This is a genomic window from Streptomyces sp. NPDC085937, assembly GCF_044540535.1.
In the GTDB taxonomy this organism is placed as follows: domain Bacteria; phylum Actinomycetota; class Actinomycetes; order Streptomycetales; family Streptomycetaceae; genus Streptomyces.
This window is the reverse complement of the sequence record NZ_JBITSH010000011.1, coordinates 208,873-264,386: the sequence shown is the minus strand read 5'-3', so window position 1 is coordinate 264,386 and position 55,514 is coordinate 208,873. Positions and strand designations below refer to the sequence as shown.

General features: G+C 71.9%; 51 protein-coding genes and 1 pseudogene (2 of these 52 only partly in view). 31 read left to right on the top strand and 21 right to left on the bottom strand.

The window, feature by feature from the left end:
• The 3 genes in view from ACIF8S_RS23750 to ACIF8S_RS23740 are tightly spaced (at most 48 nt apart) and all read left to right on the top strand, a layout consistent with a single transcriptional unit that may run on beyond the window.
• Nucleotides 1–845 carry the 3' portion of an aldehyde dehydrogenase family protein gene (locus ACIF8S_RS23750; protein WP_400001534.1) on the top strand. 532 nt of this gene lie to the left of the window's left edge, so only the last 845 of its 1,377 coding nucleotides appear in the window; its start codon lies off the left edge, out of view; its stop codon occupies nt 843–845.
• Between the two features lie 6 nt (nt 846–851).
• Nucleotides 852–1,634: a 3-oxoacyl-ACP reductase gene (locus ACIF8S_RS23745; RefSeq protein ID WP_400001532.1), complete on the top strand. Its 783-nt coding sequence runs from the start codon at nt 852–854 to the stop codon at nt 1,632–1,634.
• Nucleotides 1,635–1,682: 48 nt separating this feature from the next.
• The gene (locus tag ACIF8S_RS23740) at nt 1,683–2,726 is read left to right on the top strand and encodes a DUF2510 domain-containing protein (RefSeq protein WP_400001588.1); all 1,044 of its coding nucleotides are present in this window, start codon (nt 1,683–1,685) and stop codon (nt 2,724–2,726) included.
• 10 nt (nt 2,727–2,736) lie between these two features.
• Here the strand turns inward: ACIF8S_RS23740 and ACIF8S_RS23735 are convergent, their stop codons facing one another.
• Nucleotides 2,737–3,939, bottom strand: coding sequence for an amino acid deaminase/aldolase (locus ACIF8S_RS23735; protein ID WP_400001530.1), 1,203 nt, complete (start codon nt 3,937–3,939; stop codon nt 2,737–2,739).
• Between the two features lie 742 nt (nt 3,940–4,681).
• Here ACIF8S_RS23735 and ACIF8S_RS23730 point away from each other — a divergent pair.
• The gene (locus ACIF8S_RS23730; RefSeq protein ID WP_400001528.1) at nt 4,682–5,821 is read left to right on the top strand and encodes a hypothetical protein; all 1,140 of its coding nucleotides are present in this window, start codon (nt 4,682–4,684) and stop codon (nt 5,819–5,821) included.
• Entirely contained in the window at nt 5,818–6,984 is a 1,167-nt protein-coding gene (gene mycP / locus ACIF8S_RS23725) for a type VII secretion-associated serine protease mycosin (RefSeq protein ID WP_400001527.1), read from the top strand. Before ACIF8S_RS23730 ends, mycP begins: the two co-directional genes overlap by 4 nt.
• Here mycP and ACIF8S_RS23720 read toward each other — a convergent pair.
• Nucleotides 6,981–7,667 carry a serine hydrolase gene (locus ACIF8S_RS23720; RefSeq protein ID WP_400001524.1) on the bottom strand — a complete coding sequence of 229 codons (687 nt, stop codon included), beginning with the start codon at nt 7,665–7,667 and terminating at the stop codon, nt 6,981–6,983. The two genes, mycP and ACIF8S_RS23720, sit on opposite strands and share 4 nt — an antisense overlap.
• 60 nt (nt 7,668–7,727) lie before the next feature.
• On the opposite strand from ACIF8S_RS23720, the gene ACIF8S_RS23715 reads away from it, so the two are divergent.
• Nucleotides 7,728–8,459 carry an SseB family protein gene (locus ACIF8S_RS23715; RefSeq protein ID WP_400001523.1) on the top strand — a complete coding sequence of 244 codons (732 nt, stop codon included), beginning with the start codon at nt 7,728–7,730 and terminating at the stop codon, nt 8,457–8,459.
• A 40-nt stretch (nt 8,460–8,499) separates the two neighbouring features.
• Here ACIF8S_RS23715 and ACIF8S_RS23710 read toward each other — a convergent pair whose 3' ends face one another.
• Complete coding sequence (locus ACIF8S_RS23710) at nt 8,500–8,877, bottom strand: DUF1844 domain-containing protein (RefSeq protein ID WP_024885136.1); 378 nt, start codon at nt 8,875–8,877, stop codon at nt 8,500–8,502.
• A 375-nt stretch (nt 8,878–9,252) separates the two neighbouring features.
• Here ACIF8S_RS23710 and infC point away from each other — a divergent pair, with 375 nt between their 5' ends.
• From infC to ACIF8S_RS23660, 10 genes are all read left to right on the top strand, one after another.
• Nucleotides 9,253–9,897, top strand: coding sequence for a translation initiation factor IF-3 (infC, locus tag ACIF8S_RS23705; RefSeq protein WP_078540917.1), 645 nt, complete (start codon nt 9,253–9,255; stop codon nt 9,895–9,897).
• A gap of 109 nt (nt 9,898–10,006) precedes the next feature.
• A complete protein-coding gene (gene rpmI / locus ACIF8S_RS23700) occupies nt 10,007–10,201 on the top strand; it encodes a 50S ribosomal protein L35 (protein WP_003977225.1) in 195 nt (64 codons plus the stop codon).
• 98 nt (nt 10,202–10,299) lie between these two features.
• Nucleotides 10,300–10,683, top strand: a complete 384-nt coding sequence (gene rplT, locus ACIF8S_RS23695) for a 50S ribosomal protein L20 (protein WP_004933571.1) — start codon at nt 10,300–10,302, stop codon at nt 10,681–10,683.
• Between the two features lie 182 nt (nt 10,684–10,865).
• Nucleotides 10,866–11,726, top strand: coding sequence for a TrmH family RNA methyltransferase (locus ACIF8S_RS23690; protein WP_400001520.1), 861 nt, complete (start codon nt 10,866–10,868; stop codon nt 11,724–11,726).
• A 92-nt stretch (nt 11,727–11,818) separates the two neighbouring features.
• Nucleotides 11,819–12,964, top strand: coding sequence for an ATP-binding protein (locus ACIF8S_RS23685; protein WP_400001519.1), 1,146 nt, complete (start codon nt 11,819–11,821; stop codon nt 12,962–12,964).
• Nucleotides 12,965–13,140: 176 nt separating this feature from the next.
• Nucleotides 13,141–14,262, top strand: coding sequence for a phenylalanine--tRNA ligase subunit alpha (gene pheS, locus ACIF8S_RS23680; protein WP_400001517.1), 1,122 nt, complete (start codon nt 13,141–13,143; stop codon nt 14,260–14,262).
• On the top strand, nt 14,262–16,775 hold the full coding sequence (gene pheT, locus ACIF8S_RS23675) for a phenylalanine--tRNA ligase subunit beta (RefSeq protein ID WP_349790764.1): 2,514 nt from the start codon (nt 14,262–14,264) through the stop codon (nt 16,773–16,775). The genes pheS and pheT overlap by 1 nt, the downstream gene beginning before the upstream one ends.
• A gap of 343 nt (nt 16,776–17,118) precedes the next feature.
• A complete protein-coding gene (locus ACIF8S_RS23670; RefSeq protein WP_400001515.1) occupies nt 17,119–18,186 on the top strand; it encodes a PP2C family protein-serine/threonine phosphatase in 1,068 nt (355 codons plus the stop codon).
• Between the two features lie 384 nt (nt 18,187–18,570).
• Entirely contained in the window at nt 18,571–19,911 is a 1,341-nt protein-coding gene (locus ACIF8S_RS23665) for a transcriptional regulator (RefSeq protein WP_400001513.1), read from the top strand.
• A gap of 165 nt (nt 19,912–20,076) precedes the next feature.
• Nucleotides 20,077–20,604 (top strand): NUDIX hydrolase, encoded by a 528-nt coding sequence (locus ACIF8S_RS23660; protein ID WP_400001512.1) that lies wholly within the window; start codon nt 20,077–20,079, stop codon nt 20,602–20,604.
• Nucleotides 20,605–20,726: 122 nt separating this feature from the next.
• On the opposite strand, the gene ACIF8S_RS23655 is transcribed toward ACIF8S_RS23660, so the two are convergent.
• A complete protein-coding gene (locus tag ACIF8S_RS23655; protein WP_349790767.1) occupies nt 20,727–21,587 on the bottom strand; it encodes a 3-hydroxybutyryl-CoA dehydrogenase in 861 nt (286 codons plus the stop codon).
• Between the two features lie 188 nt (nt 21,588–21,775).
• Between ACIF8S_RS23655 and ACIF8S_RS23650 the strand changes: the two genes are divergently transcribed.
• Nucleotides 21,776–23,017, top strand: coding sequence for a glycoside hydrolase family 10 protein (locus ACIF8S_RS23650; RefSeq protein WP_400001511.1), 1,242 nt, complete (start codon nt 21,776–21,778; stop codon nt 23,015–23,017).
• Here ACIF8S_RS23650 and ACIF8S_RS23645 read toward each other — a convergent pair whose 3' ends face one another.
• A complete protein-coding gene (locus ACIF8S_RS23645; protein ID WP_349790769.1) occupies nt 23,018–23,218 on the bottom strand; it encodes a DUF1918 domain-containing protein in 201 nt (66 codons plus the stop codon).
• 170 nt (nt 23,219–23,388) lie between these two features.
• Nucleotides 23,389–24,306 (bottom strand): DMT family transporter, encoded by a 918-nt coding sequence (locus tag ACIF8S_RS23640; RefSeq protein ID WP_400001509.1) that lies wholly within the window; start codon nt 24,304–24,306, stop codon nt 23,389–23,391.
• On the opposite strand from ACIF8S_RS23640, the gene ACIF8S_RS23635 reads away from it, so the two are divergent.
• The 3 genes from ACIF8S_RS23635 to ACIF8S_RS23625 all read left to right on the top strand — a co-directional run bounded on the left by ACIF8S_RS23635 (nt 24,305) and on the right by ACIF8S_RS23625 (nt 26,892).
• Entirely contained in the window at nt 24,305–25,741 is a 1,437-nt protein-coding gene (locus ACIF8S_RS23635) for a PLP-dependent aminotransferase family protein (protein ID WP_400001508.1), read from the top strand. The genes ACIF8S_RS23640 and ACIF8S_RS23635 overlap by 2 nt on opposite strands.
• A 40-nt stretch (nt 25,742–25,781) precedes the next feature.
• On the top strand, nt 25,782–26,225 hold the full coding sequence (locus ACIF8S_RS23630) for a GNAT family N-acetyltransferase (RefSeq protein WP_400001506.1): 444 nt from the start codon (nt 25,782–25,784) through the stop codon (nt 26,223–26,225).
• Between the two features lie 73 nt (nt 26,226–26,298).
• Nucleotides 26,299–26,892, top strand: coding sequence for a histidine phosphatase family protein (locus ACIF8S_RS23625; RefSeq protein ID WP_400001504.1), 594 nt, complete (start codon nt 26,299–26,301; stop codon nt 26,890–26,892).
• Between the two features lie 292 nt (nt 26,893–27,184).
• On the opposite strand, the gene ACIF8S_RS23620 is transcribed toward ACIF8S_RS23625, so the two are convergent.
• The 4 genes from ACIF8S_RS23620 to ACIF8S_RS23605 form a co-directional block, all read right to left on the bottom strand.
• Nucleotides 27,185–29,017, bottom strand: coding sequence for a beta-galactosidase (locus tag ACIF8S_RS23620; protein WP_400001502.1), 1,833 nt, complete (start codon nt 29,015–29,017; stop codon nt 27,185–27,187).
• A complete protein-coding gene (locus ACIF8S_RS23615; protein WP_400001500.1) occupies nt 29,014–29,889 on the bottom strand; it encodes a carbohydrate ABC transporter permease in 876 nt (291 codons plus the stop codon). The genes ACIF8S_RS23620 and ACIF8S_RS23615 overlap by 4 nt, the downstream gene beginning before the upstream one ends.
• The gene (locus ACIF8S_RS23610) at nt 29,886–30,872 is read right to left on the bottom strand and encodes a carbohydrate ABC transporter permease (RefSeq protein ID WP_400001499.1); all 987 of its coding nucleotides are present in this window, start codon (nt 30,870–30,872) and stop codon (nt 29,886–29,888) included. The genes ACIF8S_RS23615 and ACIF8S_RS23610 overlap by 4 nt, the downstream gene beginning before the upstream one ends.
• A 67-nt stretch (nt 30,873–30,939) precedes the next feature.
• Nucleotides 30,940–32,238, bottom strand: coding sequence for an ABC transporter substrate-binding protein (locus ACIF8S_RS23605; protein WP_400001498.1), 1,299 nt, complete (start codon nt 32,236–32,238; stop codon nt 30,940–30,942).
• Nucleotides 32,239–32,458: 220 nt separating this feature from the next.
• Here ACIF8S_RS23605 and ACIF8S_RS23600 point away from each other — a divergent pair, with 220 nt between their 5' ends.
• Entirely contained in the window at nt 32,459–33,499 is a 1,041-nt protein-coding gene (locus tag ACIF8S_RS23600) for a LacI family DNA-binding transcriptional regulator (protein ID WP_400001496.1), read from the top strand.
• A 353-nt stretch (nt 33,500–33,852) separates the two neighbouring features.
• Nucleotides 33,853–35,832 (top strand): RICIN domain-containing protein, encoded by a 1,980-nt coding sequence (locus ACIF8S_RS23595; protein ID WP_400001494.1) that lies wholly within the window; start codon nt 33,853–33,855, stop codon nt 35,830–35,832.
• A gap of 197 nt (nt 35,833–36,029) precedes the next feature.
• Here ACIF8S_RS23595 and ACIF8S_RS23590 read toward each other — a convergent pair whose 3' ends face one another.
• Entirely contained in the window at nt 36,030–36,479 is a 450-nt protein-coding gene (locus ACIF8S_RS23590) for a DUF6314 family protein (protein WP_400001586.1), read from the bottom strand.
• Between the two features lie 141 nt (nt 36,480–36,620).
• On the opposite strand from ACIF8S_RS23590, the gene ACIF8S_RS23585 reads away from it, so the two are divergent.
• Together ACIF8S_RS23585 and ACIF8S_RS23580 are read left to right on the top strand one after the other, a co-directional pair.
• On the top strand, nt 36,621–36,932 hold the full coding sequence (locus ACIF8S_RS23585; protein ID WP_400001492.1) for a hypothetical protein: 312 nt from the start codon (nt 36,621–36,623) through the stop codon (nt 36,930–36,932).
• Entirely contained in the window at nt 36,925–37,236 is a 312-nt protein-coding gene (locus ACIF8S_RS23580; protein WP_400001490.1) for a hypothetical protein, read from the top strand. The genes ACIF8S_RS23585 and ACIF8S_RS23580 overlap by 8 nt, the downstream gene beginning before the upstream one ends.
• A 659-nt stretch (nt 37,237–37,895) precedes the next feature.
• Here ACIF8S_RS23580 and ACIF8S_RS23575 read toward each other — a convergent pair.
• Nucleotides 37,896–38,579: a TetR/AcrR family transcriptional regulator gene (locus ACIF8S_RS23575; RefSeq protein ID WP_359605554.1), complete on the bottom strand. Its 684-nt coding sequence runs from the start codon at nt 38,577–38,579 to the stop codon at nt 37,896–37,898.
• Nucleotides 38,580–38,804: 225 nt separating this feature from the next.
• Here ACIF8S_RS23575 and ACIF8S_RS23570 point away from each other — a divergent pair, with 225 nt between their 5' ends.
• The 4 genes from ACIF8S_RS23570 to ACIF8S_RS23555 all read left to right on the top strand — a co-directional run bounded on the left by ACIF8S_RS23570 (nt 38,805) and on the right by ACIF8S_RS23555 (nt 42,692).
• Nucleotides 38,805–39,350 carry a cupin domain-containing protein gene (locus ACIF8S_RS23570; RefSeq protein ID WP_400001488.1) on the top strand — a complete coding sequence of 182 codons (546 nt, stop codon included), beginning with the start codon at nt 38,805–38,807 and terminating at the stop codon, nt 39,348–39,350.
• A 239-nt stretch (nt 39,351–39,589) separates the two neighbouring features.
• A complete protein-coding gene (locus ACIF8S_RS23565) occupies nt 39,590–40,501 on the top strand; it encodes a fumarylacetoacetate hydrolase family protein (RefSeq protein ID WP_387796746.1) in 912 nt (303 codons plus the stop codon).
• A 267-nt stretch (nt 40,502–40,768) separates the two neighbouring features.
• Complete coding sequence (locus ACIF8S_RS23560; RefSeq protein ID WP_400001486.1) at nt 40,769–42,052, top strand: YhgE/Pip domain-containing protein; 1,284 nt, start codon at nt 40,769–40,771, stop codon at nt 42,050–42,052.
• Nucleotides 42,053–42,098: 46 nt separating this feature from the next.
• The gene (locus ACIF8S_RS23555) at nt 42,099–42,692 is read left to right on the top strand and encodes a TetR/AcrR family transcriptional regulator (RefSeq protein ID WP_400001584.1); all 594 of its coding nucleotides are present in this window, start codon (nt 42,099–42,101) and stop codon (nt 42,690–42,692) included.
• Nucleotides 42,693–42,922: 230 nt separating this feature from the next.
• Here the strand turns inward: ACIF8S_RS23555 and ACIF8S_RS23550 are convergent, their stop codons facing one another.
• The 7 genes from ACIF8S_RS23550 to ACIF8S_RS23520 all read right to left on the bottom strand — a co-directional run bounded on the left by ACIF8S_RS23550 (nt 42,923) and on the right by ACIF8S_RS23520 (nt 50,617).
• The gene (locus ACIF8S_RS23550) at nt 42,923–44,386 is read right to left on the bottom strand and encodes an MFS transporter (RefSeq protein WP_400001484.1); all 1,464 of its coding nucleotides are present in this window, start codon (nt 44,384–44,386) and stop codon (nt 42,923–42,925) included.
• Between the two features lie 102 nt (nt 44,387–44,488).
• On the bottom strand, nt 44,489–46,522 hold the full coding sequence (locus ACIF8S_RS23545) for an FAD-dependent oxidoreductase (RefSeq protein WP_400001482.1): 2,034 nt from the start codon (nt 46,520–46,522) through the stop codon (nt 44,489–44,491).
• Nucleotides 46,522–47,280, bottom strand: coding sequence for a hypothetical protein (locus ACIF8S_RS23540; protein WP_400001480.1), 759 nt, complete (start codon nt 47,278–47,280; stop codon nt 46,522–46,524). The genes ACIF8S_RS23545 and ACIF8S_RS23540 overlap by 1 nt, the downstream gene beginning before the upstream one ends.
• On the bottom strand, nt 47,273–47,836 hold the full coding sequence (locus tag ACIF8S_RS23535) for a cupin domain-containing protein (protein WP_387796736.1): 564 nt from the start codon (nt 47,834–47,836) through the stop codon (nt 47,273–47,275). Before ACIF8S_RS23535 ends, ACIF8S_RS23540 begins: the two co-directional genes overlap by 8 nt.
• Nucleotides 47,837–48,031: 195 nt before the next feature.
• Nucleotides 48,032–48,535: a 3-isopropylmalate dehydratase gene (locus ACIF8S_RS23530; RefSeq protein WP_387796734.1), complete on the bottom strand. Its 504-nt coding sequence runs from the start codon at nt 48,533–48,535 to the stop codon at nt 48,032–48,034.
• The gene (locus ACIF8S_RS23525; RefSeq protein ID WP_400001478.1) at nt 48,532–49,773 is read right to left on the bottom strand and encodes an aconitase/3-isopropylmalate dehydratase large subunit family protein; all 1,242 of its coding nucleotides are present in this window, start codon (nt 49,771–49,773) and stop codon (nt 48,532–48,534) included. The genes ACIF8S_RS23530 and ACIF8S_RS23525 overlap by 4 nt, the downstream gene beginning before the upstream one ends.
• A 13-nt stretch (nt 49,774–49,786) precedes the next feature.
• Nucleotides 49,787–50,617, bottom strand: a complete 831-nt coding sequence (locus tag ACIF8S_RS23520; protein WP_391810608.1) for an oxaloacetate decarboxylase — start codon at nt 50,615–50,617, stop codon at nt 49,787–49,789.
• A 236-nt stretch (nt 50,618–50,853) separates the two neighbouring features.
• Here ACIF8S_RS23520 and ACIF8S_RS23515 point away from each other — a divergent pair, with 236 nt between their 5' ends.
• The 3 genes from ACIF8S_RS23515 to ACIF8S_RS23505 all read left to right on the top strand — a co-directional run bounded on the left by ACIF8S_RS23515 (nt 50,854) and on the right by ACIF8S_RS23505 (nt 54,054).
• Nucleotides 50,854–51,735, top strand: coding sequence for a TIGR03620 family F420-dependent LLM class oxidoreductase (locus ACIF8S_RS23515; RefSeq protein ID WP_387796729.1), 882 nt, complete (start codon nt 50,854–50,856; stop codon nt 51,733–51,735).
• Nucleotides 51,732–53,351 (top strand): long-chain fatty acid--CoA ligase, encoded by a 1,620-nt coding sequence (locus tag ACIF8S_RS23510; RefSeq protein WP_400001476.1) that lies wholly within the window; start codon nt 51,732–51,734, stop codon nt 53,349–53,351. The genes ACIF8S_RS23515 and ACIF8S_RS23510 overlap by 4 nt, the downstream gene beginning before the upstream one ends.
• Nucleotides 53,352–53,493: 142 nt before the next feature.
• Entirely contained in the window at nt 53,494–54,054 is a 561-nt protein-coding gene (locus ACIF8S_RS23505; protein WP_387796725.1) for a nitroreductase family protein, read from the top strand.
• Between the two features lie 119 nt (nt 54,055–54,173).
• Here ACIF8S_RS23505 and ACIF8S_RS23500 read toward each other — a convergent pair whose 3' ends face one another.
• Both ACIF8S_RS23500 and ACIF8S_RS23495 read right to left on the bottom strand, forming a co-directional pair.
• Nucleotides 54,174–54,917, bottom strand: coding sequence for an IclR family transcriptional regulator (locus ACIF8S_RS23500; RefSeq protein ID WP_397723254.1), 744 nt, complete (start codon nt 54,915–54,917; stop codon nt 54,174–54,176).
• A gap of 521 nt (nt 54,918–55,438) precedes the next feature.
• Nucleotides 55,439–55,514: pseudogene (locus ACIF8S_RS23495) on the bottom strand (FAD-dependent oxidoreductase) (it continues 1,068 nt past the right edge of the window).

The window sequence follows — 55,514 nt, the reverse complement described above, 5'->3', positions numbered from 1 at the left end:
GGCTCCCCGAGGGCCTGTTCCAGGTGCTCCCCGGACACGGCCCGGTCACCGGCAACGCCCTGGTCGAACACCCCTGCGTCGCCAAGATCGTGTTCACCGGGTCCACGGCCGTCGGCAAGCGGGTGTGGGCCAAGGGGGCGGACCACCTCAAGCGGGTCACCCTCGAACTCGGCGGCAAGAGCCCCAACATCGTCTTCGCCGACGCCGACCTGGAGGCCGCCGCGGCCGCCGCCCCCCTGTCCTTCCTCGACAACGCCGGACAGGACTGCTGCGCCCGCACCCGCATCCTCGTCGAACGGACCGCGTACGACCGGTTCCTGGAACTGCTCGCCCCCGCGATCGAGGCCGTCCGCGTCGGCGACCCGGGCCGTGACGAGGACGTCGACATGGGCCCGCTGATCTCCCGCAGCCAGCTCGACCGCGTCCGCTCCTACGTCCCCGACACCCTCGACGGCATCCGCGGCAAGGCGCCCGAGGGCCCCGGCTACTGGTTCCCGCCCACCGTCCTGACCGGTGTGGGCCCCCAGGACCCGGTCGCCGTGGAGGAGGTCTTCGGCCCCGTCGCCGTCGTCCTCCCCTTCGACGACGAGGCCGACGCCGTCCGCCTCGCCAACGCCACCGACTACGGCCTCGCCGGCTCCCTGTGGACCCGTGACGTCGGCCGCGCCCTGCGCGTCTCGCGTGCCGTGCGCGCGGGCAACCTGTCGGTCAACTCGCATTCGAGTGTGCGTTATTGGACCCCCTTCGGCGGCTTCAAGCAGTCCGGCGTGGGCCGCGAACTGGGCCCGGACGCCCTGACCGCCTTCACCGAAACCAAGAACGTCTTCATCAGCACGGAGGCCTGACCGCACATGAGCGAGGACATCATCTGCCGCCGCCTGACCGGCCGCACCGCCGTCGTCACCGGAGCCGGCAGCGGCATCGGGCTCGCCTCCGCGCGCCGCCTCGCCTCCGAGGGGGCGAACGTGGTCTGCGCGGACGTCGACGAGGTACGAGGCAAGGCCGCCGCCGAGGAGACCGGCGGGATCTTCGTCAACACCGACGTCACCGACCCCGAGCAGGTCGAGGTGCTGTTCCGTACCGCGTACGAGACGTACGGCAGCGTCGACGTCGCCTTCAACAACGCGGGGATCTCACCGCCCGACGACGACTCCATCCTGGAGACGGGCCTGGAGGCGTGGAAACGCGTCCAGGAGGTCAACCTCACCTCCGTCTACCTGTGCTGCAAGGCCGCCATCCCCTACATGCGGGAGCAGCGCAGGGGCTCCATCATCAACACCGCGTCCTTCGTCGCCCGGATGGGCGCGGCCACCTCGCAGATCTCGTACACGGCCTCCAAGGGCGGCGTCCTCGCCATGTCCCGCGAGCTCGGCGTGCAGTTCGCCCGGGAGGGCATCCGGGTCAACGCGCTGTGCCCCGGACCGGTCAACACCCCGTTGCTGCAGGAGCTGTTCGCCAAGGACCCGGAGCGGGCCGCGCGCCGGCTGGTGCACATCCCGCTCGGCCGGTTCGCCGAGGCCGAGGAGATCGCCGCCGCCGTCGCCTTCCTGGCCAGCGACGACTCGTCGTTCGTCAACGCGACCGACTTCCTCGTCGACGGCGGCATCTCGGGGGCGTACGTCACACCGCTGTAGCGGGCGGCACGAGGTGACGGCGCCCGTCGTTACAGTGCCTGGATGAGCCTGACGCCGCCGCCCGGCTGGTACCGCGACCCGCACGCCCCCCACCTGGAGTGCTGGTGGGACGGCACGGCGTGGACCGAACACCGGCGGACACCGGCGGTCGGGCCCGCGCCGGCGTCCGGGGAGGGCGGCTTCGGTGCGCCGAGCGCCCCTCACACGGCGGGCGCCCCTCACACGGCGGGCGCGCCGGGTATGCCGGGCCCGTACGGGGCTGCGGGAGGCTTCGGTCCTCCGGCCCCGCCCGGTGGTGGCGGGACCGGCGGCTCGGGCGGGTCAGGCGGGGCCAAGGCTGTCGCGCTGACCGCCGCCGGGGCCGTGCTGGTGGCCGCCGTCGTCGCCGGGGCGGTCCTGCTCACCGGCGGCGAGGACGACCCCCGCGCCGTGACCCTTCCGACCTCCACGGTCTCCGCCCCGGAGACCGAGCCGACGTCCCCGACCCCCTCACCCTCCACGTCCGAGCCCGGACCCGAGGACGAAGGGGTCGTCGAGGACGAGCTCAACGGTGTCACCTTCCCGCTCCTCGACGGCTGGGTGCGGCCGCAGCACGTGGTCGAGAAGGACGCCGTCATGACCACCGACGGCACCCACGACTGCCCCGGCGAGGGCTCGCTCTGCCGCGGCGGCCTCGTCCTCTCCCGCACGGTGACCGCGACCGACGAGTCCTCGCCCCGGGCGCTCGCCGAGGCGGACATCTCCGACGCGGCCGAGGCGGCCTTCGACGAGGACACCCTCGGCAACCGCCCCTACGGCGGCATGAAGTCCCACCAGGTCCTCGAGGCGGGCCCGGTCGCGGTGGCGGGCCGCGCCGGATACCTCGTGCGCTGGCGGGTGACCACCGGCAAGGGCCCCGGCGGCTACGTGCAGTCGCTGGTGTTCCCGTCCAGCGTCGGCACCGAGTCCCCGGTCCTCGTCCGGTTCGTCTTCGAGGCCGGCCCCGACGGCCCGCCCCTCGCCGACATGGACCGCATCACCAAGGGCATCCGCTCGGTCGCCGACCAGGCCTCCGGCGGCGGGGTCGGCAGCAGTATCGGCCCGGAGGACTGAGGCCGGGCCACTACAGGAACGTCCGCCCCTCGCCCCGGTAGGTCGGCACGGTCGCCGTCACGGCGTCCCCCTCGACCAGGTGCAGCGCGTCGAACCGTTCGCACAGCTCGCCCGCCTTGGCGTGCCGGAACCACACCTTGTCGCCGATCAGCAGATCGTCCGCGACCGGCCCCAGCAGCGGCGTCTGCACCTCGCCGGCTCCCTCCTGCGGGTCGTGGCGCAGGCCCTCGGGCAGGTACGGCACGGGCAGCCGGTCCGCGCCGGGAGCGCCGGAGGCCGGATAGCCGCCGCCCAGCACCGTGACCACGCCGACCCCGGGCCGCCGTACCACCGGCAGGGCGAACAGCGCGGCCGGACGGCCCGTGAACGACGTGTAGTTGTCGAAAAGGCGCGGCACGTACAGCCCCGACCCGGCCGCGATCTCGGTCACCGCGTCCTCCGCCGCCGTGTGCTGCACGCTGCCCGTGCCGCCGCCGTTGACGAACTCCAGGTCCGGCACGACCTCGCGCACCGCCCGCACCACCGCGGCCCGCCGCTCGGCGAGTTCACGGCGCGCGGCGGCCTGCATCAGCCGCACCGCGCGGGACCGCAGCGGCCGCCCGGCCACCGCGTCCCCGACCCCGGCGACATGCCCCTCGTACGCCATGATCCCGACGACCTTGAACCCCGGCCGGCGGGCCACCGCGCGGGCCACCTCGGCGACCTGGGCGGGGGAGTGCAGCGGGGAGCGCCGGGCGCCGACCCGCACCCGCCCGCCCAGCAGCCTGAGCGACGTGTCCAACTCCAGGCACACCCGCACCACTTCGCCGCCGCCGTCCCGCGCGGCGTCGATCAGGTCCAGCTGCGCCGGGTCGTCGACCATCACGGTGACGGCCGCGGCGAGCTTGGGGTCGGCGGCGAGTTCGGCGTACCCGACGCGGTCGGCCGACGGGTAGGCGAGCAGGACGTCGTCGAAGCCGGAGCGGGCCAGCCACAGCGACTCGGCGAGGGTGAACGACATGATCCCGGCGAACCCCTCGCGGGCCAGGACCCGTTCGAGCAGCGCCCGGCAGCGCACGGACTTGCTGGCGACCCGGATCGGCTTGCCCCCGGCACGGCGGACCAGATCGTCCGCGTTGGCGTCGAAGGCATCGAGATCCACGATCGCGACGGGGGCGTCGAGCTGGGCGGTGGCCCGATCGTAACGGGCCCGGTCGGCGGCGCGCGCAGTCATGACCGAAGCCTGCCAGACCGGATTACCGCAGGGTAGAGGGACGTTCCGGGCAGATGCCGCGGGCCTGCGGACTGGTTCCCGTTCGGCGCGCCGCACGCCGTAGAGTGACGCGCACGCACGGCGGCACGGGGCCGGCCCGGTCGTCCGGGCGGATGACGCGCCTGCCGTACGGGTATCTGTGCCCGGGACGCGTCCGCGCCCGGCCACGGGGCAGCGATACACCGGCCGCGGACGAGGTCCGGCCCGGGCACGAGGAAACGGGGGGTGCATGAGCACGGAAGCGCGCCGCGCCTCCTTCCCCCCACGCCCCTCGGTCCCGCCGCGCCCGGCCCAGCCCCCGGCCCCCGCCTCCCCGCCCGACGCCAGCGCGCGCACCTCGGGCGGCCCTGGCCTCTTCGACCCCCGGACCCCGCGCGCCTCCGAACCCGTCGAACCCGCCGAGCGGACGGCGGACGGACGCGAGGGCGACGCGCCGGGCGTGCCGGCCGACGTCCCTGCGGCGCCCGGTGTTCCCGGGGGGACGGGGGCGGCCGGCCGAACGCGGGGCACCGTTCCGGACCCCGCTCCCCGAACGCCGGAAGCGCCAAGTCCCCGTCGGGAGACGACCGGTCACGGCGCTGACGTCCCGCGCCCGCGCTTCCCCCGCATCGGCACCACCGGCACCGACAGCCCCGCCTCTGCCGCACCCCCGCCGCAGGCCTCCGCCCGGTTCCCCGACGCCCCGCCCACCGTCGGCCGGGGCATGCCCTCGCCGGACGCCGCGCCTCCCGCCCCCTCGGCACCTCCGCGTCCCGCCGTACGCCCCGCCCCCTCCGTACCTCCGCGTCCGGCCGTACGCCCCGGCGCCCAGACCCCGTCGGAGACGACGGCCCGGCTGCGCGCCGTACCCCCCGCCGCCCCCGAGGCCCCGACGGCACCCCCGGCCCGCGGCACCGCGCCCGCCGACCGCACCGCGCCCGCCGACCGCACCGGCACCCCCGCCCCGTCCCGCGCCGCCGAACCGGACCCCGCGCTGTCCTGGAGCGCCCCCATGGCGCCCGGCGGCGTCCCCGGCGGGCGCCCCACCGTGATCTCCTTCGGCGAGCCCGAGCGGTACGACGGGGGCGGACCGTCACGCCCGTTCGCCCGGCGCACCCGTGCGCAGATCGTGGCCGCCGCGGTCTGCCTGGTCCTCGGCACCGGCCTGATCGGCGGCGCCGTCACCGGCGCCTGGCTCGCCGACGGCCCCGAGGGACCCGGCACCCGCCACGCGTTCACCGTCGCCGGGGACCTGTGGCACGACGTCCCCGTCGACCAGCTGTTCCCGCCCACCGTCCAGGGCGGGGGAGCGGGCCCCGGCGAGGCCGACCGGGTCTGGACCCGGATCGCCGTCGCCCCCGACAGCGGCTGCAAGGGCGCCTTCGACGCCCTCCTCACCCGCGTCCTCACCCCCGTCGGCTGCGAGCGCCTGCTGCGCGCCACCTACACCGACGCCACCCAGAGCCACGTCACCACCGTCGGCCTGCTGTTCACCGAGGCCGACGCGGCCGGCATGAAGGCCCTGGCCGGCCGCTTCGACCGCGAACGCCTGGACCGCCGCGGCGACCTCGTCCCGCTGCCGTACGCCGCAAAGGGCACCGCGGCCGAGGGCTTCGGCCCCGGACAGCGCGCCTCCTGGGCGATCTCCGTGCTCACCGACGCCCCCGTGGTCGTCTACGCCGTCTCCGGCTGGGCCGACGGCCGTACCGTCGACGAGCCCCAGCCCGCCGAGGACGCCATGCGGTCCGGAGCCACCACCGCCCCCGCCCAGGCGGGCCTCGGCCACGAGGCCCGGGGCCTCGCCGACCGGTTCGAACGCGCCCTGCGCAAGCGGGCCGGAAGCGCCACGGAGCGTCCGTCATGAGGAAGCGCCCCGCCGCCCTCGGCGGCCTGCTCGCCGCCGCCCTGGTGCTGGTCCCCGTGACCGCCGCGCACGCCGACGCCATCCGCGACCGGCAGTGGGGCCTCGACGCCCTGCACGCCGACCGGGCCTGGAACACCACGCGCGGCGCGGGCGTCACCGTCGCCGTCCTGGACACCGGGGTCGAGGCCGACCACCCCGACCTCGACGGCAACGTCCTGGCCGGCAAGGACCTGGTGGGCTTCGGCGCCCGCGAGGGCGACGAGGCCTGGGCCCGCCACGGCACCGCCATGGCCGGCATCATCGCCGGTCACGGCCACGGCCCGGGCAACGGCGACGGCGTCCTGGGTGTCGCCCCCGAAGCGAAGATCCTCCCCGTCCGCGTCATCCTCGAGGACAAGGACCCGGCCCGCGCCAAGGCCCGCAGCACCCGCGGCAACGCTCTCGCCGAAGGCATCCGCTGGGCCGCCGACCACGGCGCCGACGTCATCAACCTCTCCCTCGGCGACGACTCCGCCTCCGCGCACCCCGAACCCGGCGAGGACGAGGCCATCCAGTACGCCCTGCGCAAGGGCGTGGTCGTCGTCGCCTCCGCGGGCAACGGCGGCGACAAGGGCGACCGGATCAGCTACCCGGCGGCCTACCCGGGCGTCATCGCCGCCACCGCCGTCGACCGCTACGGCACCCGCGCCCCCTTCTCCACCCGCCGCTGGTACGCCACCGTCAGCGCCCCCGGCGTCGACGTGATCATCGCCGACCCCGACCACAAGTACTACGAGGGCTGGGGCACCAGCGCCGCCGCCGCGTTCGTCTCCGGTTCCGTCGCCCTGGTGAGGTCGGCGCACCCGGACCTGACCCCGGCCCAGATCAAGCGGCTCCTGGAGGACACCGCCCGCAACGCCCCCGCCGCCGGCCGCGACGACTCCCGCGGCTTCGGCTTCGTCGACCCGGCCGCCGCGATCGAGGCCGCCGGCCGGCTGAAGCCCGAGGGCCTGAAGGCGGCGGCCTACGGGGACGAGTACTTCGGCCCCGGCCCGGACGCCGGCACCTCCGGCGACGACACCGCCGACTGGGCCGCGCCCCTGGCGGGCGGCGCCGGCGGCGTGCTGCTGGTCGCCGCGGTGGTCCTCTGGCGCGCCCGCCGCCCCGAGAACGAGACCTTCTAGAAGCGCCCCGCCAGCACGTCCACGGCCTCCCGCGCCGCCTCCTCCACCCGCGCCACTCCCTCCGCCATCGACGCGTGCCCGTCCGACAGCACCGCCACCGCGCACACGCGCCCGCCGGCCGTCACGCACCCCGTGCTGTTCACGACCCACAGGCCGGTCGCGTCCCGGGGCAGCCAGCCGTTCTTCACGGCCCACCCGGTGCCCGGGTCGGCCACGGCCGGCACGCCCCAGGCCTGCTCCGGCACGACCTGCTTCATCAGGCCCCGTACGTACGTCCGCGCCGGCGCGTCCAGGACCGCGTCCGCCTCCCCGCCCGGGGCGAAGATCGTCCGCAGCAGCGCCACCCGGTCCCCGGCAGTGGTCCGGGTCAGCCCCCAGCGCGCGTCGGCCACGGTGCGGGTGAGGCCCAGCCGGGCGTTCGCCGCGTCCAGCCCCGCCGCCCGCCCCACCCCCTGCCACAGCGCCGTCGCCGCGTCGTTGTCGCTGCGCACGATCATCGCCTCCGCGTGCGCCCGCTCGGCGGCGGTGGGATCCCGGCCCGCGTCCCGCGCGCCGAGCAGCAGCGCGGTCAGGACGTCCACCTTCACCACGCTCGCGGTCACGAAGACACCCTCGCCCGAGGCGTACGTCTCCCCGCTCGCCAGATCCAGCGCCGCCGCCGACACCCTCGGCCCGTCCGTCACCTCGCGCTCCCTCCCGCCCGCGTCCGGGCGTCCCCCGCACGGCCGCTAAGGTCGGTGACCGTGGCGAACAAGAACATTCCCGACTCCCCCTTCCGCGACGACGACGGAACCGCCGACCCCCGGCTGAGCGCCGCGCTCGCCGCCTGGGCGGAGGACGGCAACGCCGTCGGACCGGTCCTGGAAGCCCTCAAGGACGCCCGGCTGCTCGTGCCCGTCGTGGCCCTGCTCGGCGAGGTGGAGGAGGATGAGCACGGGCTGCGCCGCGAGAAGACCAGCGACATGGCCGTGCCCACCCTGAAGGCCGGCGGGCGCACCGCGCTGCCCGCGTTCACCTCCACCGACGCGCTCGCCCGCTGGGACGCGGACGCCCGCCCCGTCGCGGTACCGCTGCACCAGGCGCTCCGGGCCGCCGCGCACGAGAAGGCGGACACGGTGGTCCTCGACCTCGCCGGTCCCGTGCCCTTCGAACTGACCGGGCCCACGCTGCTCGCCCTCGCCGAGGGCCGCACCAGCACCGACCCGCTCCGGGACCCCGCCGTCGTCGAGGCGGTACGGGCCGCCGTCGCCGCCGAGCCCGCCGTGCTGCGCGCCCACCTCGGGCCGGGGCAGGCCGACGGCACCCTCGCCCTGGTCCTCGACCCGGCCGCGCAGGTCGCCGAGGCCGCCCGCGCCGTGGCGCAGCGGCTCGCCGCCGACGAGACACTGAGGGCCCGCCTGGTGCGCGGCCTCGACCTGGCAGTCCTGCCGGCCGAGGCGACGCCGCCCGGCGAGCCCCTGTACGTACGTAGCTGAGAGGACGGAGCGGGCGCCCCGGCGATGGGGCGCCCGACGGTCAGCCGTAGATCGCGCCCGTGTACTTCTCGCCCGGCCCCTGGCCCGGCTCGTCCGGGACCACGGAGGCCTCGCGGAAGGCGAGCTGCAGCGACTTCAGGCCGTCCCGCAGCGGCGCCGCGTGGAAGGAACTGATCTCGGTCGCCGAGGCGTCCAGCAGACCGGCCAGCGCGTGCACCAGCTTGCGGGCCTCGTCCAGGTCCTTGTGCTGGTCGCCCTCCTCGGTCAGACCGAGCTTCACGGCGGCGGCGCTCATCAGGTTGACGGCGACCGTCACGATCACCTCGACCGCCGGGACCTCCGCGATGTCGCGGGCCATGGCGTCGAAGTCGGGGTTGCCGGGGGTCTCGGGGGTGTCCGAGGGGGAGGTCTCACTCATGCCCCACACGATAGGCGGTGGCGTCCGGCGCCCTCCGGTTAGCCCTTGTCAAGCGATCCTGGTAATCTGGTGGGCGACCGGTCGGACCCGTATGCCTCACGGCGCACAGGCCCGGCCCACAAGTGGAGGCCTTGAACTCCCACCTGGCCGCCCTCAGGGCGGCGGGTCACCGGTCAGGCGGTCCCGTCCCCGAGTCGGCGATCAGCCCGAAAGCGCGCCCCGCGGTCCCCGCGGCGGTGCTCCGGTAGTTCGAGGAGCCCCGCCTGTGATCGTCCGGGGCATTTTTTGTGTTTCGGCGCGGTTAGGTCTCACAAGAACTACAGACGTTACGCGGCTGTCCGCCAGACCGTCGCGTGGTGCTACCGAGGAGGATCCATCAGCGCCGAGCCCCGCATCAACGACCGGATTCGCGTTCCCGAGGTGCGACTTGTCGGTCCCAGCGGCGAGCAGGTCGGGATTGTCCCGCTTGCCAAGGCCCTGGAGCTTGCGCAGGAGTACGACCTCGACCTCGTGGAGGTCGCGGCGAACGCCCGTCCGCCCGTGTGCAAGCTCATGGACTACGGGAAGTTCAAGTACGAGTCGGCCATGAAGGCCCGTGAGGCGCGCAAGAACCAGGCGCACACGGTCATCAAGGAGATGAAGCTCCGGCCGAAGATCGACCCGCACGACTACGACACCAAGAAGGGTCACGTCGTCCGGTTCCTCAAGCAGGGCGACAAGGTCAAGATCACGATCATGTTCCGTGGTCGCGAGCAGTCCCGGCCGGAGCTCGGCTACCGACTGCTGCAGCGTCTCGCGGAGGACGTGGCCGACCTCGGGTTCGTGGAGTCGAACCCGAAGCAGGACGGCCGCAACATGATCATGGTTCTCGGTCCGCACAAGAAGAAGACCGAGGCGATGGCCGAGGCCCGCCAGGCACAGGAAGCCCGCAAGGCAGAAGCGAAGGCCAACCCCGGCAAGTCGCAGAACGCCGCGGACGCGGACTCCGTCCAGGCGGCCGAGGAGCCGGCCGAGGCGTGACTCCCCGGGGCGCCAGCCCCAGGAAGCAACCCGAACAAGTACGACGCTCCACCGTGCCCGGTTTCACGACCGGGCACAGGAGCGCCACCGACGAGGAGAGAACGGCGCTATGCCGAAGAACAAGTCGCACAGCGGTGCCAGCAAGCGCTTCAAGATCACCGGCTCCGGCAAGGTGCTCCGCGAGCGTGCCGGCAAGCGCCACCTGCTCGAGCACAAGTCGTCCCGCGTGACGCGTCGCCTCACCGGCAACGCCGAGATGGCCCCGGGCGACGCCGCGAAGATCAAGAAGCTTCTCGGCAAGTGACGCCCCGGCGCGCGAGCGCCGTACGTACGTCAGACCGGGACCCAATCGATTTCGGGCCGTGCGAGCACCACCACGGCCCCGCTACAAGGAGTTAACAAGTGGCACGCGTCAAGCGGGCAGTCAACGCCCACAAGAAGCGCCGGGCGATCCTCGAGCAGGCCTCCGGCTACCGCGGTCAGCGTTCGCGCCTGTACCGCAAGGCCAAGGAGCAGGTCACCCACTCGCTGGTCTACAACTACAACGACCGCAAGAAGCGCAAGGGCGACTTCCGTCAGCTGTGGATCCAGCGCATCAACGCCGCTGCCCGCGCCAACGGCATCACCTACAACCGCTTCATCCAGGGTCTGAAGGCCGCCAACGTCGAGGTCGACCGCAAGATCCTGGCCGAGCTGGCCGTCAACGACGCCACCGCCTTCGCCGCGCTCGTCGAGGTCGCGCAGAAGGCGCTGCCGGCGGACGTGAACGCGCCCAAGGCTGCGTGAGGTCGTCGGCCTCGGCCGACGTTCTCTTCTCGGGACCCGCAGGCTTCGGCCTGCGGGTCCCGTTGTTGTCGTTGCCCTCGGCCGGGTCGTCGGCTGCGGGTTCGTCGTGGCTGGTCGCGCAGTTCCCCGCGCCCCTGAGGGTGTTGTGCCGGCCCTCGGTCGAGAAGTTGAAGGTGACTGAAATGGTGTCCGCTGGTCCTGAGCTGATCTCTCCCCGTTCCGGTCGGGTGAGTGCCGCGCGGCGGCTCGCCAGGCGGAACTTCCGGGGGAAGGAACGGCTGTTCCTCGCCGAGGGGCCGCAGGCCGTCCGGGAGGCCGCCGCGCACCGTACCGGGGACACCGCCACGCTCGTCGAGCTGTTCGCCACCCCCGAGGCCGCCGAGCGCTACGCCGACATCATCGGCGCCGCCCGGGACGCCGGCGCCCGCGTCCACCTCGCCTCCGAGCAGGTCGTCGCCGACATCTCCACCACCGTCACCCCGCAGGGCCTGGTGGGCGTGTGCCGTTTCCTGGACACCCCCTTCGAGGAGATCCTCGCCGCCCGCCCCCGCCTGGTCGCCGTCCTCGCCAACGTGCGCGACCCCGGCAACGCCGGCACCGTACTGCGCTGCGCCGACGCCGCCGGGGCCGACGCCGTCGTCCTCACCGACGCCTCCGTCGACCTGTACAACCCCAAGGCCGTCCGCGCCTCCGTCGGCTCCCACTTCCACCTGCCCGTCGCCGTGAACGTGCCCGTCGAGCGGGCCGTCGCCGGACTGCGCGACGCCGGCGTACGGCTGCTCGCCGCGGACGGGGCGGGCGACCGGGACCTCGACGAGGAGCTAGACAAGGGCACCATGGGCGGCCCCACCGCCTGGGTCTTCGGCAACGAGGCGTGGGGGTTGCCCGACGAGACCCGTGCCCTCACCGACGCCGTCGTCCGGGTGCCCATCCACGGAAAGGCGGAGAGTCTGAACCTCGCCACCGCCGCCGCCGTATGTCTCTACGCGTCGGCACGTGCACAGCGCGCCGCCGGAGGGTCCCGTTCCGTCACCGGGAGCTAGTAGGCTGACCAGCTCGGGGACCCTCCCCAAGCTCTCGGCCGGGGCCCGAGGACGGGGCGCCCCGAGGACGTTCCGAGAGGTGGGGTACGGGGATGAGCGTCGGCACGAGCAGCGCACCGGGAGCACAGCGCACGGAGCGCCCGCCCGCGCCCCGGCCCGGTGACCTCGCCGGCCTCGGCATCGACCCCGACCAGCTGCCCGACGGACTCGTCGTCGCCGACGAGCACGGACGGGTGATCTGCTTCAACGCCGCCGCCGTCCGCATCACCGCCGTCCCCGCCGAGCAGGCCCTCGGCCGGTCCCTGGAGACCGCGCTGCCGTTAGAGGACCTGGAGGGCCGCCGCTGGTGGCAGCTCACCGATCCCTACGGCGGCCTCGCCATCCGGGTCGGCCAGCCCGAGCGCAACCTCCTGCTGCCCGGCGGCCGTGAGGTCCTGGTCTCCGCCCGCTACGTCCGCACCCGCCCCACCGGACCCGTCCGCCGTGTCGTCGTCACCCTGCGCGACACCGAGGCACGCCGCCGCACCGAGCGCAGCCACGCCGAGCTGATCGCGACCGTCGCGCACGAACTGCGCTCCCCGCTCACCTCGGTCAAGGGCTTCACCGCCACCCTCCTCGCCAAGTGGGAACGCTTCACCGACGACCAGAAGCGGCTCATGCTGGAGACCGTCGACGCCGACGCCGACCGCGTCACCCGGCTGATCGCCGAGCTGCTCGACATATCCCGCATCGACTCCGGGCGCCTGGAGGTGCGCCGCCAGCCCGTCGACATCGGGGCCGCCGTGGGCCGGCACATCCAGGCGCACGTCGCCGCCGGGCAGGCGGCCGACCGGTTCCTGCTGCGGGTGCAGCACCCCCTGCCCGCGCTGTGGGCCGATCCCGACAAGATCGACCAGGTGCTGAGCAACCTGCTGGAAAATGCCGTGCGTCACGGCGAGGGAACCGTCACCATCGACATCACACCCTCGGCGTCCCCGCGTGACCGCGAGCACGCCGAACCCGCAGCCACGTCGGTCACCGTCAGCGACGAGGGGCCCGGCATCCCGGAGGAGTCCATGAACCGCGTCTTCACCCGCTTCTGGCGGGGCAGCAAGCGCGGCGGCACGGGCCTCGGGCTGTACATCGTCAAGGGCATCGTCGAGGCCCACGGCGGCACCATCACGGTCGGACGCGCCCCCGGCGGCGGCGCCGAGTTCCGATTTACGTTGCCCGTGGCGGCCCCCGCGTATCTCACCTGAGACGCAGGCGGCCCCCACGGGCGCCTTCGCGTTCCCCCACCCCGTTAGACTCGGCCTTTGGCACCTTTGCGTCCCGAGGACGGACAGCCGCGACGCCGAGCAGACGCGCGACGGACCATTCGTCCACGAGTCGATGACGGGGACCATCAGCCAGCCAACCGGAAGCACGGGAAGAGATGTCGGCACCGAATAAGTCGTACGACCCTGTCGAGGTCGAGGCGTTGAAACCGGAAGAGATCGAGCGCATGCGGGACGAGGCGCTCGCCGCCTTCGCCGCCGCGGACTCCCTCGACGCGCTCCAGGAGGCCAAGGTCGCGCACACCGGCGGCACGTCCCCGCTGGCCCTGGCCAACCGCGAGATCGGCGCCCTGCCCCCGCACGCCAAGGCCGACGCCGGCAAGCGCGTCGGCCAGGCGCGTGGTGCCGTGAACAAGGCGTTCGCCACCCGCCAGGCCGAGCTGGAGGCCGAGCGCGACGCGCGCGTCCTGGTCGAGGAGGCCGTGGACGTCACGCTGCCCCACGACCGCGTCCCGGCCGGCGCCCGGCACCCGCTCACCACCCTCTCCGAGCGCATCGAGGACATCTTCGTGGCCATGGGCTACGAGGTCGCCGAGGGCCCCGAGGTCGAGGCCGAGTGGTTCAACTTCGACGCGCTGAACATCGGCCCGGACCACCCGGCCCGCGGCGAGGCCGACACCTTCTTCGTGCGGGGCCCGGAAGGCGGCACCGAGTCCGGTGTCGTGCTGCGCACCCATACCTCGCCCGTGCAGGTCCGCTCCCTGCTCGACCGCGAGCTGCCGGTCTACGTGATCTGCCCCGGCCGGGTCTACCGCACCGACGAGCTGGACGCCACGCACACGCCGGTGTTCCACCAGGTCGAGCTGCTCGCCGTGGACGAGGGCCTGACCATGGCGGACCTCAAGGGCACCCTGGACCACATGGTGCAGTCGCTGTTCGGCGCGGAGATGAAGACCCGGCTGCGGCCGAACTTCTTCCCCTTCACCGAGCCGTCCGCCGAGATGGACATGCTCTGCTACGTCTGCAAGGGCGCGTCCGTCGGCAACCCCGACCGGCCCTGCCGCACCTGCTCCAGCGAGGGCTGGATCGAGCTCGGCGGCTGCGGCATGGTCAACCCGCGGGTGCTCACCGCCTGCGGCGTCGACCCGGAGAAGTACAGCGGCTTCGCCTTCGGGTTCGGCATCGAGCGGATGCTGATGTTCCGCCACAACGTCGAAGACATGCGAGACATGGTCGAGGGTGACGTCCGGTTCACCCGGCCGTTCGGGATGGAGATCTGATGCGGGTCCCGCTTTCCTGGCTGCGGGAGTACGTCGACCTGCCGGCCACCGAGACCGGCCGTGACGTACAGGCCAAGCTGATTTCGGCCGGCCTCGAGGTGGAGACCGTCGAGCACCTCGGCGCCGACCTCAAGGGCCCGCTCGTCGTCGGTCAGGTGCTGACCATCGAGGAGCTCGAGGGCTTCAAGAAGCCGATCCGCTTCTGCACCGTCGACGTGGGCCGGGCCAACGGCACCGGTGAGCCCCAGGAGATCGTCTGCGGCGCCCGCAACTTCGCCGTCGGCGACAAGGTCGTCGTGGTCCTGCCTGGCGCCACCCTGCCCGGCGGCTTCTCGATCTCCGCGCGCAAGACGTACGGCAAGACGTCCCACGGCATGATCTGCTCCAGCGACGAGCTGGGCATGGGCGACGACGGCACCCACGGCATCATCGTGCTGCCGCCGGAGACCGAGGTCGGCAAGGACGCCGTCGAGCTGCTCGAACTGGTCGACGAGGTCCTGGACATCGCCGTCACCGCCAACCGCGGCGACTGCCTGTCCATCCGCGGCGTGGCCCGCGAGACCGCCATCGCCTACGGCCTGCCGCTGCGCGACCCGGCGCTGCTCGACGTACCCGGCCCGAACGCCTTCGGCTACCCGGTGAAGGTCTCCGACCCGGCCGGCTGCGACCGCTTCACCGCCCGCACGGTGACCGGCCTCAGCCCCGAGGCGCGCTCCCCGATCTGGCTCCAGCGCCGCCTGCAGAAGGTCGGCATGCGGCCGATCTCGCTCGCCGTCGACGTCACCAACTACGTGATGATGGAGCTCGGCCAGCCGTTGCACGCCTACGACCGCGACCAGGTCCAGGGCACCATCGGCGTCCGCCGCGCCCAGGAGGGCGAGAAGATCGTCACCCTCGACGGCGTCGAGCGGAAGCTGCACGCCGAGGACCTCGTCATCACCGACGACCGCGGTCCGATCGGCCTGGCCGGCGTCATGGGCGGCGCCGACACCGAGATCGCCGACCACGACGACGTCGAGAAGTCGACCGGCGACGTGGTCATCGAGGCCGCCCACTTCGACCAGGTGTCCATCGCGCGTACCGCCCGTCGCCACAAGCTGTCCTCCGAGGCCTCCCGCCGCTTCGAGCGTGGCGTGGACCCACAGGCCGCGGCGGCCGCCGCGCAGCGCACCGTCGACCTGCTGGTGCTGCTCGCGGGCGGCACCGCCGAGGCGGGCGTCACCGAGGTCATCGCCCCGAGCGCGCCGCACACCATCACGGTCTCCGCCGACCACGCGGACAAGGTCGCCGGTGTGGCCTACGGCCGGGAGACCGTCGTCCGCCGCCTCCAGGAGGTCGGCTGCGACGTCTACGGCCAGGACGAGCTGATCGTGACCGTCCCGTCGTGGCGGCCCGACCTGACCGACCCGAACGACCTCGCCGAGGAGGTCATCCGGCTGGAGGGTTACGAGAACCTGCCCTCCACCCTGCCCAGGCCGCCCGCCGGCCGGGGACTGACCGGCCGCCAGCGGCTGCACCGCCGGATCGGGCGGGCGCTGGCCGGGGCCGGTTACGTGGAGGCGCCGAACTACCCGTTCGTCAGCGAGCAGGTCTTCGACCAGCTCGGCCTGGACGCCGACGACCCGGCCCGCCGTGTGGTCAAGCTGGTCAACCCGCTCAGCGACGAGGAGCCGGCGCTGCGCACCTCGCTGCTGCCGGGGCTGCTGGCCGCGCTGCGCCGCAACGACGGCCGCGGCTCGCACGACCTGGCGCTGTTCGAGACCGGCCTGGTCTTCCAGCCGCGGGACACGGCGAGGACCGCCGCGGACCTGTCCGTCGACCGTCGGCCGAGCACGGACGACATCGCCGCGCTGAACGCCGCGCTGCCCGACCAGCCCCGGCACGTCGCCGTGGTCATGGCCGGGGCCCGCGAGCAGGCCGGCTGGTGGGGCAAGGGCCGCCCGGCCGACTGGGCCGACGCGGTCGAGGCCGCCCGGACCGTCGCCCGTGAGGCCGGCGCCGAACTCGGCATCCGCAAGGGGCAGTACGGGCCGTGGCACCCGGGCCGTTGCGCCGAGCTGACCGCGACCGTCGACGGCACCGAGCGCGTCGTCGGCCACGCCGGTGAGCTGCACCCGCGTGTGCTGAAGGCGCTGGGCCTGCCCGCGCGCGCCTGCGCGATGGAGCTGGACCTGGACGTCCTGGAGCGGATCGGCGACACCGTCCCGCAGGCGCCGTCCATCTCCACCTTCCCGGTCGCCACGCAGGACGTCGCGCTGGTCGTCGACGCGTTCGTGCCCGCCGCGGACGTGGAGGCCGCGCTGCGCGAGGGCGCCGGGGAACTGCTGGAGTCCATCCGGCTGTTCGACGTCTACGAGAACGCCGAGCAGCTGGGCGAGGGCCGGAAGTCGCTGGCGTACGCGCTGCGCTTCCGCGCGGACGACCGCACGCTGACCGTCGACGAGGCGTCGGCGGCCCGCGAGGCGGCCGTCGCCCTGGCGACGGACCGCACCGGAGCGGTACTCCGCGGCTGACGCCGTGCGCCCTCCCGCGTTCGCGCAGGGGCCGGTCACAAGGCAGCCGCCTTGCGACCGGCCCCTCGTGTGTTCGGGGGCGGGGGCGGGGCGGGGTGGGGGCGTTGGGGCTCCGGGGCTTCTCAGGGGCCGGAGGGACGGTTCCGCTTTGGGCATATGCGGGGGCGGGCGCGGGCATGTCAGGGCTGGTCAGCAGGCGGAACATCGGCCTCCTACCGGTTACTCACTCGTTCGGGTGACTGAGCCGGGTGATGCGACCGGATCGGGGGCAACGCTCGACAGAATCGGACCGGCCTCTCGAGGCCGGTCTGCGCTGTCCGGGCCTATTTGGGGGGCCATCGGCATGATCCGCTTCAAGCCCGGGGCTCCCCGAGGGGTGCGACCCCGGCTCCTGTCACGGGTGCGCTCCCTCGCCGTACCCACGGCCTGGGGCGCCGTCGCCGTCGTCTACCGGCTGACCTGCCCGCTCGCCCAGGACGACGCCATCGGCGCGCGCCTGGTCAGCAGCGCTGTCCTGTGCACGGCCGGCACCGGCATCGTGCTGCACATCCGGCGCCGCATGCTGCGCGAGGTACGGCACGCCCGGCGGATCGCCGAGGCCGCGCAGAGCGTGCTGCTGCGGCCCCCACCGCCCCGGGTCGACGGGCTGGCCGTCGCCGCCGTCCATCTCTCCGCCGACCGGGGAGCCCGGATCGGCGGCGACCTGTACGAGGTGACGGCCACCGAGCACGGCGTACGGGCGGTCATCGGTGACGTCCGCGGCCATGGCCTCGGCGCCGTCCGCACCGGCGCCGCCGTCCTCGGCAGTTTCCGCGAGGCCGCCCACGACGAGCCGGACCTGGCCGGGGTGCTGCGCCGGCTGGAGCGGGCCCTGGACCGGCATCTGCGCGAGCAGGCGCACGGCGAGCGCGACATCGGGGACGGTGCCACCCCGGCCGCCGAGGAGTTCGTCACCGTCCTGCTGCTGGAGATCCTCCCGGACGGTGAGGTACGCGCCCTCAACTGCGGTCACCCCTGGCCGTACGTGCTGACCGGCGCGGGCGCGGAACCGCTGGCCGTGGCCGAGCCCCTCCCGCCCCTCGGCCCGTTCCCGCTCCCCGGCGAGCTGCCCACCACGGCCTGCGGCCGGCTGCTCCCCGGCGACACCCTGGTCCTGCACACCGACGGCGCGGAGGAGGCCCGCGACGCCGAGGGCCGCTTCTTCCCGCTGCGGGGCGTCCTCGCCGAGGCAGCGCGCGAGTGTCCACAGACTCCCCAGGCCGTACTGCGGACGGTCCTCGCGGCGCTGCTGCGGCACACCGCCGGTCCGCCGAAGGACGACGTGGCGCTGCTGATCCTCAGGAACGAGCGCTGCTCCCCGTCCGCGCACCAGTCCCACGGCGTCCCCCGCTCGGCCACCGCCGACCGCTAGGGTTCCTCGTCCGGATCAGGAACCCCGCGAGCCAGGCCCGGTCCGATCGAAAGACGCCGAGAGCCACGCCCGGTCGGATCGAAAGACGCCGCGAGTCAGCCCGGTCCGAACGGCGGCCCTCTGGGGCGGCACACGAGGCCGGCGGGCCGTCCGCCCGGCCACGGAGTGTCGGGCAGGCAGCCGGGCGGACGGCGGGAAAACGGGCCGCCGCACTGTACGAGGGGGAGCCGGCGGCCCGGCCGGCCTCTTTCGAGGCATTTCAGTCAACCGGCCGGGCACGCTCCGCGACAGTGCGTGCACACTACGGATGCGGGCACTCCGTTCACACCCCGTGTGAACGCGCAGCCACTACTCTGTCCGCACCGAGCCAACGGGGGGCCCGAGATGCAGCCCAACACTCTGCTCGACGCGATCCTGGACGAGGCGGGCGTCTCCCACGCGGGACTGGCCGCGCACGTCAACCAGGCCGGCCGGGCACGTGGTCTGACGCTGCGGTACGAACACACCGCCGTGGCCCGCTGGCTGAAGGGCCAGCGCCCGCGGGGCCAGGTGCCCGACCTGATCTGCGAGGTGCTCGCCGCCCGCCTGCGCCGCCCGGTCACCCTCGACGACATCGGTCTCGGAGTCCCCGGCGGACCGTCCGCCCCGCACACCGGCACCCTCTCCGGCTTCGTCGAGCGGGCCACCGCGCTGTGGCGCTCCGACCAGCAGGGCCGCCCCCATCTGCTCGGCGCCCCCGCGGTCACCGGCACCCCGGCCGTGATGCCCGTCTGGGAGTGGGAGAACCCGCCCGAGGACGTCGACGTCTCCCGCGGCGGCCCGCACCGGGTCACCCCCGGCGACCTGGACATGCTGCGCGCCGCCCGCGCCCACTACGAGCAGCTGTACCGCAAGGCCGGAGGCATGGCGACCCGGGCCCGGATCGTCGGCTTCCTCAACGCCGAGGCGGCCCCGCTGCTGCGCGGCAGCTACACCGACGCCACGGGCCGTCAACTGCACCGGGCCACCGGCAGTCTGGTCGCCATCGCCGGCATCTGCGCCTACGACTCCGACGCGCACGGCCTGGCGCAGCGCTACTTCCACCAGGCGCTGCGGCTCGCCAAGGCCAGCGGCGACCGGCGGCTTGGCGCCTACGTGATCGCCCTGCTCGTCAACCAGTCTTTGTTCCTGCGGACGTTCCGGCAGGCCGTCGCCTTCGCGGAGGCCGCGCTGCGCACCGCGGGCGCCGACATCACCCCGGCGCTCGCCTCGGACCTGTACGCGATGCAGGCCAAGGCGTACGCGCACCTCGGCGACGGCACGAGCGCGCTGTCCCGCATCCGGCGGGCCGAGCGGTCCGCCGAGCGCATCCGGCGCGGCCACGAGCCCGACGAGACCGGCTATGTCCAGCCCGGTCTGGTCAACGTGCAAGTGGCGGAGGCGCTGTTGAGCCTCGGAGAGCTGGCGGCGGCGGGGGAGCACGCGGCGGCCGCCGTGGACAACCCGGCGCACGACCGGGGCCGGGTGCACCGGCTGGCCATGCTGAGCACCATCGAACTGCGCCAGGGCAACGCCGACCGGGCGGTGGCCGTCGCGGTGCAGATGGCCGAGCAGGCCCGCGGCATGGAGTCGCAGCGGCTGCGCGACCGGCTGCGGGCCGTGCGCGAGCACCTGGTGCGCAGCGGCTGTCCGGGCACCGCGGAGGCGGCCGAACTCATCGACGGGGCACTGCGGGTACCGCTGTAGACGCCCGCGACCCGGGCCGGCGTACGAAGGGCGGCCGGGACCGCGCCGCGCCCGGCGCATGCCTCACCGCGCCGCCCCATGCGTCACGGGCGGCCTCCCGTGCGCCTGCTGCACGGCCGTCACGGCTGCGATATTGCCCCTTACCCATCGGAAGGCGGCAAAGCCATGCAGTGGACGAAACAGAACGAGCAACCTGTGTACGCAAATCGCTGGTTCAGCGTCAACATCGCCGATGTCGAACTGCCGGACGGCCGTCACCTCGACCACTTCCTCATACGGCTCAGGCCGGTCGCCGTGGCCACGGTGGTGAACGACGCCAACGAGGTCCTGCTGCTGTGGCGCCACCGCTTCATCACCGACAGCTGGGGGTGGGAGCTCGCCGCGGGCGTCGTGGAGGACGGCGAGGACGTCGCCGTGGCGGCGGCGCGGGAGCTGGAGGAGGAGACCGGCTGGCGGCCCGGCCCCCTGCACCACCTGATGACCGTGGAGCCGTCCAACGGCCTCACTGACGCGCGGCACCACATCTACTGGTCCGACGAGGGCGAGTACGCCGGCCACCCGGTGGACGACTTCGAGTCGGACCGCCGTGAGTGGGTGCCCCTGAAACTGGTTCCCGACCTGGTCGCCCGCGGCGAGGTCCCGGCGGCCAACATGGCGGCGGCGTTGCTCCTGCTCCACCACCTGCGCCTCTAGGAAGCGGGCCGGGCTCCGCTGCCGGCGCGGGAAGCGCAGCCTGCTTCCAAGACGCGACAGCGGGCCCCGAGCCGGTGTCCGGCAAGGGGCCCGCTGTCGCGGAGGTCACTCGCAGCCGTAGGTCACTCGTAGCTGTAGAAGCCCGACCCGGTCTTCCGGCCGAGCCGGCCCGCGTCCACCATGCGCTGGAGCAGCGGGGGAGCGGCGTACAGCGGCTCCTTGTACTCCTCGTACATCGAGTACGCGACCGAGGCGACCGTGTCCAGGCCGATCAGGTCGGAGAGCTTGAGCGGGCCCATCGGGTGGGCGCAGCCCATCTCCATGCCGTTGTCGATGTCCTCACGGCTGGCGATGCCCGACTCGAACATCCGGATCGCGGACAGCAGGTACGGGATCAGCAGCGCGTTCACCACGAAGCCGGAGCGGTCCTGGGCGCGGATCGCGTGCTTGCCCAGCACCTTCTCGGTGAAGACCTGCGCGCGGCTCAGCGTGCCCTCGGAGGTGGTGAGCGCCGGGATCAGCTCGACCAGCTTCTGCACCGGGGCCGGGTTGAAGAAGTGGATGCCGATGACGTGGTCCGGCCGGGAGGTGGCGACGGCCAGCTTCACCAGCGGGATGGAGGAGGTGTTCGACGCCAGGATCGCGTCCGGGCGGGTCACCACCTGGTCGAGCACCTGGAAGATCTCCGTCTTCACCTGCTCGTTCTCGACCACGGCCTCGATCACCAGGTCACGGTCGGCGAACTCGCCGAGGTCCGTGGTGAAGGTCAGCCGGGCCTGGGTGGTGGCCAGCTCCTCCTCGCTGATCTTGCCGCGCTCCGCCGCCTTCGACAGGGAGTTGAACAGCCGGGTACGGCCGATCTCCAGGGCTTCGCCGGTGGTCTCGGCGACCTTGACGTCCAGTCCGGCCCGGGCGCACACCTCGGCGATTCCCGCGCCCATCTGACCGCAGCCCACCACTCCGACGCGTTCGATGTCGGTCACATCGTCCCTTTCGCTCCTGCTTACGGCTGTGGCAGGGTGCCGGGTCCCGGCGCCTGCTCCGTTCGAGCACGTTACTCCGAAGTATCGATGATCGATCGCGGGGGTGCGGCATCCTGGCCGGGACACCGCCCTGACCAGGCGGTTCCGAGTGGTTCGCGACAGATGTCCGAGGGGGACGAGCGGTGCGGGTGTCACGCAGGAACTTCACGGTGGCGCTGGCCGCCCTGGCGGTGCCCGGGGCGCCCGCCGCCCCGCGGCCGGAGCCGGGCGCGGCGGGCGCCCCGGGCCGGGGCGGTGCGGCGAGCGACGAGATGCGGGGGATGTGGGTGGCCACCGTCACCAACCGGGACTGGCCCTCGCGGCCCGGCCTGGGCGCCGACCGGCAGCGCGCCGAGCTGACCGCCCACCTCGACACGGCCGTCCGCGCCCGTCTCAACACCGTGATCCTGCAGGTGCGGCCCACCGCCGACGCCCTGTGGCCCTCCCCGTACGAACCGTGGTCGCAGTACCTCACCGGCACCCAGGGCACGCACCCCGGCTGGGACCCGCTCGGCACGGCCGTCGAGGAGGCCCACGCCCGCGGCCTCCACCTGCACGCCTGGTTCAACCCCTACCGGGTGGCCCTGCACGGCGACCCCACCCGGCTCGCCGCCTCCCACCCGGCCCGCCGCAACCCCGGCTGGGTGATCCCGTACGGCGGCAAGCTGTACTACGACCCGGGACTGCCCGAGGTCCGGGCCTTCGTGCGCGAGGCGATGCTGGACGCGGTGCGCCGCTACCCGGTCGACGGCGTCCACTTCGACGACTACTTCTACCCGTACCCCGTGGCCGGCCAGACCTTCGACGACGACGAGACGTACGACCGCCACGGCGGCGCCTTCCCGGACCGGGCGGCCTGGCGGCGGGACAACGTCGACCGGCTGGTGCGGGAGACGGCCGAGGGCATCAGGGCGATCCGGCCCGGCACCCGCTTCGGCATCAGCCCCTTCGGGGTGTGGCGCAACGCCGACGTGGACCCGCGCGGCTCCGACACCCGGGCGGGCGTGCAGTCCTACGACGACCTGCACGCGGACACCCGCACGTGGGCCGCGGAGAACTGGATCGACTACATCTGCCCGCAGCTCTACTGGAACATCGGCTTCGCCGTCGCGGACTACGCGAAGCTGCTGCCCTGGTGGGCCGACGTCGTCCGGGGCTCGAGAACCCAGCTGTACGCGGGGGAGGCGCTGTACAAGGCGGGGGACCCGGCGCAGCCGGCGTCCTGGGGCGATCCGGCCGAGCTGTCCCGTCACCTCACGCTGGCGAAGCGTCACCCGCAGGCGCGGGGACACGTGTTCTTCGCGGCGCGCGAGGTGACGGCCGATCCGGTCGGGGCGATGGCACGGGTGGTGGCCGACCACTACGGGCAGCCGGCCGGCCCCCCGGCCTGATCAGTGCCGGGTCACGGTCTCCCGGTGCCGGATCTCGGTGTCGGGACCGGGCGAGCAGACACCCTCGTGCCCGTCCTCGAAGCGGACCCGGTAGGGCGGGCTGCCCTCCCGGCCGAGCACTTCGACGATCTCGCCGGCCTTGTCGTGCTGGCCGACCACCCTGCCGTGCTGGACAAGACGGTCACCCTCGGTTGCGCGCATCGTCGCCTCCTCACCACGTGCGGGAGCAGCGGTCCATGCCCTTCGAGTCTACGGCGGGGGCCGCGCCCCGGCTCCACGGCGAGGGGTCCCGGAAGTACCTCCAGGGCGCCCCGGTTCCACGGCGGGGAGCCGCCGGCAGTCCGCGCCACCGCCGCGCCCCGTCGGCCGCGCTACCCCCGCGCCCGCTGGGTGACCGCGATGCACACCAGGACCGCGGCCGCCGTCAGCGGGGCCGCGAGCGGCAGGTGCTCGCCGAGCAGCAGCACCGACCACACCAGGGTGAGCAGCGGCTGAGCGAGCTGGAGCTGGCTCGCCTTGGGGATGCCGATCGCCGCCATGCCCCGGTACCAGGCGATCAGCCCCAGGAACTGTGAGCCCGCCGCCACCCACAGCAGTCCGGTGACGCTGTGCGTGGTCAGCCGTACCGGCTCGACGGTCAGGGCGACCGCCGCGACGGGCACGGTGAGCGGCAGGCACAGCACCAGCGCCCAGCCGATCACCTGCCAGCCCGGCATGGCCCCGGCCAGCCTTCCGCCCTCGGTGTAGCCGGCCGCGCAGATCAGCAGTGCCCCGAAGAGGTACACGTCGGCCGTCGTCAGCGCGCCCCCGCTCTGCTGCACCGTGAAGGCCAGCACGGCGGCCGCGCCGACGAGCGCCGCCGCCCAGAAGGTGCGCGAGGGGCGGGCGCCCGTCCGCAGGGCCGACAGCAGTGCCGTGGTGAGGGGGAGGAGGCCGACCACCACGGCGGCGTGCGCGGTGGTGGAGGTCTGCAGCGCCAGCGTGGTCAGCATGGGAAAGCCCAGCACCACCCCGGCGGCGACCACCGCGAGCCCCGGCCAGTGGCGGCGGGCCGGCGGCGGGACGCGCAGCGCCAGCAGACAGCCGCCGGCGATCACCGCCGCGAGGACACTGCGCACGGCCACCAGCGACCAGGGGCCGAAGCCCTCCAGGCCCCAGGCGGTGGCCGGGAAGGTGAGGGAGAAGGCGACCACGCCGAGGGCGGCCTGCAGGGTGCCGAAGCCTCGGGTGCGCGGGGGAGCGGTGACTGCTATCGGAGGCGCGGCGGTAGCGCTACTCTGTGCTCTCATGCACGACAGTAGCAGCGTGGGTGAACTCGCGGAACAGCTACGACAGGAGCTCGACCGCTACTCTCCCGGTGAGAAGCTCCCGTCCAGCCGGGCGCTGGTGGAGCGGTTCCGGGTCAGCCCGGTGACCGTCTCCCGGGCCCTGGCGCGGCTCGCCGCCGAGGGACTGGTGGTCACCCGCCCCGGCGCCGGCGCCTTCCGTGCCGTACCCCGCACGCCGGCCGCGCCCACCGGGGACACCTCGTGGCAGGAGGTCGCCCTCAGCGCCGACGGGGCCGCCGATCTCGTACCGCGCTCGGTGGACGCCTCCGGTGTGCTGGTGTCGCTGGCCGCACCGGCGCCCGGAGTGATCGAGTTCAACGGCGGCTATCTGCACCCCTCGCTCCAGCCGGAGCGGGCCATGGCGGCGGCGCTCGCCCGCGCCGGGCGCAGGCCGGGTGCCTGGGGGCGGCCGCCCATGGAAGGACTGCCCGAACTGCGCGAGTGGTTCGCGCGCGCCATCGGCGGGCCGGTGACGGCGGCGGGCGTGCTGGTCACCTCGGGCGGGCAGTCCGCCCTGACCACGGCCCTGCGGGCGCTCGCCCCGCCCGGCGCGCCCGTCCTCGTCGAGTCGCCCACCTACCCGGGGATGCTGGCCATCGCACGCGCCGCCGGACTGCGCCCGGTGCCCGTCCCGGTGGACGCCGACGGTGTGCGGCCGTCACTGCTCGCCGACGCGTTCCGGGCCTCCGGCGCACGCGTCCTCGTCTGCCAGCCGCTGTTCCAGAACCCCACCGGCGCCGTGCTCGCCCCCGAACGGCGCGCGGAGGTGCTGCGCATCGCCCGGCAGGCCGGCGCCTTCGTCGTCGAGGACGACTTCGTACGGCGGCTGGTGCACGAGGACGCGGGCCCGCTGCCGCGCCCGCTCGCCGCCGACGACCCCGACGGGGTGGTGGTGCACGTCAGTTCCCTCACCAAGGCCACCTCACCCAGCTTCCGGGTGAGCGCCCTCGCCGCGCACGGCCCGGTGCTGGAGCGGCTGCGGGCCATCCAGGTCGTCGACACCTTCTTCGTGCCCCGCCCGCTGCAGGAGGCGACCCTGGAACTCGTCGGATCGGCCGCCTGGCCGCGTCATCTGCGCGCCGTCGCCACGGCGCTGCGCGGCCGCCGCGACGCCATGACCGCGGCGCTGCGGCTGAACCTGCCGGACCTCGCCCTCCCGCACGTCCCGTCCGGCGGCTACCACCTGTGGGCACGGCTGCCCGACGGCACGTCCGAGTCCGCGCTGACCGGGGCCGCCCTGCGCGCGGGCGTCGCCGTCACCCCCGGGCGCCCCTACTTCAGCGCCGAACCGCCCGCAGGGCACCTGCGGCTCAGCTTCGCCGCCGTGGCCGGCACCGGGGAGATCACGGAGGGCGTGCAGCGGCTGCGTACGGCCTGGTCCCAGGTGGTGGGATAAGGGCTCGACGCCCCTTGTCGGCGGCTGCGAGCATCGGCGCATGACTGCCGACCCCCGCATGCCCGAGGGCTACGAGATCTCCGCCGACCCCGCCCGGATCGACGCCGGGAAGGTGCACCGGTGGCTGTCCACCGACGCGTACTGGGCGCTGGGCCGCTCCCGTGAGGGTCAGGACCGGGCGATCGCGGAATCGCTCAACTTCGGCGTGTACGACACGGTCACGGGCGACCAGGTGGCGTACGCCATGGTCATCACCGACCGGGCCACCTTCGCCTGGCTGTGCGACGTGTACGTCGACCCGGCCGTGCGCGGCAAGGGCCTCGGTACCGCGATGGTCACCGCCGTGCGGGAGGAGGTGCGGGGCCACGGCGTACGGCGCGTCCTGCTGGCCACGCACGACGCGCACGAGGTGTACGCGCGGCTGGGGTTCCGCCCGCTGGAGCGGCCCGACGAGTGGATGGCGCTCATCTTCGAGCAGAGGTGAACATCGTGTCACCTTGAGTGACCGCGTGGTGGTGCCTCTTGACCAGCCGACCCCGGCGGCTGACCATCGCGGCATGGCACTTCGGGTCACGTTCGTCGCCGCCGCGGGGAGCTCCACGGTGCTGTCCGAGCGCTTCGAGGACGCCCGGCCGCTGGACCAGGCCGGATGGCACGAGGTGCAACGTGCCGCGCACGACCTGCTGCCTCTGGCGGCGGCCGATCTGCGCTACTGCTCCCCGGCCCCGCGCAGCCGCGCCACCGGGGAAGGGCTCGGCTATGCGCCTCTGGTACAACTCGCCCTGCGCGACTGCGACATGGGGCGCTGGCGCGGGCTGACGCTGGGAGAGGCGATGGCCCGGGAGCCGGCGGCGGTGGACGCCTGGCTCACCGACCCGCGGTCCACGCCCCACGGCGGCGAGTCCCTGCTGGACTTCATCGGACGCGTCGGCAACTGGCTCGACACCCGGCCCGCCGAGGACGGCTGCCGGGTGGTCGCGGTGGCCGAGCCGTCGGTGATCCGCGCGGCGCTCGTCTACGCGCTGAAGGCGCCGCCCGCCACCTACTGGAGCATCGACGTCCGCTCGCTGTCGACGATCGGCGTGGCCGGACGGCCGGGGCGGTGGAGCCTGCGGCTGGAGAGCGTGTGCGGCCAGCCCACCCGCGCGTAGGCCCGACGGACCGTGCCCCGGCCCACCCGCCCGTACCGGTCGACGGGGTCCGGTCCCCGGCCGGCCCGCGCACCGGCGGCCCGCGCACCGGCGGCCCGCGCACCGGCGGCCCGCGTCGCCGACGGTGAGCCGCCCCGGCACCGGCACCCTCCCTTGCCCGGGGCGGGACCGCCGCCCGGAACCGGGGCGCTCCCGCCGGTCCCCGTGACGACGAGCGCGGCGCACCGCGACGCCTGTGACCGCGGTGCATGCGTGCCGCCGCTCGGCGGCGACGCCGTGGCCACCGTCGCCGTCAGTCGAAGGTCTCGACGTACTCCTCCGGCGGGCCGAGCTCGGGGCGGTCGCACAGGACGATCCGTTCGCCGAAGCGCTCCGTCTCCAGCACCGTCAGGGTGTTCTCACCGGCGCGCAGCAGCGGCCGCGGGAGGTAGAGCGTCCGCTGCGGGCCGGTCTCCCAGTAGCGGCCCAGGAGGGTTCCGTTGATCCAGAGGAATCCCTTGCCGAAGCCGGGGAGGGCGACGAAGGCGTCCGCGGGCTCGGCGACCTCCAGCCGTGCCTCGGCGAAGCCCGCCCGCCCGTGGGGGGCCGCGGCGGAGGCCGCCCGGGAGACGTCCCCGGGTGTCCACTCGTCGAGCGGCAGCCGGTGCATGCTCCAGTTGTGCACCTGCCGGCGGTCCACGAGCACACTGCCGAGGATGCCCTTCCCCTGGCCGAGCAGCGGGCCGTAGTTGATCCTGCCCTGGTTCTCCACCAGCAGCTCCAGCCGGACGCGTCGTCCGGCGCCCCGCACGGTGACCGAGGCGGAGTCGCCGTCCAGCACGCCCACGGGTTCCCCGTCGACGAACACCTGCGCACGGTCGTGCAGCTGCCGCACGGACACGGTCACGTGCTCCGGCGGGAGGAGCGGTTCCGCCGTGTACAGCACCAGGCCGGCGGCCTGCCCCAGTTCGCCGAAGCTCAGCGGCACGGGTGCGCGTACCGGCTCGGCCGCGGCGCGCAGCCCTTCCAGCAGGGGCGCACGCCGGGTCAGCTCCAGTGTGCGCGGCTCCAGCAGGGGCGGGTCCGCGGGCACGGGCCGGTCCGCCACGGTGGGATCGACGGCGGCCAGCCGCTCCCGCAGGGCGAAGAACTTCGGGGTGAGGCCCCCGTGTTCGGCGACCGGCGCGTCCGAGTCGTAGCTGGTGACGGTCGGCCGGAGCCGCTCGCCGTCGTGATTGGCGCCCGCCCAGAGGCCGAAGTTGGTGCCGCCGTGCGCCATGTACAGACTCACCGAACCGCCCTCGGCGAGGATGCCGTCCAGGGCGTCCGCCGCGCTGTCGGCCGAACGCACGTGGTGGTGCTCCCCCCAGTGGTCGAACCAGCCGTTCCAGAACTCGGCGCAGAAGAAGGGCTCGCCCTGCCGTCGTGCCCGCAGCAGGGCCGCTGCCTGAGCGGGTCGGGAACCGAACGTGGCGGCCGCCAGTTCCCCGGCCAGGGAGCCGCCGTCCTGCATCAGCGTCGTCGGGCCGTCGGCCGTGTAGAGGAGTTCCGTGATCCCCCGCCCGGCCAGCGCGTCCCGCACCCAGCGGACGTAGGAGTGGTCGTCGCCGTAGCTGCCGTACTCGTTCTCGATCTGCACGGCCACCACCGGACCGCCCCGGCCGGCCTGGAGGGCGGCGATCCGGGGGATCAGCTCGTCGAACCAGCGGCCCACCGCCTCCAGGAAGAGCGGATGGGAGGTCCGCAGCCGCATGCCGGGGGTGTCCGTGAGCCAGGCGGGCAGCCCGCCGTTGTCCCATTCCGCGCAGATGTAGGGGCCAGGCCGCACGATGGCGTCCAGTCCCTGCTCCTGGGCGAGCCGCACGAAGCGTTCCAGGTCGCGCGGGCCCGCGAAGTCGACGGCGCCCGGGGTGCGCTCGTGGAAGTTCCAGGGCACGTAGGTGTCGACGGTGTTGAGTCCCAGGGCGGACAGTCGTTGGAGCCGGTCGGCCCACTGATCGGGATGGACACGGAAGTAGTGCAGGGAGCCCGCCAGGACGCGGTGCGGGCGCCCGTCGCGCAGCAGCACCCCGTCCGTGAAGGTGAGGGCGGGAGGTTCGCCGGGAAGGGATCCGTGTCCCACGGCGCCGGGCTCGAAGACGGTCATTTCAAGGCTCCCGCGGTCATGCCCGCGCGCCAGAACCGCTGCAACGAGAGGAAGGCGAGCAGGAGGGGGACGATGGACACGAGCGAGCCCACGACGACGAGCGCGGGCGGCACCGCGACATGGCTGGCGTTCCAGCCGACCAGGCCCACCGTGACGGGCTGGAGCCGGTCGTCGCCGAGGACCATCGCGGGCAGCAGGTAGTTGTTCCAGATCTCCACGAACTGGAACAACAGGATGGTCACCAGGGCGGGCAGCATCATCCGCACCGAGACGGAGCGGAAGAGGCGGAACTCGCTCGCGCCGTCGATCCGGCCGGCTTCCAGCACCTCGTCCGGGACGCTCTGCGCGGCGAACACCCGGCAGAGGTAGACGCCGAACGGACTGACCACGCTGGGCAGCAGCACGGCCAGCGGGTTGTCGATCAGACCCACGCCGGAGAACATCAGGTACAGCGGCAGGGTGAACAGCACCTTCGGGATGAGCACCGCCGCCAGCACCACGCCGAACAGCAGCCCGCGCCCGGGAAATCGGTACTTGGCCAGGGCGTAGCCGGCCAGGGCCGAGAACACCGTGCCCAGCAGTGCTCCGACGCCGCAGTAGAGGACACTGTTGAGCATCCAGCGCCAGAAGATGCCGCCGTCCTGGGTGCCGAGCCGCGCGATGTTGTCGAAGAGCCCGAAACCGTCGAACCAGAGGCCGGTGCCGGAGAACTGCTCGCCGAACGGCTTCGTGGCGGACACCAGCAGCCACCACAGGGGCAGCAGGAAGTAGAAGGCCGACAGGCCCAGCAGGGCGGTGACCACGACCCGGCTCGGCAGACTCGTCTCACGCCGGGGACGGATCACGGACGGTCTCGTGGTGGTCGTGCTCATTCCTGCTCTCCCCGGGTGGTGAACTTGAAGAAGACGAACGACACGACACCCACCAGTACGGCGAGGAGAACGGACTGGGCCGCCGCGTACGGATAGTTGCCCGCCGCGATCGCGCTCTGCGCGGACATGATCGGGGTGAACGTCGAGGAGACCGCGCCGTCGGAGACGGGCTGGAGCACCACCGGCTCGTTGTAGAGCTGGGCCGAGCCGATGATCGAGAAGACGGCGGTGAGTACCAGCGCGCCGCGTACCGCCGGCACCTTGATGCTCCAGGCGATGCGCACGGCCGACGCGCCGTCCATCCGGGCGGCCTCCAGCACCTCCGCGGGGATGGACTGCAGTGCCGCGTAGATGATGATCATGTTGTAGCCGGTCCAGCTCCAGGTGACGATGTTCGCCACCGACCACAGCACCAGGTCGCTGTCGAAGAACGGGACGGCGAACCCAAGCGGCTCCAGCATCCGGTTGACCGGGCTCGACTGCGGTGAGTACATGAACGACCAGACGAGGGCGGCGCTCACCCCGGGGATCGCGTAGGGCAGGAAGCCGGAGAGGCGGAAGAAGCCCTTGCCGCGCGCGGACCGGGAGTCGATCAGCAGGGCGAGGACGAGGGCCGCGCCCAGCATCACGGGCACCTGGACCACGCCGAACAGGGCGATCCGGCCGAGGGAGGAGAGGAACGCGCCGTCGTCGAGAGCCCGCCCATAGTTGCCGAACGGGTCGAACTCCTCGGTCGGGGGCGCCAGTCCGAGCCCCGACCGCCGGACGGTGTACAGGCTCTTCACCGCGGCGTAGACGATCGGCGCGACGTACATGCCGAGGAAGAGGACGACGAACGGGGCGCAGAACAGCAAGGGGCTCCGCGAGCCCCGCCGGCGCTGACGCGGACCTGCGGGAGCGCGGCGGGAACCGGCGGGCGGCGGTCCGCCGGTGGCCCCTTCGCTGCTGCTTCGGGTGTCCGCCGGGGCGGCGGCGTCGGTCACGGAGCTGATCCTCACTGTGAGTGGCTGTACCGCGTGGGCTCGTGGTCGCGTCGGGGTGGCCGGCCGGTCACTCGGCCACCTCCAGGCCCTGCTTCCTCATCTCGTTCACCGTCGCCCGCTGCGTGGCCTCCAGCGCGCCGGTGAGCGTGCCCTTGCCCGCCCACGCCTTGCCGAGGCCGTCGTTGAGGTCGGCCGCGGTCCTGGTCATCAGCGGGCCCCAGGTCCAGGAGGAGTTGACGTGCGGGGACGCCTGGGCGACGACGTCGTAGATCTTCTGTCCGCCGAAGTACGCGTCCCCGGCTTCCAGTTGGGGGAGGTCGAGCAGGTCCTTCGCGGCCGGGTAGAGCCCCGCCTCGTCGACGAGCGCGCCGAACGCCTTCCGGTCGGTGCTGAGCCAGTGCGCGAACTCCCAGGCGGCCTCCGGCGCGTCACACCCGTCGAGGATGGCGGTGGCGGACCCTCCGGCGTTGCCGACCTGGTCGCCTCCCTCGGTCCACTGCGGCATCGGAGCCACCGCCCACTTGCCCGACCCCTTGGCCGCGCCGCCCTTGATGACGCCGGCCTGCCACACCGCGCCCACGACGGTGGCGATGTCACCGTTGCCCAGACCGGTGTACCAGGCCTGGTCGTACATCGGGGCGCCGCTGACCAGCCCCTCGTCCACCAGGCCCTGCCAGTAGTCGGCGACCTTCCGGTTGGCCTGCGAGTCGATGGTCACCTGCCAGGCGTCGTCCTTGACGCCGAACCAGCCGGCGTCCGCCTGCCAGGCGAGGCCCGCGTAGTCGTAGTCCAGGTAGGGCGACGAGATGAACCGGCGAGGGCCGGAGGCGTGGATCTTCCTGGCCGCCTTCTCGTACTCCGCCCAGGTCGCGGGGGGCGCGAGGTCGAGCGAGTCGAAGACCTCCTTGTTGTAGAACATCACCATCGGGCCGGTGTCCACGGGCGCGCCGTAGACCTGGTCGCCGAGGGTCACCGAGGCCCAGGCCGCTTCCTGGAAGTCGTCCTTCGCGGGGGAGGCGTACTCGGCGACGTCCTGCAGGGCCCCCTGGGCGGCGAAGCTGGGCAGCGTCTCGTAGCCGACCTGGGCCAGGCAGGGAGCGTTGCCCGCCGTGACGGCGTTGAGCATCTTCTGGTAGCCGCCCTTGGCCCCCGGCTGCACCGACTGGTACGTGACCTCGATGTCGGGGTGGCTGCGGTTGAACGCCTTGACCGCGTCGTCGTAACCCGGAGCCCAGCCCCAGAATGTTATCGATGCCTTCCCCGACGAGGACGACGTGTCCGAGTCCGAGCCGGCGCAAGCGGTGGCCGTCAGGGCCAGGGCCAGGGCGCCGATGATTCCCGCAGACCGGCTGATTGATCTCTTCATGACTCCTCTTCGAGGGAGACGAGACAAGGGGTGACCGCCGCGCGGTCCGAGGGGAGGCGGCGTGCAGTCGCGTGCCGAGTGACCGTCGACGGCTCGAACTATGGCAGATGTTGTTATCGATGCCAACGGTGTGATCGAACTGAGAGGTCCGAGAGCGGGAGGCGGGCTATGCCCGGTGTGTCAGCGATATCATCGGGGGCACGGTCTCGAGGAAGGACCCATGGTGAAGCAGAATGCCGACGCGAAGCGGCCACCCGGGATGGCGGACGTGGCGCGAGCCGCCGGGGTGTCGGCGCAGACGGTGTCCCGTGTGCTCTCGGGTCATCCGAACGTCCAGGAGCGCACGCGCGACAAGGTCATGGCCGCCGTGGAGCAGCTCGGGTACCGGCGCAACAACGCCGCACGGGTGCTGTCCTCGGGACGCAGCCGCACCATCGGCGTGGTGACGCAGCGGACCCACTACTACTCGGGCGCGCTCATCACCTCGGGTATCGAGAACGCGGCCCGTGAGGCCGGGTACACGGTCAACGCGGCGGCGACCTCCTCGCTCGACACGTCCGCCATCGAGGACGCCCTCTCACGGCTGGCCGACCAGGACGTCGAGGGCGTCGTCCTGGCCGTGCCGCTCATCCACACCAGCCGTCGGATCGAGCAACTGACCGAGTCGGTCCCCACGGTCACCATCGACGGGTCCCGCACCTCCGCGACCGAGGTGGTGGCCGTCGACCAGGCGCTCGCCGCGCGTCTGGCCACCCAGCACCTGCTCGACCTGGGGCATGACTCGGTGTGGCACGTCACCGGTCCGCAGGAGTGGCTGGAGGCCGCCAGCAGGCGTGACGGCTGGCGCGACACGCTCGAGGCGGCCGGCCGGCCCGTGCCTCCCGCGCTGGAAGGCGACTGGTCTCCCGCATCCGGATACCGCAACGGTCTCGTCCTGGGACGCATCCCCGACGTGACCGCTGTCTTCGTCGCCAGCGACGAGATGGCCTTCGGGGTGATCAAGGCGCTGCACGAGACCGGCCGCCGGGTTCCCGAGGACATCTCGGTGGTGGGCGTCGACAACATCGAACTCGCCGAGTACAGCTGGCCGCCGCTCACCACCGTGGCACAGCCGTTCGCGGAGATGGGGGCGCTGGCGGTGACGCATCTGCTGCGGTCCATCGCCGCTCCGGGCGCCCTGCCGGGACCGAAGTCGGTGGAACCGCGCCTCGTCGTCCGGTCGAGCACCGCACCGCCCCGTGCCTCGGGAGGCGATGGCTGAGCGGGCCGTGGCCCGCAGGAGGGTGGCACCTGCCTGTTGGGGCGCCATCCCGCCGGAGCCGTACAGGCGCCGGTGGCCCCCGCGTGCCGTGGACGGGTCCCGCAGCGCGTCGGCGGGACGGGCGGCGCGGGACGGCGGCCTCCGCCCCTCCGGCGCGGAGCGGCCGCCGTCGTCGGCCGGAGTCGCTTCGCCGGTGGTCTTGACGGCGCCCGACCCCGAACCTAAGGTCCCGCAAGCAGCAGACGTCTGACGTCTACTGTCTCGTCTGAGACGCGCACTCGTTCAGCCGGACCGTCCGCCCTGCCGGCGCGACCGTCCGCCCTGCCATCCGACACCCATCCAGGGAGCCATCTGTGGCTGCACGAAAACTCGCCCTGTTCCTCACCGCCTCGCTTCTTCCCCTGGCGCCCCTGGTGGCCGCCTCCACCGCGCACGCCTCCGCACAGGCGTCGGCCTACCACGTGGACTGCGGGGCGACCGCGGCCGGCAACGGCAGCCAGGCCGCACCCTGGAACAGCCTGGCCCCGGTCAACGACCGCGTGTTCCAGCCCGGGGACTCGATCCTCCTCAAGCGCGGCAGCACCTGCACCGGACAGCAGCTGTTCCCCAAGGGATCGGGTGCCCCAGGGCAGCCGATCGTGGTCGACGCCTACGGCACCGGAGCCAAGCCCCGGCTCGCGGGAGCCGGCCAGGTGACCGACGTCGTGCGCCTCGCCGACCAGCAGTACTGGGAGATACGCAACCTCGACATCTCCAACAAGGGCGACACCGCCGCGACCCGGCGCGGTGTGCACATCACCCGTACCGACTCGGGAACCGGCACGTACTACCGCGTCAGCGGGCTCGACATCCACGACATCAACGGCAACCGGACGAAGAAGGACGACGACGCCAGCGCGGGAATCTTCTTCGAGGTCCTCGGCAACACCAGGGCGACCAAGTTCGACGACGTCGTCGTCGAGGGCAACACGGTCAGGACGGTGGACCGCTACGGCATCCACTTCTGGACCCGCTGGATGCAGCGCCCGGAGCTGAACAACCCCAACTGCGGCTCCACGTGCGGGACCTGGACGCCGCAGACCCGCGTCGTCATCCGCGGCAACACCGTCTCGGACATCGGGGGCGACGCCGTCGTGCCCCACCACACCGAGGGCGCCCTCGTCGAGTACAACAGGGTCGACGGCTTCCGCGAGCGTGAACCGGCCCACTGCGCGGCCGGCGTGTGGGGCTGGAACACCAACCGCGCCCTGTACCAGTACAACGAGGTCAGCGGCGGCAAGAGCGAGTGCGACGGCCAGGGCCTGGACATCGACGAGGCCAACATCGGCACCGTCTACCAGTACAACTACAGCCACGACAACGAGGGTGGCTTCATCCTCCTGTGCAACGGCTCGGGCTCGACCACCGCCGACAACGTCGTGCGCTACAACATCAGTCAGAACGACGGCGGACAGCTCTTCGACATGGTCTGCGCCAGGACGACGAACACGCAGATCTACAACAACACCTTCTACCTGTCCAAGCCGGTCGACGTCATCAACAACGCCAACGGCTCCACCGGCGACAACGCCGCTTTCCGCAACAACGTCTTCCACGTCGCCACGACCCAGGCCGCCTACCTCAACGCGGGCACCCTCACCTTCGACGCGAACGTCTTCCACGGCAACCACCCCGCCGGGGAGCCGGCGGACGCCCGCAAGGTGACCGCCGACCCCCTGCTCACCGCGCCCGGCACGGCCACCTCCCGGACCGACGTGGACGGCTACCGACTCCGGGCGGGCTCGCCCGCGCTGGCCAACGGCGTGGTCATGACCTCGTCCGCGACGCGTGACTACTTCGGCAACCCGGTGCCGGCCGGCTGCGCCCCCGACCGGGGCGCCCACCAGCTGTCCACCACGTGCGCCCCCGCGCAGGGTCCCGTGAACGGCGTCCACCGCATCTCGGCGGGCACCCAGGCCATCGACGTCCCGGCCAACTCCACCACGCAGGGGACCCAGGTCACGGTCTGGCCCTGGCACGGCGGCCAGAACCAGAAGTGGACGGTGACCGCCCACTCAGACGGCACGTACGAGCTGAAGAACGTCAACTCGGGGCTGTGCGCGGACATCCGTGACAACTCCAGGTCGCCCGGGGCCGCCGTCATCCAGTGGCCGTGCAGCGGCGCGTCCAACCAGCGCTGGATCGCCACCGCCAAGGACGGTGGCTACACCCTCGCCGCCCAGTCCAGCGGCCTGCTCCTGACCGCCGCGTCCACCGCCGACGGCGCACCGCTCACCCAGCGTCCCGCCACGTCCGGTGCCGTGCAGACCTGGACGTTCACCAAGGTTTCCTGACCGGCGCCGCTCGCGACGGCCGCCCCACCGCGGTCACGGCCGCCCCATCGCGGTCACGGCTGTCCGGAGCGGCACGGCCGTCCCGTCGGCGCACGCCGGCCGTCACGGCCTGCGGCCCGTGCCTGTGCCGCAGGCCGGGGTCGCCGGGCCGCCGGAGCCCGTGTCGTCGGGGCTGTGTCAGGCCGTCGCGTGCGGGCCTATGCCCCGTCGGCGCGGGTGTGGTCGGTGAGGAGTTCCAGGTCCTTCGCCGGGCCGCGCACCCGCCACACCACGCGCCAGTGGTCCTCGTCGCGGACGGTGAACTCGCCCCGGTAGAGGTCGGCCGAGCAGGGGTGGTCGGCGACGTGCCGGCCGGACCTGAGGTCCAGGCCGTGGAAGAAGCGGCCGTCCGCGAACCGCACGTCCGCCGTGCCCTTCGGGCCCCGTAGAAAGCGGAGCGTGCGCTCGGCGGGCCGGGTGACGCCCCGCCAGGTGAAGTCGCCCGACTCCCGCTGGAGCAGGCCCTCGCCGTCCTCGAGCGGCTCGAACACCACGCTCCCGGTGAACCGCCCCTCGCCCCCGCTAGCCAGGTCCCGCACGACGCGCTCGGCCCGCCAGGCGCCGCTCAGGTACGCCAGTACGTCGGGTACCGGCCAGAACTCGCCCATGGCGCCCCGCTCTCCCGTGCTCTCCGGTGTCGCACGACCCATTGACGTGCTCCTGCCCCCTCCCTATCTTGCCGTTCGAAGTGCTGCACAGCGTCCGCCATTGCGAACGACCGCTTATCTCCCCCAGAGCCGCGAGTATCCATGTCACGCACCGCCCGGCACCGGACCCGCCGCAGAGCCCTCCTCGCGGGCACCGCCCTGCCGACCGCCGCCGTCCTGTTACCGGCCCCCGCCCACGCGGAGGCCGCCGCCGACTACACGATCGCCGTCGGCACCGGCGCCCGCGGCCCGGCGATCGACGACACGATGTACGGCGTCTTCTTCGACGACGTTCCGGGGTGTGGCGCCCACGTTCACGTACACGTTCCCGCCGAACTCGGTGACGTTCATGAGGATCGACCGGCGCTGACACCGACCGGCCCCTCAGGGCTAGTCTCTGGTTCCCATGAGTGACATAGCGGTCTGGAAGCGGGTGCGGCGGTCCGACAGGGCCGTCGCGCCCTTCGCCGGCGCGGTGAGCGCCCTGGTGGGCGTGGTCCTGCTGTGTCTGGCGATCGGCGTCATCGGCGACCCCACCACGCGTGAGGAGGAGAACGCCGCGCAGGAGCTGGCGCTGCGGCTCTTCGGCTGCTGGCTGCTGGGCGGAGCGGCGCTGTACGCGGTGCTCGGCATGTTCCGCGCCCTGCTCGGCCACCTGGCCGCCCTCCTGATCGGCCCCCTCGCGATGATCGTCGCCTTTCTGGTCCTGACCGCCTGACCGCCAGACCGCGGCCCCGGTGCGGTTGTGATAGGAAGCCTCCACGTTCATCTGGGTCACGTCACCCACGGAGAACACCAGTTTGCACCTCGCCCCATCGAAGCCGAGCAACCACTGGCCGTGCAGCAAGACTGGGCGCGGCACCGGAGCAACACATGGCTCCAACTTTCCCGCAGTGATCTGCAGCGGTACTCCGCCGACCTGCGGGAAGTTCTGATAGATCACGGGAGAACGCTTGCCAGGCACATCGACGCCGGGGGGCTTGTTGTCGAATGAGCCGGCAGGTCCGCCAGGCCAGGTCGTGCTGCGTGGTCGGCGACACAACGCATTGGTCGGACCCTGCCAATGAACTCATGCGGGAAGCCTCAAGAAGACAACTTCCGGCGGCAGTTGACCGGAAGGGGGTCGTCGGAACGTGGAATGACCCCCGAGATTCCGACACATGCACGCCGGACGTTTCGTCATCCAGGGGAGGTGATCCATGGTGGCAAAACGGAGGTGTTGGACCTCAAGGGATCACTTCATGTCCGCCCACCCCCAGACCTCCCGCAGCTATCCGAGAGCTTCGAGGCACCCCGCAGTGCCGCTTGCCCCAGCAGGGCGGGTGATCTTGTTAGTTGGTGGGGGCGTCATGATGCGCGGGCTACCAGCGAGGGACATCACCCGCCCTCAAGCCCCACCCATGCGATCGCCCCCCGCATCTGGAACTCAAGAAAGTCCTCGCGCGCGTCGATGGTGCCCTGCAACTGACCGAAGATCTCCGCACTCACCGCGCCGCACAGCTGCAGCCACGCGCCGAGCACGCGGGCCACCACTTGCCCCGGCAGGCCCGGCAGGCGTTCCTCGGCCAGCGCCTGCGCCTCGTCACCCAGGGTTCCACTCAAAGGCGCGGCGGCCTGTACACAGCCGGCCGAGAACGCCTCACTCACCACGCCGCCGAGCGCGAGCGCACCTCGGGCTGCGGCACGGTTCGTGTCCTGCGGCGCGGCGTAGCCGGGGATCGGGCTTCCGTAGATCAGCGCCCACTCATGGGGATGCGCCAGAGCCCAGTGCCGCACCGACTGGCTGATCCCGAGACAGCGTTGCGCGTAGGAGCCTGACGTGGCGGCGGCGCTCTCGGCCGCTGCGCCCACGCTGTCGTAGGCGTCGATGATCAGAGCCGTCAGCAGCTCGTCCCGGCCGTCGAAATACCGGTACAAGGCTGAAGGGGCCATGTCCAGGTCCCGGGCCACCGCACGCAGGGACAAGCCGGGTCCCTGCTCGGCCAGGTGCCGCCGGGCCACCGTCTTGATCTCGGCCGTGAGCTGAGCGCGTGTCCGCGCGCGAATTGAGGCTGCCGTCATATCGGCCAGTGTTCCATGTTCCGCATCGAGAACACTGAACTTGACAGAGAACAGTGTTCGCGCACAATGGGGAGTGAACAGTGTTCTCCCTGTGAGGATGCGGGATCTCTCGCCCCTTGCGCGCGGCGCAGCCGCAAGGAGGACAGCACGATGAGTGGGCGGCATGCCAGCCGTCCGCGGCGCTCTGGGCATCTGCGTGAGTGCCGCCGGAAAGGAATCGCAATCATGTCGGACGAGAACAAGGGCGATCAGTCGGTCAGTGGCGCGTCACGTCTGGTAATTACCGGGGTCACCGATGCCGGTCGGTCGACGATCGTCTCCGACGGCCCGACGGCCGTCGTTTACGGCAGCCCGTTCGTGACCGCGGCCGCCCTGTGGGAGGCCGAGAAGCTCCCGCCACAGCCGGGCGGCAACCACCACCCGGTCCTGCACGAGGACTTCGCACCGCACACTGGGGCGCGCGTCTTCCTGAGTACCTTCCCGCCCCAGTCGCAGTGGGCGGACAACCCCGAGATGGTGCGCGAAGTCCTGGCCGCGGCCGGCATGGAGCCGGAGGGCGACCGCCCGCCCGGCTTCCACGCCACCGACACCATCGACATCCAGACCGTCGTCGACGGCGAGATCTACTGCCTCACCGACGAAAAGGAAGTCCTGCTCACCCAGGGCGACACCATCATCATGAACGGCATCCAGCACGCCTGGATCAACCGCTCCGACAAGCCCGCCACCGTACTCGCCACCATGATCGCCAACCCGGTCCGCAACGCATAAGGGCGCCGCACCGGATGTCCGGTGCCGCCGACCGGGGCCGCCTCGGGCGGGGGCGGTGACGGACGCCCACCCGCGCAGGCGGAGCCCCCGCGGGGTCGCGTTGGTCCGCTTCGGGCGTCGGGTGTGACGGCGTGGCGTTGAATGCCGCGGCCGCCCTCAACGCGGGAGACCTGAAGAAGAGCCAGTCAGCACGCGCCACCAAGTTTCGAATAGTGAAACTGCATGTCAGGAGAGCACCCATGACTCACGTACGTCGGCGCTTCGCCGCCCCCGGCCACATCGTGACCGAGACGAGCCTGGACGGGGCGACCTGGGCGCCCACCGAGAACGCCCTGGGGTATGCGTCGCCGTTCAGCCAGGAGTGGGAGCTGGAGCAGCTACGGCGGCTTCGCGTGGCGGACGGGGACGTCGTCCTTCCGTTCCGGCCGCTGTCGGTGCGCGACTTCACGATCTCCGAGAAGCACAACATCGACGGGGCGAAGGGGTACGCGCGGCGCTTCATGCCGCGCTTGGCCACCGTGGCCCGGGGAATCGAGACGGTAACCCGTCGGCCGGTGAAGGCGCTGCGCCCGAACAAGCTTTGGTACGAGAAGCCCATCTACTACCTGAACAACACGGTGACCTTCGTGCCGAGCGGCACCCCCGTCGCGTTCCCGTCTTACACCAAGGCGCTCGACTACGAGCTGCAGCTCGCGTTCGTGATCAACCAGCCGCTGCTCGACGCGACGCCGCAGGAGGCCGAGAAGGCGATCGGTGCCTTCGTCGTGATGTGCGACTTCAGCGCGCGGGACGTCCAGATTCCCGAGATGCAGAGCGGTACGGGACCGCAGAAGGGCAAGCATTTCCTCAACTCGATGTCGGCCACTGCCGTGACCGCCGACGAGGTGATCGGTTCCTGGCGCGACCTGAAGGGGACCGTGACGGTCAATGGTGAGGTCGTCGCGCGGCCGTTCACCTCGGACGCCCACTATGGGCTCGGGGAGCTGCTGGCCCACGCGTCACAGTCCGAGCAGCTCGTGCCGGGCGAGATGTTCAGCATCGGCTGCCTGACGTATGGCAGCGGCATGGAGATGAACCACTGGATCGCCCCCGGTGACACCATCCGCCTCGACCTCCCCGGCATCGGCACGATCGAGCACCCGATCATCTGAGTTGGCAACCGACGGCACGGCGGGCCCCTCATATGAGACCGGGGTCGCAGGTGCGTGGCCGGATGAACGCGCAACCCAGGGCGTTCTCAGCGGCGAGCGGCCCTTGCAACGACGGCCATGGCGAGGCCCTTCTCCTTGCCCCGTCAGGCAGCCGCCCTGCACACCGTGCGCAAGAGCCACGCCGACTGCCGCTGGGCGCGAGCAAACAGCCTGGCGGTGCCCTTTGAGCTTGACCGAACAGTTGGAAGCACCCCCACGGAGAGAGTCATGGCTGCCGACAGCCCGCATCATCACGCCGCCTATCGGGCGACTGCTTCCGCGCTCCTGCGCCGTCCCAAGTTGTGGCTGTCCTCTACCCTCCTCAGCGGGGTGCTCGCACTGCTGTTGTCCCTGCTGTACATGGGCGGCATCGTCAATCCGAATCGGGATCTGCACGATCTGCCGGTGGCGATCGTCAACGCCGACACGGGCAAGCCGCTGGCGGGGCAGCAGGAGAACCTGGGCACGCAGATCACCCGGACCGTCACCTCCGACACCTCGAGCGACAAGGCCGCCTGGCGCCAGCTCACCCGGGCCCAGGCGCAGGACGAGCTGGCTTCCGGGAAGATCTACGGCGCGCTGGTGATCCCGGCCGGCTTCACCAGCTCGGTCAGCGCGCTCACCACCGCCGACGCGACGGCCAGGCCCACCATGACGGTGCTGACCAACCCCGGCATGGGCAGCCTCGGATCCTCTCTTGCGAGCAAGATCGCCACTACCGCCGCCCAACAGGCGTCGCACTCCATCGGCAAGCAACTCACCGCGGCCACCGGGACCGGCACGAATTCCACCACGAACCTGCTGCTGACCGACCCGGTCCAGATCGCCACCCAGGTCGGCCACCCCATCGGCGAGAAGACCGGGCTGGGGCTGAACGCCTTCTACTACACGCTGCTGCTGGTCCTGGCCGGATTCATGGGCGCCAACCTGATCAACCTCGGGGTCGACACCGCCCTCGGCTACGCGGACAGCGAGATCGGCCCCTGGCACACCCGCCGCCCGACTGTGCCCATCAGCCGGACCCAGACCCTGCTCCTGAAGATGGCCATGACCGCGGGCATCACCGCCGTCACCGTCTCCCTGGTCATGCTCGGCACCGTCGGCATCCTGAATATGGACGCCTCCCACCTGCCGCTGCTGTGGATCTTCTCCTACTGCGCGGCCCTCGCGGTCGGCCTGGGCGTGCAGGCCATCACCGCGGCGTTCGGCGGGATCGGTCAACTCGTCTCGATGTTCGTGTTCTTCGTCCTGGCTGTGCCCTCCTCCGGCGCCACCATCCCCCTGCACGCTGTTCCCGCCTTCTACCGGTTCCTGAGCGCCTTCGAACCGATGCGTCAGCTCAGCGAGGGGCTCCGGGCCCTGCTGTTCTTCGACGCCCGCGCCGACGCCGGCCTGGCCCGCGCCTGGACCATGATCGCTATCGGTACCGCGCTCGCCCTGCTCTTCGGCTTCGCCATGACCCTCTACTACGACCGCAAGGGCCTCAAACGCCTTACGCCGCAACCCGCTTGACGGTGGCCGCTCGTAGGATCCTGAGAGGGGACGCATGGGTGAGGGCATGGTGGTGGAAGCAGCACCGCGCCGCCGTCGGATGACGCCCGAGCGCGAGGCTGAGCTGTACGCAGTCGTACGCGGCCTGATTCGTGAAGTCGGGTACGAGGCCCTGACGATGGACGCCGTGGCTGCCCGCACCCGCACCAGCAAAGTGACGCTCTACCGCCTGTGGGACGGCAAGACCCAGCTGGTCGTCAAGGCACTGCGCAGCCGGAAGCCGCGGTTCGACGCGCTCGACACCGGGTCGCTGCGCGGTGATCTGCACGCCATGGTGCGCCGCGACGACGATCACCAGATGGAGCAGAACAACGCGCTGATACGCGGCTTGATGACGGCCGTGCACACCCACCCGGAACTGCTCACTGCCCTCAGGGACCGGGTCATCGAACCCGAACTGGCCGATCTCAACCGGATGCTGCAGCGAGCGGTGGACCGAGGCGAGATTCGGCCCGACAGCCCGGCGCTCCCGTACGTGATCCACATGCTGACCGGGGCCTTCACCACCCGCAAGCTCATCGATGGGCAGCCGCCCACGCAGGCCTACCTCACGTCGTACATCGACGCCGTGGTCCTCCCCACCCTCGCCGCCGGACCATGACACCGCCCAAGTGTCACGCTCCGTGCGACGGGAGCGGGGCCAAGGCCGTCGCCCAGCCAGGATCCGGCCTCGATCTTCGCAGTCAGCGGAGAGGACGGCTGCGAGCCGGCATCCGTTTCTGCGCGCGGCTCACGAAGCCGTGCCGGACTGATAGGCAGGACATTTCCTTGCCTGGCGCCGGTGCCCGGGGCGGGGTCACCCGGTCCTGCCCCGGGCACCGGATCGCGGACTTACACGACCTTCCGGACGCGCCGCAGGCGGCGCCTTGCCGGTAGCAGGCCACTCGGTCGGGGTGCCTGTCCCGCGCGGCTCGGCCCGGCAGGCTCCGCGGCCGCGTCGGTGATGTCGAGTAGCGCCCGGTTGTGGGTGTTCTCGCCGAAGAAGCAGATGATCAGGCCGCCGGCGAGGATGACGATCGCGGTGGTGACGAACACGCCGGTGAAGCCGAGTACCTCGGCGATCGCGGCGATGGCCAGGCCGCTGGCGACGCCGGCCAGGCGCCCGAATCCGTTGGCCAGGCCGGAGCCGGCTCCGCGTACGGAGGTCGGAAAGATCTCGGGCAAGTAGGCGTACATCACGGCGGCGTTGGTCTGGATGAGGAAGGCCGCGATGAATCCCGCGGCCACCAATACCGGCACGCTGGTGGTGAAGGCGAAGATCACCATGGCTGCCGCGACGAGGGCGCTGAGGACGAGCATGACGCGTCGGCGCTGCCAGCGGTCGGCGATCGGCGCGGCGGCCAGTGCGCCGACGACCGGAGCGATGGCCAGGATGGCGGTGATGGTGAGGGACTTCTGTGAGGAGTAGCCCTTCTCAACGAGCATGGTCGGCACCCAGTTGGTGAAGCCGTAGGCGCCGAAGATGCCGAGGAACATCGTCAGGCAGATCACCACGGTGCGTTTGCGGTAGGGCGGCCGGGCCAGGTGCTTGACGGTGTAGTGCGGCTCCGCGGGGTGTACGTCGGCTGCCGGCAGGGGCTGGCCGGTGCGTGCTTCGGCTGCCTTCTCGAGGCGGTCGGCGACCTGCTCGGCCTGCTCGGTGCGGCCGTTGAGTTCGAGCCAGCGGACCGATTCGGGCAGGAGCCAGGCCACGAGTACCGCAGGGAGGAGCCCGATGCCGCCGATCACGAACACCCATCGCCAGGCGTCCGCGCTGGTGGGGACTATCTGGCGCGCTGCGATGGCCATCAGCGGAATGCCGAGGCTGCCGATGCCGATCATGAGTGACATGTACCGGCCGCGGGAGGTGCGCGGGAACATCTCCACGATGTACACGAGCAGTGCGCTGGTTGCGGCCTGCACGCCGACACCGGTCAGGAAGCGGAGCACGGCCAGGACGCCGTAGGTGGGGGCGAGCGCGCACAGGATCGAGCAGGTGGCGTAGGCGATCGCGGCGGTGGTGAGGGTGCGCTTGCGCCCGATCCGGTCGGCCAGATGTCCGCCGGTCAGGGCGCCGACGAACATGCCGAGGAACGTGAAGGAGGTCAGGGCCCCGACGTCGGTGATCGACAGGCCCCATTGGGACCGCAGTTGTGGGGCGACGTAGGCGAACGCGTACACGTCGGCGATGTCGCACAGGAACATCAGGCTCAGCACCGCGGTCCAGACGAGGTGCTCACGGCTGGTTCCGGGGAGGCGTTCGATCCGTGCTGAGGGTGGTGCGATGGTGCTACCCGCTGTCTGTGGTGCAGACATGTGCTCTCCCTTGAGCAGAGGGTGGACCCATGCAGGTACGGCGCGGTGCTGAGCGGCGGCACGCCCGGCGCCGTACTTCGGCCGGGTGTGCCGCGGGATTACTCAGAGGCGGCGTGCGGCTTGGTCGCCTTCCCAGATGGCGTTGAAGATCTTTCGTGGTGCCTGGCAGTCGCCGACGGAGTAGATCTCCAGCCCGGTGGCGGCCAGTTGGCGGGCGAGCGCGTCGTCGGCCGCGTTGCCGACCGAGAGGACGACCGCATCGACATCCGTCCGGCGGGTCTCGGCGCCGGTGTGGATGTCGACGAGGACGACTTCGTCGCCGTCGATGGCCTTCACGGCGGTGTTCGTCTGGAAGGTGACGCCGCGCCGCCGCAGTGAGCCGTAGACGAATCCGTGGTCCAGGGCTCCGCCGGTGAGGTGGGCGATCTGCGGAAAGATCGTCACCACGTGGACGGGGTGACGGCGTTCTGCGAGGTATTCGGCCACGGCGAACGGGTGCCGCTCGCCGGTGTCATCGATGATCAAAACATTGCGCAGGATCTCCGCCTGGCCCGAGAGCACGTCGGCCGGGGTGAACACGTTGAACTGATCGGCTCCCGGCAGGGCCGGGGCGCCCGGGGCCCACTGCGCGGGACGCGCGGCCGGCCAGCCGTGGCGCAGCGGGGTGGAGCCGGTGGCGAGGATGACCGCGTCGAAGGCTCCGCCGCTCAGTTCGTCGGCGGTGACCTCGTGTTTCAGCTCGACGGTGGCGGAGGTCTTCTCCAGCTGGGCCTGCAGCCAGCTGACCACGCCGGACCACTCGCGGTAGGTGGGCGCCTGGGTCAACAGGTTGACCTGGCCGCCGAGTTCGTCGGCTCTCTCGAACAGGGTGACGTGGTGGCCGCGCTCGCTCGCGGTGAGGGCCGCGCGTAGCCCGGCCGGTCCGCCGCCCACGACCGCCACCCGTTTGCCGCCGGCCGAGGCGGGCATCTCGCGGAACTGGCGTTCGCGGCCGACTTCGGGGTTGTGGATGCAGCCTAGCGGGGCGTTGCGGGCCTGGGTGGCGACGCAGAAGTTGGAGCCGATGCACGGTCGGATGTCATCGGCGCGGTCCTCTTCGGCCTTGCGCACCCACATCGGGTCGGCGATCAACTGCCGTGCCATGCCCACCATGTCGGCCCGACCGGAGGCGATGATCTCCTCGGCGGTCTCTGGGGTGGTGATACGGCCGACGGCGATCACGGGGAGCGCGCCGACGGCCTGCTTCAGGCGTGCGGTGTCCTCGACCTCGTAGCCGACCGGGCGGGCCGCGGAGGTCCCGAAGATTGACATGAAGTCCATGTAGGTGCCCTGGGTCGTCGACATGTAGTCGAACACGCCCCAGCCGGCGATGACGGCGGCGATCTCGCACCAGGCCGCGTTGTCCAGGCCGCCCGGCATCGCGCCGTCGCTGCTGTTGACGCGGATACCGAGGATGCGGTCCGCGGGGACGACGGCGCGCACGGCGTCGGTGACGCGGCGCAGCAGCCGCATCCGGTTCTCCAGGGATCCGCCGTACTCGTCGGTGCGGTGGTTGGTGGCCGGGGAGAGGAACTGGTTGATCAGGTAGCCGTGGGAGACGCCGTGGATTTCGATGCCGTCGACGCCGCCCTCGACGGCGTAGCGGGCGGCGAGGACGTAGCCGTCGACGAGTTCGTCGATCTCGGCGGCGGTCATCTCGTGCGGGATCTCGCGGTAGGCGACGTCGGGCACGGGGCTGGGTGCCCAGGTGGGCAGGCGGCTGATCTGGCCGTCGGTCTGCCGGCCGCGGTGCCACAACTGGGCGAAGAGCCGGGTGCCGTGTGCCTGGACCGCCTCGGCCACCGCCCGGTACCCGGCGACCACCCGCTCGTCGTAGGCGAGGATGACGCCGCGCCGGGGCTGGGTGGTGGGGTGCACCGCCATGGCTTCCATGGTGATGGCGCCCACCCCGCCCAGCGCCCGCTCCCGGTAGTACTCGACGCTGGCGTCGGGGATGGTGCCGTCGGTGGCGAACTCGGTGGCGTGCGCGGTCTGCCACACCCGGTTCCGGATCGTTTTGGGCCCGAGCGTGATCGGGGACAGCAGGTGCGGGTAGGTCCGGTGGCCGGCTGCCGGTGCGCTGCTTGGCGTGGTCATCAGTGCTCCGCGAGCAGCCGGCCGAAGCCGTCGGTCTGGTCGGTGATGCCGCTGGTGCGCAGCGCGTGCCAGTAGGTGGCGGTGTTGACGGCGATGACCGGCAGGCCCAGGTCGGCTTCGGCCTGGCTGGCGACCGGGCCGAAGGGCAGGTTCGCGCCGAACTGCACGATCGCCTGCGCTCCGCTGTCGGCAAGCTCCTCCACGAGCGGCCGGATGGCCGCGGGCGGGTTGTGCGCGATCTGCACCAGGGACGGCGAGACGAGGTGGCGCACGGCGTGCATCTTGTACCCGCAGCGTTCGACGAACGCTCCCAGGTGTGGTTCGCCCGCCGGACCGTACGGGGTCAGCAGCGCGATCGGACCGTCCGTGATCCCGTAGGCGCGCAGCGCCGCGGGGATGGCGTCACCGGCATGCACCAGGCGCAGGTCGGGCACGTCCAGGCGCGCCCGCAGCCGCTGTTCGATCCGCTGCCCCGCCTCCGGGTCACCGTAGATCGCCTCGATAGAGACGCCCAGGACCACCACGTCGACCTCGGCGCTCAGCACCCGCTCGACCGCGGCGTCAAGCGCGCTGTCGAGGTCGCTGACAGACTGCTGCAGGGCGCTGTCGTCGCGGGTGACGATGTTGGGGACGTGGATACGGGCGAGGTGGTTGGTCACGCCCTTCGGGCGCATCTGGTCGTACTCGTACTGCACGACGGTGTTCACGGACGGGGTGACGACTCCGAGCTTGAGCCGGTAACCGTAGACATCAGGCATGGCGCTTCTCCTCTGTGAGTGCCGGGCTGTTGGCGATCATGGTGGCGAGTACGGTGGCGGGCTTGTCGGAGCGGTTGATCCAGGCGTGCTGGATGCCGTTCATGATGATGGTGTCGCCCTGGGTGAGCAGGACTTCCTTTTCGTCGGTGAGGCAGTAGATCTCGCCGTCGACGACGGTCTGGATGTCGATGGTGTCGGTGGCGTGGAAGCCGGGCGGGCGGTCGCCCTCCGGCTCCATGCCGGCCGCGGCCAGGACTTCGCGCACCATCTCGGGGTTGTCCGCCCACTGCGAGGCGGGCGGAAAGACGCTGATGAAGACGCGCAGGCCGGTGTGTGGTGCGAAGTCCTCGTGCAGGACCGGGTGGTGGTTGCCGCCCGGCTGTGGCGGGAGCTTCTCGGCCTCCCACAGGGCGGCCGCGGTCACGAACGGGCTGCCGTAAACGACGGCCGTCGGGCCGTCGGAGACGATCGTCGACCGACCGGCATCGGTGACCCCGGTGAGCACCAAGCGGGGTGGCGGGGAGGTCGGCTCATCGCCCTTGTACTCGTACGTCATGGTGGTGCGGCTCCCTTCTCACGGCGCTCACGCAGATGCCCAGAACGCCGCGGACGGCCGGTGTGCCGTCCTGATGAATGTGGCCTTGTGTCGTGGGTGCGCCCCGGGCGCGGGTGAGGTGACAGTGCCCGGGTCTGCTGCGAGCGAGGAGTGCGAGCTGACGGCGCCTCGCTGCAGTGTGTGGCCGCGGCCTGGTCAGCCGGCGCGCCGGTAGCCCTGGTCGGCCAGGCGCTGCATGAGGCCGCCGGCATCGAGCAGGTCGAGGAGCATCGGCGGCAGTCCGGGTACGTCGAAGGAGGCGTTCGTGCTGGTGTTGTCGACGTGCCCGGCAGCGAGGGCGATGCGTGCCTGCTGCCCGTCCTCGAAGGCGGCCCGCACGCCCGGAACCGTCAGGGCGGGCAGGCCGAAGTTGATGCAGTTGCGGTAGAACAGCGAGTTGAACTGGTCGGCGAGCAGGGCGCGGACGCCAAGGATGCGAAAGAGGTTGGCCACGGGACGGGAGGAGCCCACGCCGAAGTTGCGGCCCGCGACCACGATGTCGCCGGGGCGAACCTGTTCGCTCCAGCCGGGGCGCAGCTCGTAGAACACGTGCTGGGCTGCCTCTTCGGGTTCGAGGCGCATGGCGAACCCGGGATACATGGCGTCGGTGTTGACGGAGTCGCCCACCACCCACACGCGGCCCTCGATGATGTCCGTCATGACTGCACCTCTCGCGCGTCGGTGATCACACCGGTCACCGCGGACGCGGCGACCGTGGCGGGGGACGCCATGTAGATCTCCGCCTCCGTGCTGCCCATGCGGCCCTTGAAGTTGCGGGTCGACGCGGTCAGGCAGACTTCCCCCGGACCGATGAGCCCCATGTGGTAGCCGAAGCAGGCGCCGCAGGTGGAGTTGGTGACCACGCCGCCAGCGTCCGCGATGTCCTGCAGGTAGCCCAGCCGCATCGCGTCGCGGTAAACGGCCTGCGAGGCCGGGGTCACGATCAGCCGCACCCCGGAGGCGACCGTCTTGCCGCGCAACACCTCGGCGGCAATCCGCAGGTCCTCGAGCTGGCCGTTGGCGCAGGAGCCGATGAAGCACTGGTCGACCTTGCGGTGCTCGATGGCCGAGACAGGCAGGGCGTTGTTGCTGACGGTGCCGGGGCGGGCGACATAGGGCACGAGCGAGCTGAGGTCGATCACACGGACGTCGGCGTACTGGGCGTCGGCGTCCGGCGCGACCTCGGTAAAGGGCTGGTCGCTGACGCTGCGTATGTAGTCGCGGGTGAGCGCGTCGGCCTCGAAGATGCTGAAGTCGGCGGAGACTTCTGCGCCCTGGGTGGCGATGGTGCGCCGGTCGTTCAGCGGCAGGCTCACAAGGCCGGGGCCGCCGTACTCGAGATTGTGGTTGGTGACATCCCCGAAGGTTCCGGCGATGTGCAGGAAGATGTCCTTGCCGCTGACGTGCTCGGGCTTGGCCCCCACGAACTGGTAGCGGATCGTGGGCTCGACGGTGAACCAGGTCTTGCCCGTGCACATGATGGAGTAGACCTCGGCCGGGCCCAGTCCCCGGGCGGCCGTGTTGTAGGCCCCGGCCGCGCAGGTGTGGGAATCGGTGCAGGCCAGGACCTGGCCGGGCAGGGCCAGACCGTTCTCGGCGATCACCTGGTGGCAGATCCCGTGCTGTCCGACATCGTAGAACCGCCGGATGCCGTACTCACGCGCGAACGAGCGGGCCCGTTCACCGCCCAGAGCGTCCTGCACGGAGGGCGCCGGCACGGCGTGGTCCATCACCACGGCGGCCCGGTCCGCGTCGGCGATCTTGACAGGGTCCTCCCAGCCGACGGTGAACTGCAGGTCGATGAGGACCGTCATGTCCACATCGACGACGACGGTGTCGCCGACCGACGCCTTCTCGCGGCCCGCAGCGCGGGCCATGATTTTCTCGACGATGTTCATGCCCATAGCGGTCTCAACTCCACTTGTCACCGATGGCTGACCATTCCCGCAGCCCGAGAAGGTCGAAGAAGGCGGCCACCCCCTGCGATCCGGTCCGCGGATCGCGGCCGCCGAGCCGCTGGAGGGATCCGATGGCGGCGTCCATGACGGCGGCCAGCGGGTTGCTCGGATGGATGGCGAGCGCATAGCCCAGCTGCTGCAGCACCTGCGGCCCCTCGTCCGGCGTCAGGCCGCCCTGGACCAGGTTGATGAGCAGCGGCGCGTCGACCTCCCGGGCGATCCGCTCGACCTCCTCGCGGCTGACGGGCGCCTCGACGAAGATCACATCGGCCCCGGCCTGCGCGTAGGCGTTGGCCCGCTCGATGGCCTCATCCAGGCCGAGCACGCCCCGGGCGTCGGTGCGCGCCACGATCAATGCGCGGTCCCGGGTGTCGAGCGCGGCCCCCAGCTTCTTCAGGAACGCCTCCCGGCTGATCAGTTCCTTGTCGGGCAGATGGCCGCAGCGCTTGGGGAACGCCTGATCCTCCAGCTGGATCGCCGCGACCCCGGCGCGCTCGTAGGAGCGCACCGTGCGTACGACATTGAGGGGTGAGCCGTAGCCGGTGTCGGCGTCGGCGATCAGCGGGATGTCCTCGAGAACGTCCACCAGCATGGCCGCCCGCTGTGTCATCTCACTGGCCGTCACCAGGCCGATGTCGGGCAGCCCGTGGGCGGAGGCGGCCACGCCCGCGCCGGTCATGTAGGCGGCGGAGAAACCCATCCGCCGAACCAGTTGGGCGGTGATGCCGTCGTATACCGCCGGGGCCGTCACCAAGGTGTCACGGGCAAGAAGTTTGTGCGTCATTGCACCTGATGCATTCACTGTTGATTCCACTTTCTGAAACCTCTGAATCTACATTGTGCAACGGAAATTAAGACGGTACCCCCTGCGTGTCAACCGGTCGGGACGGTCCGAGCCCTGGAGGGTGCGCTCGGCGAGGCTCGTCGGGAAGCCGTTGACGCGCGGCTGCGGCGCTGCCTACCGTCTACGAAACCCACTTGGCGAAACATTGAGTTTCACATATTGGAATCGAGGCGATTGTGGTCGAACAACGACGTGCCGGCCGGGTGGACGCCTGGCTGACGCTCGCGGGTGTCAGCGGCGATGGGCTCCCGGCCATCGCCGCTGAGGTGGAGCGGCTGGGGTTCGCCCGCCTGTGGTTCCCGGAGACCCCCACCAGCCGCGAGGCGTTCACCCAGGCCGCACTACTGCTGGCGGCCACCGAGCGGCTCGGCGTCGCGACGGGCATCGCCAACGTCTACGCACGCGACGCCACGGCCGCGGCCGCCGCCGGGCACACCCTGGAACTCGCCTTCCCCGGACGGTTCGTGATGGGGCTGGGCACCAGCCACGCCGTGCGCAACGCCGAGCGGGGCCACCAGCACACCAAGCCGCTGGCCTACATGGCCTCCTACCTCGACTCCCTGGACCAGACCGGACGGTTCGACACCGGCGATGCAAGACCCCCGGTGGTACTGGCCGCGTTGCGGCCGAGGATGCAGGACCTGGCCCGTGAACGCGCCGCCGGGGTGCACACCTTCTTCGTCACCCCCGACCACACCGCGGCGGCACGCACCCTGCTCGGCGACCGCCCGCTGCTGGTGCCCCAGCAGGCGTTCATCATCACCGACGACATCGACGCGGCGATGCCGCTGGGCGCCGCCTACGTCGCCTCACGCCTCGCCCTGCCCAACTACGTCCACCACCTGCAGGCCCTGGGACACACGGAGGTCGAGGTCAACGGGCAGGCCACCGAGAAGCTGGTCCACGAGATGGTCGCCATCGGCGGCCCCGATGCGGTGGCCCGCAGGATCGAGGAGCACCTCGCCGCCGGCGCCACGCGCGTGGCCGCACACCCCCTGCACGCCCACGACGGAGGGCTGGCCCAACTGGCCGCTCTCGCCGAGGAGATCCGGCCGTGAACCCCACCGCGAATCTCGCCTACCTGCTGGAGACGACCGCCGCCCACTTCCCCGGCCGCGAGGCGATCGTGGCGGGCGCGCGGCGCCTGACCTACCGCGAACTCGACCTCGCATCCCGCGCATGCGCGAACCTGCTCACCGAACTGGGCGTAGGCCGCGGCGATGTTGTCGCGCTCACCTGCCCCAACATCCCCGAGTTCACAATCGCCTACTACGGGATCCTCCGAGCCGGCGCGGCCGTCGTCCCGCTCAACACGCTCCTGAAGCGCAGCGAGATCGCCTACCACCTCAACGACTCCGGCGCCTCGGTGTACTTCTGCCACCAAGACGTCGCCGGGCTGGCCATGGACTCCGAAGGCTGGGCCGGCTTCCAGCACGCCCCCCAGTGCCGGCAGTTCGTCAGCATCACCACCGACCCCGCTGGCGCCCCGCCGCACCCCGAGGCGCGCACCCTGGGCTCCGCGCTCGCCGACACCCCCGTCGACCACACCATGGTGGCGGTCGACGAGGACGACACCGCCGTCATCCTCTACACCTCCGGCACCACCGGCACGCCCAAGGGCGCCGAGCTGCGCCACCGCAACCTGCGCGACAACGCCCTGCTGGGCCGGCTGCTGTTCGAAGCCAGCCCCGACCGTCCCGACCGGCACCTGTCCGCCCTGCCGCTGTTCCACTCGTTCGGCCAGACCGTCTGCCAGAACGGCGTCATCGCCTTCGCCGGCACGAGCGTCCTCATGCCGCGCTTCAAACCCCAGGCGGCGCTGACCCTGATGGCCGACGAGAAGATCACCGTCTTCGCCGCCGTTCCGACCATGTACTGGGCCCTGCTCAACGCGATCGACCAGATGCAGAAGGAGGCCGGCGACAACAGCGGTGCCTCCTCGATCGCCGCCTTCACCCAGCACCTGCGGGTAGCCAACTCCGGGGGTGCCGCACTCCCGGGCGAGATCCACGCCGCCTTCGAGCGCGTCTTCGGCGTGACCATCCTGGAGGGGTACGGCCTCTCCGAGACCAGCCCCATCGCGGCGTTCTCGCCGTTCGGCGCCCCGGCCAAGGCGGGTTCGATCGGGCTGCCGGTGCCCGGCGTGGAAATGAAACTCCTGCGGCCCGGCTCCTGGACAGACCTTCCGCCCGGCCGTGACGTCGGCGAGATCGCCGTACGCGGCCACAACGTGATGAAGGGCTACTTCGGCCGCCCGGAAGCCACCGCCGAGGCCCTCAGGAACGGCTGGCTGCGCACCGGCGACCTGGCACGCCGCGACGCGGACGGCTGGTACTACATCGTCGACCGCTCCAAGGACCTCATCATCCGCGGCGGCTTCAACGTGTACCCGCGCGAGATCGAAGAACGTCTCCTGACCCACCCGGACATCTCGCTGTGCGCCGTGATCGGCGTACCCCACCCCGGCCACGGCGAGGAGATCAAAGCCGTCGTCGTCCGCCGGCCGGGATCCGACCTGAGCGAGACGGAACTGATCGCCTGGTGCAAGGAGAAGATGGCCGGCTACAAGTATCCGCGGATCGTCGAGTTCGCCGCCACGCTGCCCATGACCGCCACCGGCAAGATCCTCAAGCGCGGCCTGGGCGCACGCGAGGGCGGCAGCACCAGCGGATGACGCACTCGTCCCGCCCGGCGACTCGCTGCTCATACTGCGCTTCAGCAGATCCGGGATGCGCTGGGCCCGGGCGGCCGGATGCCTGGTCCGCCCCGGTCTAGCCGACCGGAATACGCCCTCGCGGGCGCCGGTTGTAGCCGATATGCACCACCCTCAAGAGCCGCCCAGCGGCATACACCCGCTGCTCGCCGGGCGCTTCAGCCCCTCCCGATTCGATCCGTCGGCGGCTGTCGACGACCGCGCCCTGAAGCTGCTGCTGGAAGCCGCGCGGTGGGCGCCGTCGGCGGGGAACACCCAGCCGTGGGGCTTCTTCACCGCCAGGCCCGGTGAGCCGGAGTACGACCGTGTACTGCCGCACCTCGCGCCGAGCTCGGCGCGCTGGGCGACGGATGCCGGTCTGCTCGTCGTCACCCTGGCGCACCGGCACGTCGACGACACGGAGCTGCTCTTCTCCGGCTTCGCGGACTACGACCTCGGCCAGGCCACCGCTCACCTGACGGTACAAGCCCAGGCCCTGAAACTGGCCGCGCGCCAATTCCGGGCCTTCGACCTGGAAGGGCTCACCAAGGAGTTGAACCCGAACCCCGGCTGGGTGATCGTCTCCATGGTCGCCGTGGGCAAGCCAGCAGACGGCCCCGCACAGGATCGTGACCGGCACAGCATCGCGCACCTGCGATCCGCCCCATGGGTACCGGCGCGGTAACAGCCGCACATGTGGCACGGCGAGGTGAACGCAGCAACCACCAGCGCCGCCCGCCTGCTCCCAGCCCGTACGACATCTGCTGCGCCCAGGCCTGGGCGCAGCACTGCGAGGTGCGCGTCTCAGCCGCGCGGGGCAGGCCGCGAGAAGGTGTGCACCAGCTCGATCAGATGGGGAGCAAACGCGGTCATCCGCTCCTGGGTCCATCGGTGCCCGGGACCGGACACCGATACCGCCAGGTCGGCGCCCGGCACCGGGGTCGCCACACCGTGGACCCCGGGGTGGTTGGCGCCGAAGGACAGGACGTAGCCCAACTTGCGCGCCTCGGCGGCTCGTTCCCGCACCCCGCTGGTTGCTTCGGCGGGCAACGTGTCCAGCACCGCGGTCAGTTCGTCCTGGCCGAGGTTGGCCAGGAGCGCCGTCCCTGCACTCCCGCGGACGACCGGGGTCAGTTCGCCCGGGGTCCAGACCCGGCGCAGCGGGTGCAGGGTCGACTCGGCACCGAGCACCAGGACGACGCTGGCACCGACCCGCCGGTGCAGCGTGCAGGTCTCCCCGCTCTCGGCGGCGATCGTCTGGAGCAGGGGCAGGTAGGCGTTGTCGGTGTCGAAGCTGGGCAGGACGGCAGCGGCGAGCGAGTACAGCCGACCTCCGACGCTGTAGCCGCCGCCCGGGGCGTGCTCAAGGAATTCTTCTTCCTGCAGTGCCCGCAGCAGCCGGTAGGTCATGCTCCTGCCGAAGCCGGTCTGCCTCACGACCTCCTCCAGCATGAGCGGTTGTTCCGACCGGCCCACGACGTCGAGTACGCGCAGGGCGCGCTTCGCCGTGTCCGCTCCCCCGGGGCGCGCCGTAGAGGTCTCAGGCATACGCTCAGTCTAAAGGTGCACATCGACGGTGCCGGGAGCGTCTTGCCTTTCCTGGCCAAGCTGGTCGGCCGCCTGGGGACGCGCCGGTGACGCCGAACCGTCACCGTGCGGGCCCTGTCGGCCCGTTCGGCGGACTGCCGGATACCGGCGACCATGTCCGATCCCGGGCGTACCCGGGGCCCTGCGGCCGTCGGCTCGGGATGACCGGCGACGATTCCCTATCGTTGCCGAAGAGCGGCACGATCAGGCACGACGACGGTTCGCGCCCTGGACACGGAGTTAGTTCCTCCGGGGTGGTGGAGGCGGGCATGACCGGGGCCTTGCCGCTGGGCTTTGCGCCGGCAGGCGGGTCGGGGCGGAACCCCTCGGGGAACAGTTCACTGGGGGTGGCCTCCGGGCGTCTCGCCGTCGAAGGCCCAGGCACCGGTGATAGCAGTCATGGTCATGGCTTGCCTCGATCCTTGAGTGAGAGGCAGCTGTGCTGAATGAGCCGGTCTGACGGTGCAGCACCTCGTGTGGCGTCAGTGCGCTGCCTGGGCCGGACCGGCGGTGAACATGTCGAGGAGGGGCTGCGGGGCGTCCGGGTGGAAGATCAGC

Excerpts from the sequence above, each read along its gene's own strand:
- ACIF8S_RS23745 (WP_400001532.1), top strand. The coding sequence starts at position 852 with ATGAGCGAGGACATCATCTGCCGCCGCCTGACCGGCCGCACCGCCGTC.
- ACIF8S_RS23560 (WP_400001486.1), top strand. The coding sequence starts at position 40,769 with ATGGCTGCCGACAGCCCGCATCATCACGCCGCCTATCGGGCGACTGCT.
- ACIF8S_RS23635 (WP_400001508.1), top strand. The coding sequence starts at position 24,305 with ATGCACGACAGTAGCAGCGTGGGTGAACTCGCGGAACAGCTACGACAG.
- ACIF8S_RS23535 (WP_387796736.1), bottom strand. The coding sequence starts at position 47,836 with ATGACGTACGAGTACAAGGGCGATGAGCCGACCTCCCCGCCACCCCGC.
- ACIF8S_RS23500 (WP_397723254.1), bottom strand. The coding sequence starts at position 54,917 with ATGCCTGAGACCTCTACGGCGCGCCCCGGGGGAGCGGACACGGCGAAG.
- ACIF8S_RS23645 (WP_349790769.1), bottom strand. The coding sequence starts at position 23,218 with ATGCGCGCAACCGAGGGTGACCGTCTTGTCCAGCACGGCAGGGTGGTC.
- ACIF8S_RS23550 (WP_400001484.1), bottom strand. The coding sequence starts at position 44,386 with ATGTCTGCACCACAGACAGCGGGTAGCACCATCGCACCACCCTCAGCA.
- ACIF8S_RS23615 (WP_400001500.1), bottom strand. The coding sequence starts at position 29,889 with ATGAGCACGACCACCACGAGACCGTCCGTGATCCGTCCCCGGCGTGAG.
- ACIF8S_RS23710 (WP_024885136.1), bottom strand. The coding sequence starts at position 8,877 with ATGAGTGAGACCTCCCCCTCGGACACCCCCGAGACCCCCGGCAACCCC.
- ACIF8S_RS23670 (WP_400001515.1), top strand. The coding sequence starts at position 17,119 with ATGATCCGCTTCAAGCCCGGGGCTCCCCGAGGGGTGCGACCCCGGCTC.
- ACIF8S_RS23630 (WP_400001506.1), top strand. The coding sequence starts at position 25,782 with ATGACTGCCGACCCCCGCATGCCCGAGGGCTACGAGATCTCCGCCGAC.
- pheS (WP_400001517.1), top strand. The coding sequence starts at position 13,141 with ATGTCGGCACCGAATAAGTCGTACGACCCTGTCGAGGTCGAGGCGTTG.
- ACIF8S_RS23570 (WP_400001488.1), top strand. The coding sequence starts at position 38,805 with ATGTCGGACGAGAACAAGGGCGATCAGTCGGTCAGTGGCGCGTCACGT.
- ACIF8S_RS23665 (WP_400001513.1), top strand. The coding sequence starts at position 18,571 with ATGCAGCCCAACACTCTGCTCGACGCGATCCTGGACGAGGCGGGCGTC.
- ACIF8S_RS23730 (WP_400001528.1), top strand. The coding sequence starts at position 4,682 with ATGCCCTCGCCGGACGCCGCGCCTCCCGCCCCCTCGGCACCTCCGCGT.
- ACIF8S_RS23600 (WP_400001496.1), top strand. The coding sequence starts at position 32,459 with ATGGTGAAGCAGAATGCCGACGCGAAGCGGCCACCCGGGATGGCGGAC.
- ACIF8S_RS23640 (WP_400001509.1), bottom strand. The coding sequence starts at position 24,306 with ATGAGAGCACAGAGTAGCGCTACCGCCGCGCCTCCGATAGCAGTCACC.
- ACIF8S_RS23505 (WP_387796725.1), top strand. The coding sequence starts at position 53,494 with ATGCACCACCCTCAAGAGCCGCCCAGCGGCATACACCCGCTGCTCGCC.
- ACIF8S_RS23580 (WP_400001490.1), top strand. The coding sequence starts at position 36,925 with ATGAGTGACATAGCGGTCTGGAAGCGGGTGCGGCGGTCCGACAGGGCC.
- ACIF8S_RS23530 (WP_387796734.1), bottom strand. The coding sequence starts at position 48,535 with ATGACGGACATCATCGAGGGCCGCGTGTGGGTGGTGGGCGACTCCGTC.
- ACIF8S_RS23555 (WP_400001584.1), top strand. The coding sequence starts at position 42,099 with ATGGTGGTGGAAGCAGCACCGCGCCGCCGTCGGATGACGCCCGAGCGC.
- pheT (WP_349790764.1), top strand. The coding sequence starts at position 14,262 with ATGCGGGTCCCGCTTTCCTGGCTGCGGGAGTACGTCGACCTGCCGGCC.
- ACIF8S_RS23590 (WP_400001586.1), bottom strand. The coding sequence starts at position 36,479 with ATGGGCGAGTTCTGGCCGGTACCCGACGTACTGGCGTACCTGAGCGGC.
- ACIF8S_RS23575 (WP_359605554.1), bottom strand. The coding sequence starts at position 38,579 with ATGACGGCAGCCTCAATTCGCGCGCGGACACGCGCTCAGCTCACGGCC.
- rpmI (WP_003977225.1), top strand. The coding sequence starts at position 10,007 with ATGCCGAAGAACAAGTCGCACAGCGGTGCCAGCAAGCGCTTCAAGATC.
- ACIF8S_RS23585 (WP_400001492.1), top strand. The coding sequence starts at position 36,621 with ATGTCACGCACCGCCCGGCACCGGACCCGCCGCAGAGCCCTCCTCGCG.
- ACIF8S_RS23735 (WP_400001530.1), bottom strand. The coding sequence starts at position 3,939 with ATGACTGCGCGCGCCGCCGACCGGGCCCGTTACGATCGGGCCACCGCC.
- ACIF8S_RS23565 (WP_387796746.1), top strand. The coding sequence starts at position 39,590 with ATGACTCACGTACGTCGGCGCTTCGCCGCCCCCGGCCACATCGTGACC.
- ACIF8S_RS23660 (WP_400001512.1), top strand. The coding sequence starts at position 20,077 with ATGCAGTGGACGAAACAGAACGAGCAACCTGTGTACGCAAATCGCTGG.
- ACIF8S_RS23620 (WP_400001502.1), bottom strand. The coding sequence starts at position 29,017 with ATGACCGTCTTCGAGCCCGGCGCCGTGGGACACGGATCCCTTCCCGGC.
- ACIF8S_RS23625 (WP_400001504.1), top strand. The coding sequence starts at position 26,299 with ATGGCACTTCGGGTCACGTTCGTCGCCGCCGCGGGGAGCTCCACGGTG.
- ACIF8S_RS23540 (WP_400001480.1), bottom strand. The coding sequence starts at position 47,280 with ATGCCTGATGTCTACGGTTACCGGCTCAAGCTCGGAGTCGTCACCCCG.
- ACIF8S_RS23690 (WP_400001520.1), top strand. The coding sequence starts at position 10,866 with ATGGTGTCCGCTGGTCCTGAGCTGATCTCTCCCCGTTCCGGTCGGGTG.
- ACIF8S_RS23525 (WP_400001478.1), bottom strand. The coding sequence starts at position 49,773 with ATGAACATCGTCGAGAAAATCATGGCCCGCGCTGCGGGCCGCGAGAAG.
- ACIF8S_RS23545 (WP_400001482.1), bottom strand. The coding sequence starts at position 46,522 with ATGACCACGCCAAGCAGCGCACCGGCAGCCGGCCACCGGACCTACCCG.
- ACIF8S_RS23520 (WP_391810608.1), bottom strand. The coding sequence starts at position 50,617 with ATGACGCACAAACTTCTTGCCCGTGACACCTTGGTGACGGCCCCGGCG.
- mycP (WP_400001527.1), top strand. The coding sequence starts at position 5,818 with ATGAGGAAGCGCCCCGCCGCCCTCGGCGGCCTGCTCGCCGCCGCCCTG.
- ACIF8S_RS23685 (WP_400001519.1), top strand. The coding sequence starts at position 11,819 with ATGAGCGTCGGCACGAGCAGCGCACCGGGAGCACAGCGCACGGAGCGC.
- ACIF8S_RS23605 (WP_400001498.1), bottom strand. The coding sequence starts at position 32,238 with ATGAAGAGATCAATCAGCCGGTCTGCGGGAATCATCGGCGCCCTGGCC.